The organism is Aeromonas sp., from assembly GCF_050633025.1.
In the GTDB taxonomy this organism is placed as follows: domain Bacteria; phylum Pseudomonadota; class Gammaproteobacteria; order Enterobacterales; family Aeromonadaceae; genus Aeromonas.
In genome coordinates, this window is the sequence record NZ_JBODRQ010000015.1 from 1 (window position 1) to 43,469 (window position 43,469).

Annotated in this window: 35 protein-coding genes; 13 read left to right on the top strand and 22 right to left on the bottom strand. The window is 62.5% G+C overall.

Annotated elements, in window-relative coordinates; genetic code table 11:
• From ACRAUW_RS03770 to ACRAUW_RS03785, 4 genes are all read left to right on the top strand, one after another.
• On the top strand, positions 1 to 424 hold a 424-nt coding region (locus tag ACRAUW_RS03770; protein ID WP_431361219.1), incomplete at its 5' end, for a TonB-dependent receptor domain-containing protein.
• A 68-nt stretch (positions 425 to 492) separates the two neighbouring features.
• Positions 493 to 1,509 carry an amonabactin ABC transporter permease subunit 2 gene (locus tag ACRAUW_RS03775; RefSeq protein ID WP_431361220.1) on the top strand — a complete coding sequence of 339 codons (1,017 nt, stop codon included), beginning with the start codon at positions 493 to 495 and terminating at the stop codon, positions 1,507 to 1,509.
• 13 nt (positions 1,510 to 1,522) lie between these two features.
• Positions 1,523 to 2,590 carry an amonabactin ABC transporter permease subunit 1 gene (locus ACRAUW_RS03780; RefSeq protein WP_431361221.1) on the top strand — a complete coding sequence of 356 codons (1,068 nt, stop codon included), beginning with the start codon at positions 1,523 to 1,525 and terminating at the stop codon, positions 2,588 to 2,590.
• A 43-nt stretch (positions 2,591 to 2,633) separates the two neighbouring features.
• Positions 2,634 to 3,437, top strand: coding sequence for an amonabactin ABC transporter ATP-binding protein (locus ACRAUW_RS03785; RefSeq protein WP_431361222.1), 804 nt, complete (start codon positions 2,634 to 2,636; stop codon positions 3,435 to 3,437).
• 38 nt (positions 3,438 to 3,475) lie between these two features.
• Here ACRAUW_RS03785 and amoD read toward each other — a convergent pair whose 3' ends face one another.
• Positions 3,476 to 4,246, bottom strand: a complete 771-nt coding sequence (amoD, locus tag ACRAUW_RS03790; RefSeq protein WP_431361248.1) for an amonabactin biosynthesis phosphopantetheinyl transferase AmoD — start codon at positions 4,244 to 4,246, stop codon at positions 3,476 to 3,478.
• A 156-nt stretch (positions 4,247 to 4,402) separates the two neighbouring features.
• On the opposite strand from amoD, the gene ACRAUW_RS03795 reads away from it, so the two are divergent.
• Positions 4,403 to 5,347, top strand: coding sequence for an amonabactin ABC transporter substrate-binding protein (locus ACRAUW_RS03795; protein ID WP_431361223.1), 945 nt, complete (start codon positions 4,403 to 4,405; stop codon positions 5,345 to 5,347).
• Between the two features lie 67 nt (positions 5,348 to 5,414).
• Here the strand turns inward: ACRAUW_RS03795 and amoH are convergent, their stop codons facing one another.
• From amoH to ACRAUW_RS03830, 7 genes are all read right to left on the bottom strand, one after another.
• Positions 5,415 to 6,959 (bottom strand): amonabactin biosynthesis glycine adenylation protein AmoH, encoded by a 1,545-nt coding sequence (amoH, locus tag ACRAUW_RS03800; RefSeq protein WP_431361224.1) that lies wholly within the window; start codon positions 6,957 to 6,959, stop codon positions 5,415 to 5,417.
• Entirely contained in the window at positions 6,956 to 13,219 is a 6,264-nt protein-coding gene (gene amoG / locus ACRAUW_RS03805) for an amonabactin biosynthesis non-ribosomal peptide synthetase AmoG (protein ID WP_431361225.1), read from the bottom strand. Before amoG ends, amoH begins: the two co-directional genes overlap by 4 nt.
• Before the next feature lie 135 nt (positions 13,220 to 13,354).
• Positions 13,355 to 14,104, bottom strand: coding sequence for an amonabactin biosynthesis protein AmoA (gene amoA / locus ACRAUW_RS03810; RefSeq protein ID WP_431361226.1), 750 nt, complete (start codon positions 14,102 to 14,104; stop codon positions 13,355 to 13,357).
• A gap of 20 nt (positions 14,105 to 14,124) precedes the next feature.
• Positions 14,125 to 17,214, bottom strand: a complete 3,090-nt coding sequence (amoF, locus tag ACRAUW_RS03815) for an amonabactin biosynthesis non-ribosomal peptide synthetase AmoF (RefSeq protein ID WP_431361227.1) — start codon at positions 17,212 to 17,214, stop codon at positions 14,125 to 14,127.
• Positions 17,211 to 18,149, bottom strand: coding sequence for an isochorismatase family protein (locus tag ACRAUW_RS03820; protein WP_431361228.1), 939 nt, complete (start codon positions 18,147 to 18,149; stop codon positions 17,211 to 17,213). The genes amoF and ACRAUW_RS03820 overlap by 4 nt, the downstream gene beginning before the upstream one ends.
• Positions 18,150 to 18,172: 23 nt before the next feature.
• Positions 18,173 to 19,840 carry a (2,3-dihydroxybenzoyl)adenylate synthase gene (locus ACRAUW_RS03825; RefSeq protein WP_431361229.1) on the bottom strand — a complete coding sequence of 556 codons (1,668 nt, stop codon included), beginning with the start codon at positions 19,838 to 19,840 and terminating at the stop codon, positions 18,173 to 18,175.
• Positions 19,837 to 21,024 (bottom strand): isochorismate synthase, encoded by a 1,188-nt coding sequence (locus tag ACRAUW_RS03830; RefSeq protein ID WP_431361230.1) that lies wholly within the window; start codon positions 21,022 to 21,024, stop codon positions 19,837 to 19,839. The genes ACRAUW_RS03825 and ACRAUW_RS03830 overlap by 4 nt, the downstream gene beginning before the upstream one ends.
• Before the next feature lie 314 nt (positions 21,025 to 21,338).
• On the opposite strand from ACRAUW_RS03830, the gene ACRAUW_RS03835 reads away from it, so the two are divergent.
• The gene (locus tag ACRAUW_RS03835; RefSeq protein WP_431361231.1) at positions 21,339 to 21,890 is read left to right on the top strand and encodes a lipoprotein; all 552 of its coding nucleotides are present in this window, start codon (positions 21,339 to 21,341) and stop codon (positions 21,888 to 21,890) included.
• A gap of 480 nt (positions 21,891 to 22,370) precedes the next feature.
• Here ACRAUW_RS03835 and glgC read toward each other — a convergent pair whose 3' ends face one another.
• Entirely contained in the window at positions 22,371 to 23,645 is a 1,275-nt protein-coding gene (glgC, locus tag ACRAUW_RS03840; protein ID WP_431361232.1) for a glucose-1-phosphate adenylyltransferase, read from the bottom strand.
• A gap of 189 nt (positions 23,646 to 23,834) precedes the next feature.
• On the opposite strand from glgC, the gene ACRAUW_RS03845 reads away from it, so the two are divergent.
• The gene (locus tag ACRAUW_RS03845; RefSeq protein ID WP_431361233.1) at positions 23,835 to 25,475 is read left to right on the top strand and encodes an EAL domain-containing protein; all 1,641 of its coding nucleotides are present in this window, start codon (positions 23,835 to 23,837) and stop codon (positions 25,473 to 25,475) included.
• On the opposite strand, the gene ACRAUW_RS03850 is transcribed toward ACRAUW_RS03845, so the two are convergent.
• The 12 genes from ACRAUW_RS03850 to pspA all read right to left on the bottom strand — a co-directional run bounded on the left by ACRAUW_RS03850 (position 25,438) and on the right by pspA (position 35,736).
• Positions 25,438 to 25,932 (bottom strand): hypothetical protein, encoded by a 495-nt coding sequence (locus ACRAUW_RS03850; protein WP_069553886.1) that lies wholly within the window; start codon positions 25,930 to 25,932, stop codon positions 25,438 to 25,440. The two genes, ACRAUW_RS03845 and ACRAUW_RS03850, sit on opposite strands and share 38 nt — an antisense overlap.
• 176 nt (positions 25,933 to 26,108) lie before the next feature.
• A complete protein-coding gene (locus ACRAUW_RS03855) occupies positions 26,109 to 26,471 on the bottom strand; it encodes a DUF2750 domain-containing protein (RefSeq protein ID WP_005337077.1) in 363 nt (120 codons plus the stop codon).
• A gap of 180 nt (positions 26,472 to 26,651) precedes the next feature.
• A complete protein-coding gene (locus ACRAUW_RS03860; RefSeq protein WP_431361234.1) occupies positions 26,652 to 27,956 on the bottom strand; it encodes an inosine/guanosine kinase in 1,305 nt (434 codons plus the stop codon).
• Between the two features lie 185 nt (positions 27,957 to 28,141).
• Positions 28,142 to 28,531, bottom strand: a complete 390-nt coding sequence (locus ACRAUW_RS03865; protein ID WP_431361235.1) for an MAPEG family protein — start codon at positions 28,529 to 28,531, stop codon at positions 28,142 to 28,144.
• A gap of 34 nt (positions 28,532 to 28,565) precedes the next feature.
• Complete coding sequence (gene hemH / locus ACRAUW_RS03870; RefSeq protein WP_431361236.1) at positions 28,566 to 29,540, bottom strand: ferrochelatase; 975 nt, start codon at positions 29,538 to 29,540, stop codon at positions 28,566 to 28,568.
• Positions 29,541 to 29,638: 98 nt separating this feature from the next.
• Positions 29,639 to 30,283, bottom strand: a complete 645-nt coding sequence (gene adk / locus ACRAUW_RS03875) for an adenylate kinase (protein WP_431361237.1) — start codon at positions 30,281 to 30,283, stop codon at positions 29,639 to 29,641.
• A 303-nt stretch (positions 30,284 to 30,586) separates the two neighbouring features.
• Positions 30,587 to 31,345 carry a tRNA isopentenyl-2-thiomethyl-A-37 hydroxylase MiaE gene (miaE, locus tag ACRAUW_RS03880; RefSeq protein ID WP_431361238.1) on the bottom strand — a complete coding sequence of 253 codons (759 nt, stop codon included), beginning with the start codon at positions 31,343 to 31,345 and terminating at the stop codon, positions 30,587 to 30,589.
• A gap of 467 nt (positions 31,346 to 31,812) precedes the next feature.
• Positions 31,813 to 32,847 carry a YcjF family protein gene (locus ACRAUW_RS03885; protein ID WP_431361239.1) on the bottom strand — a complete coding sequence of 345 codons (1,035 nt, stop codon included), beginning with the start codon at positions 32,845 to 32,847 and terminating at the stop codon, positions 31,813 to 31,815.
• A gap of 53 nt (positions 32,848 to 32,900) precedes the next feature.
• Entirely contained in the window at positions 32,901 to 34,307 is a 1,407-nt protein-coding gene (locus ACRAUW_RS03890; protein ID WP_431361240.1) for a YcjX family protein, read from the bottom strand.
• Between the two features lie 101 nt (positions 34,308 to 34,408).
• On the bottom strand, positions 34,409 to 34,813 hold the full coding sequence (gene pspC / locus ACRAUW_RS03895) for an envelope stress response membrane protein PspC (protein ID WP_431361241.1): 405 nt from the start codon (positions 34,811 to 34,813) through the stop codon (positions 34,409 to 34,411).
• The gene (gene pspB, locus ACRAUW_RS03900) at positions 34,810 to 35,046 is read right to left on the bottom strand and encodes an envelope stress response membrane protein PspB (RefSeq protein WP_005333672.1); all 237 of its coding nucleotides are present in this window, start codon (positions 35,044 to 35,046) and stop codon (positions 34,810 to 34,812) included. Before pspB ends, pspC begins: the two co-directional genes overlap by 4 nt.
• A gap of 3 nt (positions 35,047 to 35,049) precedes the next feature.
• On the bottom strand, positions 35,050 to 35,736 hold the full coding sequence (gene pspA / locus ACRAUW_RS03905) for a phage shock protein PspA (RefSeq protein WP_005361184.1): 687 nt from the start codon (positions 35,734 to 35,736) through the stop codon (positions 35,050 to 35,052).
• Positions 35,737 to 35,932: 196 nt separating this feature from the next.
• On the opposite strand from pspA, the gene pspF reads away from it, so the two are divergent.
• The 6 genes from pspF to ACRAUW_RS03935 all read left to right on the top strand — a co-directional run bounded on the left by pspF (position 35,933) and on the right by ACRAUW_RS03935 (position 42,374).
• Positions 35,933 to 36,961 (top strand): phage shock protein operon transcriptional activator, encoded by a 1,029-nt coding sequence (pspF, locus tag ACRAUW_RS03910; RefSeq protein WP_431361242.1) that lies wholly within the window; start codon positions 35,933 to 35,935, stop codon positions 36,959 to 36,961.
• Positions 36,962 to 37,069: 108 nt separating this feature from the next.
• On the top strand, positions 37,070 to 38,665 hold the full coding sequence (sapA, locus tag ACRAUW_RS03915) for an ABC transporter substrate-binding protein SapA (protein ID WP_431361249.1): 1,596 nt from the start codon (positions 37,070 to 37,072) through the stop codon (positions 38,663 to 38,665).
• A 2-nt stretch (positions 38,666 to 38,667) separates the two neighbouring features.
• Positions 38,668 to 39,627 carry an ABC transporter permease gene (locus ACRAUW_RS03920; RefSeq protein WP_431361243.1) on the top strand — a complete coding sequence of 320 codons (960 nt, stop codon included), beginning with the start codon at positions 38,668 to 38,670 and terminating at the stop codon, positions 39,625 to 39,627.
• 35 nt (positions 39,628 to 39,662) lie between these two features.
• The gene (locus tag ACRAUW_RS03925; RefSeq protein WP_431361244.1) at positions 39,663 to 40,556 is read left to right on the top strand and encodes an ABC transporter permease subunit; all 894 of its coding nucleotides are present in this window, start codon (positions 39,663 to 39,665) and stop codon (positions 40,554 to 40,556) included.
• Positions 40,556 to 41,554 carry a peptide ABC transporter ATP-binding protein gene (locus ACRAUW_RS03930; RefSeq protein ID WP_431361245.1) on the top strand — a complete coding sequence of 333 codons (999 nt, stop codon included), beginning with the start codon at positions 40,556 to 40,558 and terminating at the stop codon, positions 41,552 to 41,554. The genes ACRAUW_RS03925 and ACRAUW_RS03930 overlap by 1 nt, the downstream gene beginning before the upstream one ends.
• Positions 41,555 to 41,588: 34 nt before the next feature.
• On the top strand, positions 41,589 to 42,374 hold the full coding sequence (locus tag ACRAUW_RS03935; RefSeq protein WP_431361246.1) for a peptide ABC transporter ATP-binding protein: 786 nt from the start codon (positions 41,589 to 41,591) through the stop codon (positions 42,372 to 42,374).
• 104 nt (positions 42,375 to 42,478) lie between these two features.
• Here the strand turns inward: ACRAUW_RS03935 and htpG are convergent.
• Positions 42,479 to 43,469: molecular chaperone HtpG (htpG, locus tag ACRAUW_RS03940; protein WP_431361247.1), on the bottom strand; the 991-nt coding region annotated here is incomplete at its 5' end.

Here is a 43,469-nt window from a genome sequence, read left to right on the forward strand (position 1 = left end):
GCGCATTCGTGGCGTCGAGCTCAATGGCTGGGTCGACATCACCAACGACCTTAATCTCTCCGCCAACGGCACTATTCTGGATGGCAAGGACATGACCACGGGTCTGGATCTCTACAAGACCCCTGAACATCTGTTCAACGCCAAGCTGGAGTGGCAGACCCTGGATACCCTGAGCACCCGTGTCGGCTGGAACTACGTGGGTAGCCAGATCATCCCGGTACCACGCAAGACGGGCACCACCTATGAGCGGAGCGAAGGGTACCATACCTTCGATCTGGGCTTTGTCTGGAACGCCATGCCCCAACTGGACGTGAAAACCGGCCTCAACAACCTGACCAACACCAAGCGTGACCAGGTTGCCACCTATGCTGACCTGATCCTGGAAGGGCGTACCGTCTACGCTGGTCTGGAATACAAGCTGTAAACTGTTTGCAGGAGCCCTGGCAACGGGGCTCCTTTTTTATTTTTGCCTCTACGTGAAGGAGTTGCCGGGTGCACAGACACCAAACACACCTGTTTTGGCTGGGAGTGGTTCTCCTGTTCCTGCTCATCTCTCTCTCACTGGCCACCGGCGCCGGTGTCTATGGTGGCCGCGAGGTCGCCGGATTTCTGCTGGGCGACCCCGCCCTCATGGCCGATGAAAAGCTCGCCATGATAGTTCACACCCTGCGTCTGCCCCGCACCCTGTGTGCCCTGGTGGTGGGCGTCTCCCTGGCGCTGGCGGCCTCCATGCTGCAAAGTGCCACCCGCAATCCGCTGGCCGAACCCGGCCTGCTCGGGGTCAACGCTGGCGCCGTGTTCGCCCTGGTGATCGGCCTCACCTATTTTGGCGTTGAATCCGCCTACGGTTACCTGCTCTGGTCAGGCATGGGGGCTCTGCTCGGCAATCTCATCGTGCTCGGCCTCGGCTTGATGGTGGGGCGATCCAACCCCCTCAAGCTCATCCTGGTAGGGGTCGCCCTCTCCGCCACCTTCGGCGGCCTCTCCAACTTCCTGCTGCTCTCCAACCAGGTGGTGCTGGAGCAGTTCCGCTTCTGGAACTTAGGATCGCTGGCCGCCTCGGATCTCGATGCGGTGTTCACCGTGATGCCATTTGCCCTGCTCGGCCTGCTGCTAACCCTGGCGCTCTGCCGCCAACTCACCCTGATGCAGATGGGTGATAGCCAAGCGCTGGCGCTCGGCATCCGGCCGACCCGGGTGCGCATCGGCGTACTCATGGCTGCTACCCTGTTTACCGCCTGCGCCATCGCCATCGCTGGCCCTATCGGCTTCGTCGGTTTTCTCGCCGCCTACTGCGCCCGTCTGGTGGAGCCGGTGCGCCTCGCCATCCAGGTACGCTTCTCCGCTCTGTTCGGGGTGCTCTTTCTGCTTGGTGCCGACATCCTGGCGCGCTGGCTGATCCAGCCGTTCGAGCTTCCCAACGGGGTGATCCTGGCGCTGATCGGTGCCCCCGTGCTCATCCTGGTGGTACGCAGTGGCGGCTTCCGCGCCCTGCTGGCTGTCAAATAAGGTTGCCTGCCTCATGAACAATCCAATCAATCCCTCCCTCACCACAGCGCTTCCCACCGGCACCGTCTGCCTGCGTGTTGGCAGCCGCACCCTGTTGCTGCACCGCCGCGCCTGGCTCATCACGCTAGGGCTCTTGGTTGCCCTGGTGCTGCTCTCCCTGCTGGCGCTGACCCTGGGCTCCGGCAAACTCACCATGCTGGGGGTGATCCAGACCCTGCTTGGCGAGGGCAACCGGCTCAGCGAAGTGACCGTCTTCAAGATCCGGCTGCCGCGCATCATCGCCGTGCTGGTGGCAGGAGCGGCCATGGGCCTCTCCGGCTGCCTGGTGCAGACCCTCATTCGCAACCGCCTCGCCACCCCGGACATGATCGGGGTCAACGAGGGGGCATCGCTCGCCATCATCGTCTTCTCCCTCTACCTGACCCTGGGCAGCTGGCCCTGGTGGGCCGCACCACTTGGCGCCCTGTTTGCTGCCGCCGTGCTCTATGCCCTGTGCAATAAGCCGGGGGAGCAGGGCTACCTGTTCGTGGTGATCGGCATCGGCGTCTCCGAGCTGATGAACGCCATTGGCCAGTTTGTGATGTCCACCCAGTCGCTGGTGCACCTCACCAGCCTCTACCTGTGGAACATGGGCAACTTCGTCGGCCAGGGATACAGCACTGTGCTGCCGGTGGGGATCCTGATCCTGCTGGTCTGCCCCTGGGTTGTCTATCTCTCTCGCGCCCTCGGCGTGCTGCGCCTCGGCCCCGTCACCGCCCAGAGCCTGGGGGTGAACGTGAACAGAGTGCAGCTCGGCGTGCTGGCCCAGGCCATCGTTGTTGCAGCGCTCGGCACCGCCATCGGCGGCCCAGTGGTGTTCATCGCCATGGCGGCTCCGGTGCTCGCCTCCTGGCTCAGCCGGGATCGCATCGTGCCACTATGGATTGCTGCCCTGTGCGGCGCCCTGCTGTTGCTGGCCAGCGACACCCTGGTACGGGTGCTGGCCAGCCCCCACGAGGTGGCTACCGGGATCATGACCCGTATTCTCGGCGGCCTGCTGCTGCTGTTCATCCTGCTCAAAGACCGCCAGAAGGCCGACTGACGATGCCATTCATCCATTTTCAAGACAGACCGAGGGACGCCTGATGATGCTCACCATCAATCACCTGCAATTTGGCTATCAGCACAAGCCCGTCTTCAATGACATCTCCTTCACCATTCCCCAGGGCAAGCTGGTGGGGATCGTCGGCCCCAACGGCGGCGGCAAGTCCACCCTGCTCAAACTGCTGGCAGGCCAGGAGCAGCAGCAAGCCGGCGAGATCCTGCTCAAGGGCAAGCCGCTGGCCAGCTACGGCAAGAAGGTGCTGGCCCGCGAGCTCGCCTACCTGCCCCAGCGCCCGCTGGTGCCCGCCGGCATCCAGGTCGAGCAGCTGGTGCAGTACGGCCGCCATCCCCATCAGGGCTGGTTCAATCAGTGGAGCGAGGAGGATGCGCGCATGGTGCGCGGGGCCTGCGAGCGGATGCAGCTGGGCGACATTCTGCAGCAGAGCGCCAGCTCTCTCTCCGGCGGCCAGGCACAGCGGGTGTGGCTCGCCATGGTGCTGGCCCAGGATGCGGACATCATTCTGCTGGATGAACCCACCAGCGCCCTCGACATCGGCCACCAGACCGAGGTGATGGAGGCCATCCACCAGATCACCGACGAGGGCAAGACGGTGCTCATCGTCATCCACGATCTCGCCACCGCCGCCCGCTACTGCGACGAGCTGATCGCGCTGGGAGATGGCGGCATCCAGGCCATGGGGCCGGCCCGCGAGGTGGTGACCAAGTCTCTTATCGACCGCCTCTACCAAACCGACGTGGACATACTGCACGCCCCCGGTGACAGTGCCCCCATCATAGTGCCACGCCGCAGGCCGCACGCCTTTGCCATGCGCCAACCGGCCTGAGCCCCATTTTTTATGCTGGTGTCTCGGCGCGCCGCCATTCACAGCAGCAGGCTGGTGAGCACCCCGCCCGGCCGTGTTTGCCAGTGCCATGTCTGCCAGTACATTGGCTGCCAGTAGAGCGTGCAGCGCCAACCGGCGGGCAATGTCGGGGTCAGCGAATCCACGAGTTCAAGGGTGAGGGTCTGCTCCGTCATGGCCAGCCAGCGGGCATCGAGAAAGTCAAAATAGCGCCCCACCCTGGGGTAGAGCGCCTTGAACAGGCTCTCCTTGGCCGAAAAAATCAAGGTGAGCGCCTCCGCCCTGCTCAGGCCAACGGCAGGGGCAGCGGCCGCCAGCCGCCCCCACTCCTCCCCGCTTGCAATGCCGGGCCAGAGCTCGCTCGTCTGCCCTTCTGTCAGCCAGCCCTCCAGATCCAGTCCCATCCCCGCCTGACCCGGACGCACCGCGCACAGGGCCATGCCGCGCCCCTGCAACAGGCTGTGGCTGATGCTGCCCTCAAACCCCGCAGGCCAGCAGGGTTCACGGGCTGTGCCGATGGCCACGGGGTGCTCCGCGAGGTTGAAGGGGCGCAGGGCTTCGCGGGCCGCAAGACGGCCCGCCAGAAACTCCCCCAGCCGCTTGGGGGCCGCGCGCTGCAAGCTGGCGGGCAGCACCATGCCGGCCGCGTCGTAGCAGGCAGAGGTGAAGGCGGCGGGGTCAAAGCAGACCCGTTGCAGCGCCAGATGCGCCGCGCCGGGCAGCGGCAGGCTGTCAGCCTGCACGATAAAACGATCCAGTGAGCAGGCTGGTGCAGTGGCAATCAACATCACGAAGAGCCCTTGGTTGGTGAGCCAGCATAGTAGCAAACCGTCCCCTCCCTACACCATAAACGCAAATGACAATTCTTATCATTTGAATTTGTGGTAGCATGAGTTCGCCCGTTTGGGACCCAGTGTTCCACTGATTTCACCAAGAAGGATGTAACGATGAAGATCTCCTCTCCCCTGGCTACCGTGCTGATGCTGGCCAGCCTGGTCGGCTTCCAGGCACAGGCCGGCAGCGAGCCCCGTCAGGTGACCGATGCCAACGGCAAGACCCAGGTCGTACCGGCCCAGCCCAAGCGGGTGGTGGTACTGAGCGAAATCGATCTGGACAGCGCCCTGACCCTGGGGCTGCAACCGGTCGGCACCGTCAATGGCCGTGGCCAGTCCACTCTGCCCCGCTACCTGCTGCAACAGGCGGGCAAGGAGATCGCCGTGGTCGGCGATCTGGACAACCCCAACTTGGAGAAGCTGATCGATCTGGAACCCGATCTCATCCTCACCGGCCAGACCAAGCCCGAGCTGCTGGCCCTGCTCAAGGAGATCGCCCCCACCGTCGTCACCGGCAACTGGGGTGACTCCTGGAAGGAGATCTTCAATCGCAGCGCCCACGTGCTGAACCGGGACGCCGAAGCCAAGACCTTCCTCGCCCTGTATGACGCCCGCCTACAGGAAGCCCGCAGCAAGCTCGCCAAGCATCAGGGCGAGCGCCTGAGCATAGTGCGCTGGAACCCCAAGGGCCCGAGCTACATGCACAGCGGCACCTTCGCCAGCAGCGTGGTGGAAGAGATGGGGCTGACCCGGCCGACTCACCAGATCGGTGACAAGACCCCCCACTCCCAGGCTCTGAGCCTCGAATCCCTCAACCTGCTGGACGGCGACTGGCTGGTGATCGGCACCCTCAGCGCCAGCGGCGATGCGGTGGATGCCATGAAGCAGGCCGAACAGACCCCGGCCTTCCAGCAGCTTGGCGCCATCAAGAGCAAGCGCTTCGGCGCCGTGGACGGCTCCCTGTGGACCTCCACCGGCGGTCCTCAGGCGGCCCTTAAGGTGATCGACGACGTCGAGCATCTGCTGGCTAAACCCGATGCGGCCCCCATCACCCAGTAAGTCCGCGTGATCAACGCCCACAAAGAAGCCCGCATTTGCGAGCTTCTTTTTATCTGCTGCGCGGCACTTACTCCGGCAATGGCAGCGCCTTTCTGTCCAGCTTGCCGCTGCCGGTCTTGGGCAGGGCATCCAGCAGGATGAGCCGCGCCGGCACCATGTAGTGCGGCAGCGTCGCCTGCAGCCCCTTGCGCAGGGCGAGGCGATTGAGGGTCACCCCGCTTTTCGCCTCCACGTAGCCCACCAGCATGGCCTCGTCCCCCTCGCCCACCAGACGCACCGCCGCCTCCTGCACCCCGGCCTGGCGGCGCAGCCCCGCCTCCACCTCGCCGAGCTCGATGCGAAAACCGCGCAGCTTGACCTGATCGTCGCGCCGCCCCAGATAGAGGAAACGGTCCGTCCCCAGCCGGCGCACCCGATCACCGGTGCGATAGAGGCGATGGGTGGCAAGACGCAGGAAGGCGGCGCGGGTCAAGGCCGGCTTGCGCCAGTACCCCTCGCACAGGGCAGAGCTCTCGATGCAGAGCTCACCGCACTCCCCCTCTGCCACCGGCTGCCCCGCCTCATCCAGCACCCAGTGCCGATAGCCGGGCAGGCTGTGGCTGATGGTGATCTGGCTATCAATCTGTGGCCAGCTCACCTCGCTCACCAGCGACCAGACGGTGGCCTCGGTCGGCCCGTAGCAGTTCCACAGCCGCTGGGTGCGGGCACAGAGCTGCTCGGCCAGACCTGGGTCCAGCGCCTCGCCGCCGCACAGGGCGGTGAGGGTATTGCTCCCCTGCCAGCCAGCCTTAAGCAGCATGCGCCAGCAGGCCGGGGTGGCCTGCAGCCAGTTGATGGAGGGGTCTGCCTCGAGCAGAGCCAGCATCCCCAGCGGATCCTTGTTGTGCTCGCCGCCGGCCACCGTCAGCCGGCCACCGCCCCAGAGCGGCCCCAACATCTCCAGCAGGGAAATGTCGAAGGCCGGGGTGGTGATAAAGAGCCAGTGGCAGCTCGGTGAGAGCCCGAGCCGCTCGCGGATCCCGTCGAGGAAGCAGAGCAGGGCCCGCCGGCTGATGACCACCCCCTTGGGCTCACCGGTGGAGCCCGAGGTGAACATCATGTAGGCAGCCAGGGCGTCATCCACCTGGGGCCAGGAAACGGGCCCTGCCACTAACGCTCCATCGAGGGTGCGCAGCGGACAGCCGAAGGCGGGAACCGGCCTGTCGCCGTCGCAGATCACCGCCGACAGGCGCGCCTGACGGGCGATCCCCTGCAGCCGCTGCACCGGAAAGTCCGACTCAAGGGGCACGAAGGTGAGGCCGAGCCGCAGGCAGGCCAGCAGGCTGGCCACCAGATCGGGGCTGCGGGAGAGATAGAGGCCGACCCGCTCACCCACCGCCAGCCCCTGCAGGCGAACGGCAATCTGGGCCACCCGATCACTAAGCGCGCCATAGCTAAGCCACTGCTCATCTGATCCGCCCTCACTGATGCCCTCCCCGCCCATACCGATGGCGGGGGCCAGCGGAGTGGCGGCCAGACATGCCGCCAGCCGCGCCCCCATGTTGGCCGCCCCCTCACGGGGGGCGGGCCGGGTTTGCACGAGCAAAGCCTCATGCTTGATGGTCGCTGTCATAGCGCGGCCTCCGTTTGGCGCACCAGCCAGTGTCGATAGAGCCGGCTGGGGGATGGATGGGCCTTGAGGGTCTGCAGGGTAAGTGGCGCCCGCTCCTGGCCAAACGCCTCGTTGAGGGCCGCCAGCAGGGCGAGCTGCTGCACCGAATCCACCCCGAGTTCACACAGGGTCTGCTGCCAGATGCCGGGTAGGCCACACTGGCGCTCCCACAGGGCCACCAGCATGCGGGCCTCGGCCGGTGGCTGAGCCAGACCGGATTCAGCCCTGGTGGCGGCCACTTGCGCCCTCACTGGGAACGGCGCGGCCGCCGCCACTCTGGCCGGTTGGCCCAGATCCGCCTGCGACAGCCAGCCGAGCTCGGCCAGCCAGTCAGCCAGCACCGCCTCGGCCCGGGCCTCGGGGATCTGCTCGCCGTCGAACTCGAGGCGCAGCTGGAGCGTCTCGCCCCGGCTGCTGACCACGAGCGACAGAGGCAGCTCCACCTTCTCCACCACAGTGCCAAAGCGCGGCACCAGCTGGTGAGGTTCGGGGGCGGCAGGGGCCGCCGGCATGGGGTAGTTCTCGAACACGAACAGGCTCTGGAACAGACGAGCCCGGCCTTTGGTCAGTGCCGCCAGCGACTGGGTGCCGTGCTCATTGAGCGCCATCAGGTCGGTCTGCAACTGGGCGATATGCTCGGCCAGGGTCAGCTCGGTGCACCACGCCAGCGCCAGTGGCAGGCTGTTGATGTAGAACCCGACGCTCGCGGTGATCCCCTCGATGGGGTAATCCCGGCCTGGAGTCACGTTGCCCACCAGGGTGACGGCATCGCCAGAGCGGCGTGCCAGCAGACGGTGCCAGGCATATTGGGCCAACAGGCCCACCGTCACGCCGAGGTCGCGGGCTTGGTGCGCAAGCAGGGGAACCACATCGCCCGACAACACCGTGGCGCACACCGTCGGTCGCTGCTGGGTATGGCGCCCGCTTGAGCCCGCGTCCAGCGTCACCCCGAACAGGCAGGCGAGATCGTTGGGCTTGGCCAAGAGATCGCCTCGCCCCTGCCAGTAGGCGTCGGCGTTGCGGGCTTGGCTGGCGATATGGCGGCCAAATTCAAGCCAGGCGGTATCCGGATCGCGCTGGGGTAGCAGGCCGTTCATCAGCGCCTGATAGGCGCGATGCAAGGAACCCAGCAACACGGGACCACTCCAGCCATCCAGCACGCCGTGATGGGCGCTGAAGATCACCTTGTGGTGATCGGGGGCCAATTTGAAACAGGCAAGGCGCAGCAGGGGCGCCTGCTCGAGCGGGATCGGGCGGGCCAGATCCTGCTCGCGATAGGCCTGGACCCGTGCCTCTGCATTTCCCACTTCAGACAAATCCTCATAGCGGAATGGCAACTCGGCGCGCTTGAGGATGCGCTGCAGCGCCACCCCGTCCGCCAGCACCAGCTCGCTGCGAAGGGCCGGCCAGCGGGCGATCTGCCCCTGCCAGGCCTGACGGTAGACCGCCACGTCAAGCGGCTGGTGATAGTCAAACTCGGTCTGCAGGTGATAGGCGTGATCCCGGGGCAGCAGTGCCCGATGATGGAACATGCTCTGCTGCAAGGAGGTCATGGGCAGCAGGGTCTCCACCTCGCGCCCGCTCAGCACCCCATCGAGCGCGGCTTGCGAGAGGCCAAGCCCCGGGAAGTCGCTCGGGGTATGGCGCGGGGCCTTCACCGCGCAGCAGTGCTCCACCAGCGCCGTCAGGTTGTCCGCCAGCCGCGCCATCAGGGCGTCGCTCGCCTGCTGGTTGAGGGCGCCGACCTGGCGCAAGGTGAGGCGGCCATCAAACACGCCACCGTGCAGGCTGACCAGCTCGCGCGGCAAGTTGTCAGGGGACGTGGGTGCCCCCGGCGCCATCGGCAGGGGTTGCCAGGGTTGATCGGCCTCGCCCTGATGGCTGACCCCCAGATAGTTGAAGACGATGAGGGCCTGGAGCTGCTCAGACCCACGAGAGTGGTGCAGCCGCAGGGCGTTGAAGCCCACCCCCTTGTCCGGCACGGCGCGCAGCTGCTCCTTGGTGGCGCACACCAGCGCATCCCACTCCTTGGCGTCCGCCAACGCCAGCGGGTAGGTGCTGGTGAACCAGCCGAGGGTACGACTCACGTCCAGTTCCGCATCGATGGCCTCACGGCCGTGTCCTTCCAGCATCACGCAGTGACGGCTGCCATAACCTTGCTCGCTCAGGGTGCGAGTCAGTGCCGCCAGCAGCAGGTCGGGCACCTGAGTGAAGTAGGCCTGGTTGGCGGTGTCGATGAGACGAGCCGTGGTCTCCTGACTCAGTTGCAGCAGGCTGGCGGCGGCGCGGCCATTGGCGGCGCGTCGCGCCTCCAACAAGCCTGGCTTGCTGGCCTCTCCCTGAGCCAGCCAGAAGCCAAGCTGATCCTCTTCCCGTTTGGCGTAGGCCGCGAGCCCCTCGCCCCACTGGCGATAGCTGCTGCCCTTGGCGGGCAGCGGCTCGCCCCTGCTCCCCCGAGCCAGATCCTCGGCCAAAATACGCCAGGAGACCGCATCGATCACCAGGTGATGGAAGGCGAGGAAGAGCCCCTCCACCGTCTCGCCCCCGCGCGCCCCCTCGAGGGAGAGATTGCGCAGGCGGGCCCAGGCCAGGGTGTGGCCGCTGGCAGGGTCGAAATCTCCCTGCAACTCGGTCAGGCGGGCCTGCAGTTCGGCCTCATCAAGGCTGCCGGCATCCAGGGTCGGCAGCGGCGGCAATGGCAGTTCGGCCAGGTAGCGCTGACCGGTCGGAGTCACCGCCAAACGCAGGGCATCGTGGTGCTGGCGCAGGGTATCCAGCCAGCCGCGCAGGGCCTCATCGTCCACCCCGGCCGGCAGGCGCAGGATCACCCCCTGATTCCAGTGACCGGGCTTGGCAAAGCCCTGCTCGAAGAACCAGTGCTGGATGGGATGGAGCGGGAACTCGCCGGACAGGCTGCCCTGCTCGCTCCTGTGGCTGATCGCCTGCTGCTGGCCGAGCTGGCGGCAGAGGCGGCGCACGGTTTTGGCCTCGAACACGTCCTTGACGCTGCAGTGCAGCCCCGCATCCCGCAGCCTTGTGGTGAGCTGGATGCTGAGGATGGAATCCCCCCCCAGACGGAAGAAGTCATCCTCCACCCCAAGCGGCTGCTTGAGCACCCCCTGCCAGATGGCGAGCACGGTTTGCTCCAGCTCGCTTTGTGGCTCGCCCTTGCTCTGTTGCCAGTCAATGGCTGGCAGGCGACGCAGGTCCAGCTTGCCATTTGGGGTAAGCGGCATCTCGGTGAGCCAACAGAGCCGCACCGGCACCATGTATTCGGGCAGGCATTCGCCCGCCTGTTGCAGCAGGGCCTCGCCGTCCGGCTCGCGCGCCCCCGCATGCAAACAGGCATACGCCAGCAAGCGGCGGTCTTGCACCACCACCTTGATCTGGCGCATGGCCGGGCACAGCGCGGCGACCTGGGTCTCTATCTCGCCGGGCTCGATGCGATAGCCCCGCAGCTTGATCTGCTCATCAATCCGGCCCAGATACTGGATGTTGCCATCGCGGCGCAGCAGGGCCCGATCGCCGGTGCGATAGAGGCGATGGGTACGTTCCGCCAGCGCCAGCTCGATAAAGGCCTCCTGGGTGCGCTCCGGCAGATTGAGGTAGCCGCGGGCAAGCCCCAGCCCCGCCAAGCAGAGCTCACCGGGCACCCCCACGGGGCAGAGGTTGCCCCCTTCGTCCAGGACCAGCGCTTTTAAATTGCTGATAGGCTGGCCTATGGTGATGGGCTGACCCGGCACGAGCCGCGCGCAGAGCGCGGTGACGGTGCACTCGGTCGGGCCATACATGTTGTAGAGCGCAACCCGCCCCCCCCAGCGTTCCACCAGGCTACTCGGGCAGGCTTCGCCGCCAACACCGATGGCACGCAGGGAACCGAGATCCGCCGGCGGCAACAGGTTCGCCAGCAGGGCGGTGGGCAGGATCATATGGCTGGCGCCACAGTTGATCGCGGCCGTGATGGCCCCCTCGCCCGGCTCGCCAAAGTGCAGGGCCGCACCGCAGTAGAGCGGCAGCAAGCTGGTCATGTTGCCCGCATCGAACGAGAGGGACATGCAGTTGAACATGGCGCCATTCTGATCAAGGGCGATGCGATCACCGTGATCCGCCATCAGATTGACCAGGCTGCCCTGCTCCACCATGACCCCCTTGGGCAGGCCGGTGCTGCCGGAGGTGTAGATGATCTGGGCCAGCATGGCTGCATCGCGGGAAACAGCGGGGACGCTGATCGGCATATCATCCAGCGCCAGCTGGTGCAGGTCGTGATACGCGGCATCCGTGCCCACCAGCGCCTCGCCAAGCCGCGGGTCCGGCACGCCGCCCAGCACCAGGCTGATGGCTGCATCGCCTAAGATATGGGCCAGCCGCTCGGCGGGATAAGCAGGGTCGAGGGGTACATAGGCCGCCCCCACCTTCCAGCAGGCGAACAGGGCGATGACGAAGGCGACATCGCGCCTGGCCTGGATGCCGATGGCGGCGCCCGGGGTCACGCCCTGCGCCTGCAGCCAGTGGGCCAACCGATTGGCTCGTGCCTCCAGCTCGCCATAGGTCAACGATTGTGAACCGTCGCTGACCGCCAGCGCGTCCGGCAACTGCGTAGCCCGCCGCTCGATATGACAGAGCAGGGTGTCGCGGCTCGGGTAGTCCGGCGGCAAATCGGCAAGCTGTGCGGCCAGCGCGGCGTGGTCGGTGCCCGCCTCCAGCGGCAGTTGCCAGATGTTGGTCTCGGGGGCAGCCACCACGGCACGCATCAGATGCAGCAGGCGATCGGCATAAGCCTGAATGGTCTCTCGCTCGAACAGGGCGGTGGCAAACAGCCAGTCCACCCTGACGGAGTCCATCAACTCGGTCACCTTGACCGAGATGTCGGTCTTGGCCGGCAGCACAGGCGAGGTCTCCTCCACCAGCTGGCAGCCGGGGATGAGATCGTTGAAGTCCACCTTGGCCTGATAGACCAGCATGATCTGGAAGATGGGGTTGATGGCAGTGGTGCGATCGGCGCCGATGGCCTCCGCCAGCGCCTCGAAGCGGTAGAGCTGGTGATCGAAAGCCGCCAGATCCTCCTCCCGGCACTGCTGCAGATAGTCGACAAAGCTCGGCTTGCCGCTGAGTTGAGTGCGCAGCACCAGCGTATTGACGAAAAAGCCCACCAGCGACTCGATCTCGTGGCGCTCGCGATAGGCGAGCGGGGTGCCGATCACCACCTCCTTCTCTCCGCTCTGGCGCACCATCAGCAGGGCAAACAGGGCGTGCAGACCGATGAAGTTGGAGGTGCTGTGGCGCTGACAGAGGCGCTTGAAGCTCTCCCAAAGCTCGTTGTCGATGGTGGAGAAGACCAGCTCGCCGCCGCTGTCCTGATGGGCCGGGCGCGGCTTGTCGAGCGGCAGACCGTGCACCTCGGGGCTGCCACCGAGCCGGTCGACCCAGAATGGTTTGAACTCGGCGTGATAATCGAGGAAACGGTCCGAGTTGAACCAGCAGGCATAGTCGATATAGGTGAGCGGCAGCTCGCTCACCTGCAGGGGCTCGCGGTTCTGGTGGGCAAGAAAGGCACGCTTGAGATCCGCGAACATGTTCTTGACCGACCAGCCGTCGGAGATGATGTGGTGCTGGGTGATCAGCAGCACGTGCTCGCAGTTGCCCAGGCGGATAAGGTGCACCCGGCTGAGATCCCCCCGGGTCAGGGAGAAGGGACGGCCTATCTCTTCCCGCACCCGTCTGGCCACATAGGCCTCGCGCTCGGCTGCGTGTTCTGCGCTCACGTCCTCAATCTGCAGCTTGAAGGGCGTGTGGGGCAGGATCTCCTGCGCCCCCCTGCCCGCCTCGTCCTTGATGAAGCGGGTGCGCATGCTGGGGTGGCGGGCAAACAGGTGGTCGAAGGCAAACTCCAGCGCCGCCGTGTCCAGCTCTCCCTTGACGCGAAAATAGACCGGCATGTTGTAGAGGTGGGAGGCCTCCTCGTACTGCTCGATAAACCAGAGTCCGCTCTGGGACGAGGAGAGCGGCCCCTGCCGGGCGCCCTCGGCGACGATAGGGGCCTCAAAGGCGGCACGGGCCGCCAGGCAGCGCATCAGCTCATCCTTGTGGGCCTTGATGAGGGCCCCAATGGCCGGCGTCACCGCCTCCTTGCTCGACTGGGAGATAAGCTGGCCCTTGTCGTTCAGCGCCAGCTTGACCCCCTGCCGCTCCAGCTGTTTCAACAGCAAAATCATATTGTTCATCTGTACCTCAGACAGCCGGCGTGGCTCGATGGGAAGAAAAACCGTCCTGCCCCCTCTCATTCAGGGCGAGCTTCACGCACTGACCATCCAACTGTTTCAACAGCAAAATCATATTGTTCATCTGTTTCTCAAGCCTCAGGCACTCAGGGTGGCGCCGCCGTCGACGACCAGATCCTGCAGCGTGATGTGGCTGGCCAGATCCGAGGCCAGGAAGAGGACGGTATGGGCGATCTCCGCCGGGGTAGCTACCTTGCGCAGGGGGATGCCGAGCTTGAACTGCTCCGGCAGCCCGGCAATGGTACGAGCCATGGCCTCCTCGCTTGGCAGCATGGCGCGCAGCATGGGGGTATCCGTCGAGCCCGGCGACACCAGGTTGGCGCGCACGCCGAAGGGGGCCAGCTCCAGCCCCACCGTCTGGGTCAGGCTGGTGACCGCCGCCTTGGAGGCGCAGTAGGCCGCCATCTGCATGCGCGGCACATGGGCGGCGTTGGAGCCGATGGTGACGATGGCGCCGCGACGCTGCTCCTTGAAGTGAGGCACCAGGGCCCGCAGCAGATAGAAGACGCCGCTGGCGTTGACCGTCATGCAGTCGTGCCAATCATCATCGCTCAAGGCGTCGGTGGGGCCGAGGCGCAGCACTCCAGCCCCGTTCACCAGCACATCGAGCCCGCCGTCCGCCAGCAGCGCTGCGCAGCAGGCGTTGACCTCCTTCGATTCGCCGATATCGAGCAGCCGGGTGACATAGGGGTAGTCGGCTTCGGGAAACGCCAGATCCAGCCCCACCACACAGGCGCCGGCCGCCACGAACTGCGTCGCCACCTCGCGGCCGATGCCGCGCCCGGCCCCGGTCACCCAGACCCGCTTGCCAGTGAAATCAAAGGCCATTTATTGTTGCTCCTTGCTCATCACCACACCATCTCCACGCTCTCTTCGTCCTCGGAAAGCAGGCCGTCGAGGAAACGGCAGAAGTCATCGAGGCGCGGGTGATCGAACACGTCGGAAACCTTGACCTGCACCCCGAACTCGGCGCCGAGCCGGTTGACGATCTGGATGGTCTGCAGGGACTGGCCCCCCAGCTCAAAGAAGTTGTCGGCGGGCGCCATGGTGGCAAGCCCCAGGATCTGCTGCCAGATGGCGCCGACCCGGTTCTCGGTCTCGCTGCCCAGGGTCAGGGCTTCGCCGCCCGCCTGGTAGGCGGCCAGCAGGGCCTTGCGATCCAGCTTGTTGGAGCCGGTGCGGGGCAGCTGGTCATAGTGGCGATAATCGGTGGGGATCATGGCGGCAGGCAGCACCTTGGCCAGCTGCGCCTTGATGACACGGCTGTCGCGCTCCGGCCCCGCCACGAAGGCCACCAGCCGGCGCACGCTGCCGATGCTCACCCCCTGCACGCAGGCCTCATCCACCCCAGGCAGGGCCAGCAGCAGGGCCTCCACCTCGCCGGGCTGGATGCGATAGCCGCTTATCTTGAATTCGTTGTCGCGCCGACCGAGGTAGACCAGCCGGCCGGCCACCAGGCGCACCCGATCGCCGGTGCGATAAACGGGCACATCTTCCTCACCGATCCGCAGGGTATCGAAGCTCCCTTGCACGCCCCCCACATAGCCATTGGCCAACTGAGGGCCGAGCAGCACCAGCTCACCCTCGCTGGCGGGTTGCTCCCCCGCACCCAGAATGAGCGCCTGCATGCCGGGCAGCGGCAGGCCGATGGGCAACTGGGCCTGACTCGGGTCTTCCTGTTGCAGCTCCTGAGTGGTCACCACCACTGTGGTTTCGGTGGGGCCGTAGGTGTTGAAGAGGCGCACATCGGAACGGCTCTGGCGCTGCCACTGGGCCAGTTGCTCGGGGTAGACCGCCTCGCCGCCAATGATGACGGTGGTAAGCCCGACAGGAATGTGGGCCTGACCCGCCGTGAGCGCAACCACCCACTCGTTCCAGAACGCGGTGGGCAGATCGAGGTGGGTGATCCCCATCTGCTCCACCCCAGCCGCAAAGGCGGGCATGGATTCGAGCAGGGCGTCGGTGCGCAGCACCAGGGTGGCACCGGCGCTCAAGGTGGCGAACACCTCCTCGATGCTGGCGTCGAAGTTGAAGGGGGCGAATTGCAGCATCCGCGCGTCTTCATCCAGGTGATAACGGCAGCGGGCGGCGGCGGCGAAGTGATCCAGCGCGCCGTGGCTGACCGCCACCCCCTTGGGCAGACCGGTGGAACCCGAGGTGAACATCAGGTAGGCGACGGCGCGGCCGGCAGCCGGCTGGTTGAGCCGAGCGCCACTCACCAGATCCCCCGCCAGCAGGGTGCGCCCCTCAAACAGGCTGGCCAGCTTATGGCGGTACTCGGCCTGGGTGATCAGGGTCTTGACCTCCCCCAGCCGCAGAATATGGCCCTGGCGCTCCAGCGGCTGCTCTGGATCGAGCGGCACGTAGACGGCGCCCGCCAGCAGCACCGCCAGCTGGGCGAAGATGGCCTGGGGGGTGCGGGCCAGCATGACCCCCACCTTGTCGCCGGGGGCGACGCCTGCGGCCTGCAAGGCGGCCGCCATCTGTTCGGCTCTGGCCAGCAGCGCCTCGTAGCTGAAGCAGACCTCTCCCTGCTCCAGCGCGATCTTGTCCGGAGTCTGGGCGGCGAAGTGGCAGAGCGCCTCCAGCACCGGCCGCACCTGGAGAGCTTCCTGGGCGGGGCCGGCGATCAGGGCGCTGGCCCGCTGCTCGGCCAGCCAGTCGGCCTTGAGCGCCCCCAGGGTCTGGGCAGGCTCGGCCAGCCAGCGACCCAGCAGGGCAAACAGGGTATCGGCGATGGCCGCCAGATCTCCCTGCTGGTAGCAGGCGGGGTTGGCGTCCAGATCCAGTCTGGGCTGGCCATCGACGCCGACCTGCACCTCGATGGTGAGATCCTCTACCGGACCAGCGCTGATGTTGAGAATATGGGCAGATAATGGCCCGAAGCGACGAGCGTGATCGAACGGCATGATGTTGACCAGCGGGCCGAACAAGCGCTTGTCGCCCCCCACCAGGCCAAGATCGCGACGCAACAGTTCGTAGCGGTAGTGCTGGTGCTTGCGCACCCGGCGCTTTGTCTTGACCACAGCGCCGGCGGTTCCCGCCAGACTCAGCGTGTCATCAAACTCGAAAGCCAGGGGGGTGATGTTCATCTGCATGCAGGGCACTGTCAGCGACGTCGAGCCGATGCGGTTCATCATCATCAGGCCGAGCAGGGTCTGGCGCTGACCACTCGACAGCGACAGCTGGGCAGAGAGACCGGCCAGCAGCAGATGGGGCCAGCCCAGCTTGTGCTCGCCGGCAAAGCCGGTCAGGGATTGCCAGAGCGCCGCCGGTAGCGGGCGGCTCTCGCGGATAAAGTCGGCGGCAATCGGCGCACGGGTCTCGCCAAAGGATTTAACTTCGGGCCAGCCTTGCAGTTGCTCCAGCCAGAAGGCGCGGGCGGCGGCGTTCTTGCCGCTCTGCTCGCGGCTCGCCTCTTCGGCCAGCACCTCCGCCAACGAGCCAAAAGGCGATGGGGAGTTCATCTCACCGGTCAGCCCCTCTGTATACAGCTCGGCGATGCGCTGGAACAGCAAGGTGGTGCCAAAGCCGTCGAGCGCGATGTGGTGCACACAGCTGTAGAGGTAATCGCGGCCGGGGCCGCGCAGCAGGGCGAAGCGGCAGGGCGCCTCTTGGGTCAGCTCGAACGGGCGGCGCAGATCGGCCCAGCCCCAGGCGCGGGCCAGCGTCTCGTCGTCGCGCTCGAGGGAGACCTCTTTATAGGCAAGGGGCAGCTCGGCCGAGACGAAGCAGACCGCCTCCCCGTCCTGCTCGAAATGGCCCTTGAGCGCTTCGCACTCCCCCACCGCCTTGGCAAGGGCTGCGGCCAGCACGGCAGCCTCGACCTTGCCGTCGAAGGCGATGCACTCGGCGGTGTTGAACATCGCCTTGTCATCGTTCAGCAGATGTCCGGACCAGAGTCCCTGCTGGGGGATGGTCAAGGGGAAGCGGTTCATGGAGTCACCTCCAGCGCCTGGGCTGCCAGCCTGGCCTCGATGAGGCGCCACCAGCCTTTGAGGGTCGGCAGCTTGGCGAGATCCACGAAGCCGAGCTCCACCCCGGCGGTGCGCAACTCGGTGAGCAGGGCCATGATCCGCACCGAATCCAGGCCGTAGTCGATGAGGTTCTCGTCGGGGTCAAACTCCCCTTCGTCCTCGTCGATATGACTCAGCAGCCGAGCCTTGAGCCCCTCGTAGGTCAGTAATGGATTGGTCAGCAACGGATTGGCGGACAACAGATTGCTCTGGGCGGCAGAAGTTGAAGCCGGCGCAAGAGCCAGTACCTCCTCGCAGCGGATCACCTTGCCGCAGCGGGTCGCCACGTAGTCGAGCGCCATCTGGTGGTCGGCCAGGGAGAAGTCCGCCATCCCGTCCGCCAGGAAGAAGGGCTGGATATCGCGCATGAAGGCGTCGCAGGCGGTCATCATGCAGCCGATATGGCCATAGATGCCGCCGATGATCAGCTGATCCCGTCCAACCGCTTTGAGCATCTGCTCGAGCTCGGAGCGCTGGAAGGCGCTGTAGCGCCACTTGACCAGCACGGTGTCGTCACGCTCCGGACGCAGCGCTGCGACTACCTGCTGCTGCTCGGGCCGCTTGTTGAGCCCCGGGCCCCACATGTCGTTGAGCAGGGCACGATCTTCAGGGGATTGATCCTTGGGCTGGGCGGTGTAGAAGACTGGAATGCCGAGGGCCTTGCACTGCTTGCGCACGGCGGCCAGGCGCTCGGTCAGGGCCGCGATCAGCGGGCTGTTTTCGCCATAAAAGGCGGTGAAGTACTCCTGCATGTCGTGGATCAGCAGGGCGGCGCGTTTGGGATCCAGGGTCCAGTCAACCTTGTTGGCCTTCCACTGGCTGGGCATGGCGTAATTGTTCAGGGTTGGGATAGCCATAACGTTATGATTCCTTTTTAGTTTTATGCTGTTGTCAGGGACTGGTTGGCGGCGATGGCGTGTGCAATGCGCGCCCGCAGCCCCTGCTTGTCAATCTTGCCCACCGCCGTCATGGGCAGAGCGTCCAGGGTTTCGAAACGGTCTGGCAGCTTGAAGTCCGCCACCCCGCGCTCGCGCAGAAACTTGCGCAAGTCCAGCGGCTTGAGCCCCGACTCGGTGGTGACGATAAAGGCGCAGCTCTTCTCTCCCATGGCGCTGTCGGGCATGGAGACCAGGGCCGCATGGGTGATGGCCGGGTGGTGCAGCAGTTGGTTCTCCACCTCTTCCGCCGCGATCTTCTCGCCGCCCCGGTTGATCTGATCCTTCTGCCGCCCCACCACTGTGAGGTAACCATCGGCATCCTGTACCACCAAGTCGCCGGAGCAGTAGAAGCCCTCGCTATCGAACACCCGGGCGTTGTGGGCCGGGCTCTGGTAGTAACCGTGGAAGGTATAGGGGCCACGGGTGTGCAGGGCGCCAGGCTCGCCGGGGGCGACCGGGTTGCCCGCTTCATCGAGGATGCGCACCTCGTCGTCCGGGCTCATGGGGCGGCCCTGGGTGTGAATGACCTTCTCGTCGGAGTCGTCCAGCCGGGTGTAGTTGACCAGCCCTTCCGCCATGCCGAACACCTGCTGCAGCCGGCAGCCGAGCAGCGGCCCAATCTTGCTGGCCACCGCCTCCCCCAGCTTGGCACCGCCCACTTGCAGCAAGTCGAGGCTCTCGAGCTGAGTGCGCGCTGTGGGATCCGCTTCCGCGGCCTGCAGCCAGAGCGAGACCGCCGGCGGCACCAACGAGGTAAGGTTGACCCGGTGGCGGGCAATCAGTGGGAAACAGCTGATGGGGCTGGGGTCGGGTGCAAGCACCACAGTGCCGCCCGCCTCAAACATCCCAAGGGCGCCAGGGGAGCTCAGGGGGAAGTTGTGGGGCGCCGGCAGGGCGCACAGATAGCGGGTGTGGGGCCCCAATTCACAGATCTCATTGCTGCGGCGCACGCTGTAGTAATAGTCGTCATGAGTACGCGGGATAAGCTTGGGGGTGCCGGTGCTGCCGCCGGAGAGCTGGAAGAAGGCCACCTCGTTCGCCGGGGTCGGGGCAAAGGAGACGGATGGGGAGCCCGCCTCATCCCCCTCGTCGAACCAGCGGGTCAGCCCCAGTTCCCCTCCATCGCCATCCAGCAGCACCAACTCGGCGCCCATGCTTGCCAGAAGCTCGCTGTCGCGACCCTTGCTCGCAAACAGCGGGTGGGTCAACGAACCGATAAAGAGACGGGGCCGGATCTGCTCGGCGTAAGAGGCCAGCTCCAGCCGGTTGTGGCTAAAGAGCGCGTTGACCGGCGCAATGCCGGCCTTGAGCAAGGCAAAGAACACCAGATAGAACTCGGCCACGTTGGGGAGCTGCACCAGAGCTGTATCCCCCACCCCCAGACCGTGGTGGGCCAGATTCGCGGCCAGCCGGCTCGAGGAGGCGTCCAGCTCACCATAGCTGAAGCGACGCTCGCCGCAGAGGATGGCCTCGGCGTCTGGGGCCAGCTCGCACTGACGCGCCAGCATGACGGTCAGCGGCTCGCCGCGCCAATAGCCCTTGGTGCGGTAGTGCTGGGCCAAGGCATCAGGCCAGCGGGTATAAGGCAGGAAGCGGTTGGACTGGGTCATTGCGCTACCTCCAAATCCAGGCCCAGAGCCTTGAGCATGGTGCCCAGCTTGGTGCCGGTCTCGGCCCACTCCATGGCGGGATCCGAGCCCACGACGATTCCGGCGCCAGCAAACAGCTCCACCTGATGGCCATTGAGCACCCCACAGCGGATCACCACGGCCCACTCGCCATTGCCCTGACTGTCGCACCAACCGACGATGCCGCTGAACAGGGCGCGCCGGAAGGGCTCCTGCTCGCGGATAAACTGGCGGGCGAGTTCGGTGGGATAGCCGCACAGGGCTGGAGTGGGATGGAGCTGGCAGGCCAAGGAGAGCACCGACGCCTCACCGCCGTGCAGCCGGCCGGCAATGGGGGTACCCAGATGCCAGAGGGTATCCGTGCTCATCAGGGAGGGGCTGGACGGGATCGCCAACTCGCGGCAGTGGGGGGTCAGCACCCGGCGGATCTCGTCGATCACCAACTTGTGTTCATGCTGATCCTTGCAAGAGGCCAGCAGATCCCGAGCCACCATTTCGTCTTGCGCCGGCTCGCTCGCCCGTCTGGCGGAGCCCGCCAGCGGATGGGTGAACACCTCTCCCCCGTTGACCCGCAGCAGCAGCTCCGGACTGGCACCGAGCAGGCGGCGGCCCTGGCCAAGCGGCAGGGAGAAGTGGAAGGCGTGGGGATTCTGGGCCATCAGACGGGTCATCACCCGCTTCGGATCGGCGGGCTGATGCAGGGTGAGTGTCAGCTTGCGCGACAACACCACCTTGGACAGCCGGCCTTGTGCAAACGCATCCAGCGCCGCACTGACCGAGGCCTGGAATTCGCAGGCTGGCGGGGTCCTCTGCACCGAGATGACCCGGTTGGCCTCGACGGTCTGCTCGGCCGCTGTCACCGATGACGGCTCTGTCGGGGCCAGTTTATCGCCCCGCTTATAGCGGCCGGGCACATAGAGGCAGGAGGCCTCCGCCGGGTCGAAGGCAAAGGCACCGATCAGCAGGGGGTTGCTCTGGCCGGCGGCGCTGGCCGCGGCCAAGGCACTGGCAATCTGTTGTTCCAGCAAGGGCCATTCACAGGCGGGGGTGGTGATAGGCAGGCCCAGGTCAGTGGCACTGATCGTGCCCTGACCCGAGGTAAACAAGAAATCGGGCGGTGACGCAACCTGGGCAGGCGCGCTATTTTCCATCACAAGAGTATCCACGCTACACCTTCAAATACGATTCGGAATGATAGTGATTATCAATTTGTATTTGTGCAGCGGTAAAATACTCGCTTTGAAATCCCCCGGTCAATGGGATTTTTATGACGATAAAACTGGAACTTATCTGTGGATATTGCCCGTCGTGACCCACCGTGCAGGGCCGACCCCTCTTGCCCGTATGAGCACCGCTGCCAACACCCCATATGAGGCTGCGACAAAAACCGCGGACTCACCGCCCGCGCTGGTAGCGAGCGCCATTTACCCCTAAGATGGCGCCATCTTTATAACCATTGTTTCAACCCACGGGATCCTCGATGTTAAAGCACCTGCTTCTGCTCCCCCTCAGCCTGCTGCTGGCGGCCTGTTCACTCACCCAGTACAATGTCAGTGAGGCCGAAATTAACCAGTACCTCAAAGATCAGGTCTCTTTTGAAAAACAGCTGGGGATCCCCGGTATCATGTCGAGCAAGATCCGTCTGGATGAGATGCAGAGCCGTATCGGCCGCAAACAACCGGATCGCATCGAACTGGACGCCGCTGGCGACCTGCAGGTGAGCAGCCCCCTTGGCAACCAGCAGATGAAGATCCGCTTTGCTTTGAGTGCCCGCCCGGACTATGTGGCCGATCAAGGCGCCATCTATCTGCGCGATCTTGAGCTGGTCTCGGTCAAGACCGAGCCGGCCGATATCGGGGCCGCCCTCACCCCGCTGCTGCCCACCTTTAATCAGTCGCTCTCCCTGTTCTTGTCGCAGACCCCAATCTACCGCCTCGACAGCAGCCGCAAGAACGAAGCCAGGATCAAGGATAAGGTCGAAGCCCTCAAGGTAGAGCCTGGCCGTCTGGTCATCCCGTTCAAGCTGCTCTAGATCCCCGCAGCGCTGGCACTTTCAGCGCGCTCAACAGATAACCGTCCTCTTCGACAGCGCACATCCGGTTTAACGTGCTGCCGATCAGGGCGGTTTTTTACGTCTCAGATATCGCTACCAGCCTGCTGACCTATACCGAATTAGATCTCTCCGATGAGCCTCATGACGTTTGATCTCGCCACCAGCATCGAATATGTCAAAGAGACGAGCCCTCCCTTAACTATCGATCGGAGATGGATCCTCCGGAAAAAGGGCCGCAAACCAGGCCCTTCGCGGCACATACTCTCTGCAGGACCGCGGAGCGATGCTGTTAGTTTCCCGGGTACCTTCCGACTTTACTGACCAAAGTCCCCAGCGCTGACGCGGCAACGACAAACTGCGGGTAGTGCAGCGAGTCATCTTCGCCATCCACCCGGATGAAAAAGGGGCCTATATGGCCCCCCTTCATTACGGCGTCTGACACAGTTTCAAGGGACTTCCTCAAACCAGCTTGTCCAGCATCTCCTTGGTCACCAACACAATCCCCTGCTCGGAGCGGTAGAATCGACGGCTATCTTCATCAGCATTCTCGCCCACCACCAGCCCATCGGGCAGCACACATCCCTTGTCCACCACCACCCGACGCAGACGACAGCCAGCACCGATTTCGACCCCGGGGAAGATGATGGCCTGATCCAGAGTGCAGAAGGAGTGCACCCGCACATTGGTGAAAAGCACCGAGTTGAGCACGAACGACCCGCTGACAATGGTGCCGCCCGAAAACATGGAGTTGATGGTCATGCCGTGCTGGCCATTACGATCCTGCACGAACTTGGCCGGTGGCGTCAGGGGCTGGCTGGTCCAGATGGGCCAGTTCTGATCATAGATATCGAGTTCGGGAACCACAGAAGCGAGGTCCATGTTCGCTTCCCAGAATGAGTCCAGCGTTCCCACATCACGCCAGTAGGGCTTTTGACCCTCGCGAGCACCGACACAGGACATATTGAACGGGTGAGCAAACGCCATCCCCGCCTCCACAATGTGGGGGATCACATCCATCCCGAAGTCGTGTTTGGAGTCCTGATTGTGAATGTCCTCCTCCAGCAGCTGGTAGAGGTACTCCGCTTCGAAGATATAGATCCCCATAGAGGCCAGCGAGCGATCCTCGCAACCCGGCATGGCGGGAGGATTGGCCGGTTTTTCCACGAAGGCGCGGATCTTGCGCTGCTCATCGATATCCATGATGCCAAAGGCGGATGCCTCGGCGCGCGGGACCTCGATACAAGCCACTGTCACCTTGGCGCCAAGGCGCACATGGTCGAGCAGCATGGTGGCGTAATCCATCTTGTAGATATGATCCCCTGCCAGCACCACTATGTATTTGGGGCCGTAGTCCCGAATGATGTCGACATTCTGATAGATGGCATCGGCGGTACCGCGATACCAGTGCACCTCATCCACCCGTTGCTGGGCAGGGAGCAGGTCGATGAACTCGTTCATCTGGTAACGCAGGAAAGACCAGCCAGATTGCAAGTGACGCAGCAGGCTGTGGGATTTGTATTGAGTGACGACACCAACGCGGCGGATCCCCGAGTTGATACAGTTAGAGAGCACAAAATCGATGATCCGGAATTTGCCCCCGAAATGGACGGCAGGCTTGGCGCGATTGTCAGTCAACTGCTTCAGGCGACTGCCACGTCCACCCGCCAGCACCAGTGCCATACTCTGGTTCAATAATTGTCGTGCTTTGGCACTATTTTCGGGCTCTAACAACATGATTTACCTCTGCCTTGTTTGATCTGTTTTCAACCCATCTTCGCCTGTTTCGACACCTGTGAAAGTGGTTTCACTCACATTTAACCGATCTCGGTTGACCCTTTTCACCGAGTTGCGAGGAATAGCATGCTTTGCTCCGCCAGCTTGGTTAAAATTCCCCCACAAAGCAGCCACTTCAAGGAAGACAAGATGGTTCACAAGCTCGGACGTACCCTCTTTCTGATCGCCACCATAGTGACCATACCCCTGCTGCTCCTGCAAGCAGTTTGGTTGGCCCTTCAGAGCACACCGCTCACCCTGGCCATTATTCTGGCCACCACACTGCTTGGCATGATCCTGCTGCTGATGCTGGCCATTCGCACCATGGATGGCATGCTCCAGCATCAGGAGCTCACCTGGGTCAAGGCGATCAGAGGGCGGGATCCCTCACAACTCGATGAGCCCGCCTCCCAGGAGGTGCTGCAACAGCTGCTGGAGCAGTTCGAAAGTGCCGAGCAGAGCGCTCATCGCCAACTGACCGAGCTCAGCAACCTGGCCACCACCGACGAGCTGACCCAGCTACTCAACCGTCACGCGTTTCGCCGCGACATGACCGAGCTACTGCAGCGGGATCAGGACACCCAAACTGCGACCCTGGTGCTGATCCGTGCCACCGAGCTTGGCAAGATCAACGCCCAGCGCGGCTTCCAGTCTGGTGATGCCTACATCAAGGACATGGCGGCCCTCATCAAGCGGGTGGTAAGCCGCTTTCCGGGCAATCAGGTCTACCGCATTTCGGGGGCCGATTTTGCCGTGCTGGTGCAACCGGTGGCTAATATTCCTCCCCATCTGCTGGGGCAGGATTTGAAGGTGGCCTTCGATCACTATCAGGATCAGCACGAGCTGGAGAGCACCGGTTACTCCGGGCTGACCAAGCTCAGCAGCGGCCAGAAAATCGAAGCTGTGCTGGCCAGAGCGGATCTGGCGCTGGCTCGCGCCCAGACCGAAACCATCAACGGCTGGGCCATCCAGCAGGATGACAGCGCCTCCGATCTGCAGGGGCAACACCACTGGCGCGACGTGCTGACCGAAGTGCTGGCACAGGAGCGGCTCAGCTTTACCTACCAGCCGATCCAGCCCCTGCACCGCAGCATGCTGGCTTACAGCGAGATCTATACCCGCTTCAGCGGCAGCGACGGCACCGCCCTGCCCACCGACACCCTGTTTGCCATGGCCCAGCGGCTGGATATGGTGATGCGGCTGGAGCAGCTGGTCATTACCCACATCATGCGCCAGTACCGGGCCTTTGGTGCCAACCAGAGTCGCTGGGGGATCAACCTCTCCCCCAACCTGCTGCAAAACAGCGCCTTCCTGATCTGGCTTGACCGCCAGTTGCTCAAGGATCCCAATACCAGTGCCAATCTGGTTTTCGAGCTGGATGAAGAGCATCTGGAACGCAACCTGACCGGTGCCAAGCGGGTGTTTGAATTGCTGCGCCGCAACGGCAGCCGCTCGGCCATCGCCAATTTTGGCAAGGGGATCGGCTCCTTTACCCTGTTTCGCGAGCTCAAGCCCGACTATATCAAGCTCGATCCTGCCCTGATCACCGGGCTGGAGCAGGATCAGACCAACCAGCAGTTTGTGCGGATGATCGTCGATGTATCACATCGGATGGGGTGTCAGGTCATTGCAGAAGGGGTAGAACAGCTTGGTCAGAAACAGCTGCTGCAGGGGATGTACGTCGATGGCTTGCAGGGCTATCTGATCGCCCGGCCGCAACCGCTGCGACCGGATATCAGCCAGCTGGGGCTCTTTACTGAGGATGCTTCAGCTTCAAAAGGGTCAGAATGATGTCATTGAGCTGGCGGTAACGCTCCAGCTCCTTCTGATCGTAACGGGTCGCCAGTGTGGTGGGGTTGTGGCGGTTCTTGAGGTAACGGTTGATTTGCAGGCGATTGAACCCCGCCACCTGATAGACCTGGCCAAGCAGGGAATTGAGTTCATCGTGCTCCAGACCTGCTCTGGCCAGATAGTCCCCATCGGCGGGACTCTCGGTCTGGTGGCTCCACTTGCCAATACGGCCGCTCTCTTGCAGGTAGCTGAGCCACTGCTCGATATAAAGCGGTTTGCACCCCGCCAACAGGTTGAAAAAGCCCACCGCATCGCAACGACAACCACTCAGGAGTACGACGGCCAGCTGATCATCATCGCACTGGAAGGTCACTGGTCCGGCTTGCGCCCAATCCAGCGCCTGCACCCGAATGCTGGCCTTCTCACCCGCAGCTCCCGTTACGTCGAATACAAACATGACGCTCCTCCCTTGGCAAAGGGTTGATGATGGACCATCCCCCTGACAGGTGCAAAGGCAAATCGGCTTTTAACTCATCAATCGGGCCATTCGACCATAAAAAAGACCGGTATCCTGTGCGGATACCGGTCTTTGTCTCGATGACCTGTACGTTCAGGCCATCAATGGAGGCGCTTTCAGGCGTCCAGTTCAACCAGAGCCTTGGCCAGTTCGATGGGTTCGAGCTCCTGGCCTTCCAGATCGGCGTTCCAGTTCGGGCCGACCAGTACATCGTCTTCATCCAGATCGTTGATCCAGATATCGAGAAACTCTTCCAGATCGATCACTTCCGGCTCGTAATCGGCCCACTCGTCGACGCAATGCAGACGGGCGTCCTCTTCGGCAGACCAGAGCGGCATCACGTCGGCATCTTCAAATTCGGCGGAGCGGCAGACGACCCAGTCTTCCCCATAGCGCAGACCCCACACCTGACCCGACTCGCGGACTTGTTCGATAAACAGTTGGAAATTGGCGTCAAGGTTGTCGTTAAGCATGCTCATGGGATTCTCTCTTTCTTTCGGGTGCTGCGGCATTGTCGGGCGACAATACGATGGCCAAATGGTGTCGCAAAAGTGACATGGACTCAAGCATATTGGGGTTATTCCGGGAAAAAAGCCGGGATAACCCCTATTTGCCTGCAAAAACGCCTTCCGATGGAGGCGTCTTGCAGACTCGGGAGATCAACGCTCCCAGTAAACCTCTTCCAGGCTGTCCTCTTTCTCCGGCAAACCGCGGGAAAGACGTGGGCTGCTCTGGGCCAATACCTCGTAGCTGACGCGGTTGGCGTATTTGCACACCTGGGCCAGTGAGGAGTAGGTCAGGAACTCGGAGATGTGCTTGGCGGAGTTGGGCACATTCATACGGTGATAGGAGTTGGCCACCATGTCGTGCAGCACGGCGGAAAGGGCGCCATCCCCTGCCCCGTTGGTGTTCTTGATCTTCTCCGGGCCACCCATGTACGGGGAGATGTGGGAGTAGATGCGGGTCGGTTTACGGCACTTGGCGCGGGCCATCGGGCGGCTGAACTCATACATGTTGAACTCGGGGATAACGCCCGGCAGCAGGGTATGAGTGGTCTCGCGCTTGTAGTCCTCATCGGTGTAGCTCGCCATGTAAAGGCCGATGGGGCCTGCAGTACAGAGCACCATGTCGGCCCAATCGAGCGCCTTGTCGGCCGCACCGAGCGGATCTGCGATGCCGGTCAGGGCTTCGCCTTCGTCTTCGTTCATCGCCAGCACGGTCACGTTTTCGGCAATGAAGTCGCGCCACCACTGGGGGTTTTCGTCGATGACGAAACGGGTGCCCAGGGTCAGCACCACCGGAATACCCGCCTCGCGGGCATAACGCACCGCGGTCATGGCCGCCTCTTTCATCGGGTCACCATCGTCACCGCGTACCAGATAGGCGGTGATCACCAGTGCAGATGCCCCCTTGATCACCTCTTCCGGAATGTGCTGCACATCCAGCTGGTTCATCTTGCCGGCGTTGATGCCGAAGCTGCGCTCGCCACACTCGGTGATGAAGGTGAAACAACGGCCGATGGGGCCATCAACTGGCTGCAGATAGTCCAGGTTGACACGGGAAGAGGTGTTGCAGAGATAACGGTATGCGTAGCAGCCGATGCGAATGTCCTGACTCATCACACCCAGCAGGATGGAGTGGGAATCGGCCAGTACCGAGTAGTTATGTACCGTGTTGCCAATGGTGCCACCGGCAAACTCGCTCACCACCATGTTGTTGGCTTTGAGCTCGTCATAAATGCGTTCGGCCACCTCGTCATTGATGACGACGGAGTGCCCCTTGCTCAGACCATAACGGGTCAGAAAGTCTTCATCCACATGGGCTTCGATATCAACCAGAGTCTGATCAATCCCGACCACGTAGGCTTTGCCCAGTTCGGTTAACAGGGGATTTTGCGGCACCAGGGGATCGCGTCTGTCGACAGGGAAGTAGTGTTTGGACTTGCGCTGACCGGGAAATTTCATGGCAATGTTCTGTGCTCTGGGGGAAAGAGGGGCGGGATTTTAACACAATCCGCCACCCCGAAAAGTCGTCCTGTTTAAATAATGGAATCAGTATAGACAAGGCCCGCAAGAAAAACGTTTGCCTTTTCACCATAAAAAAACCACCCAACCCAGGGTGGTTCCATAACATACGAAAGCGCCGGTTTTCAGGCGGCCATGCCCTGCAACAGGGCCAGCAGAGAGAAGAGGCCGAGGGCGAGCCAGAACAGCAAGGTGCCCAGAAAACGGGGCACATTGGGGGCTTTGGGGATCTGGACGCCGATGGCATGCAGGATGCGGCCGACCAGCAGCATGGCGCCACCGGCATGCAGCCAGAGCGCATCGGCACCGGAGAACTCGCACAGCGCCATCAACAGCAACGTCAACGGCACATACTCGGCAAAATTGCCGTGGGCCCGGATCGCCGCCAGCAGCTCGGGGGCTTCCCCCTGCCCTATCATCACCCCGAACTGGGCACGGCGTCTGACCACCCAGAAGGAGAGCCCCAGAAACAAAAGCCCCAACAGGCCTGCGTATATCAGCGTGATATGTACCATGACTCGACTCCTTCTTTGACTGACTGCCGACCACTCATGCCAATTCGCGGCAAATGAGCGAGACCATCATCCGGATGTGAGCCTGGTCGCTGTTGAGGGCCGGAATATATTCAAACCGCTCGCCACCGGCCTCCATGAAGATCTCCCGGTTCTGTACCTGAATTTCCTCGAGGGTTTCGAGGCAGTCGGCGGCAAAGGCGGGGCAAATCACATCGAGCTGCTTGATACCGGTAGCTGGCAGGCCAGCAATGGTCACATCTGTGTAGGGCTTGAGCCACTCCTCCTTGCCAAACCGGGACTGGAAGCTGGCCGTCCACTGCCCAGACTCCAGCCCGAGCGCCTCGGCCAGCAAGCTGGCGGTGTAGCGACACTGGTGACCATATGGGTCCCCTTCGTTCTCATAGCGCTCGGGAATACCGTGGAACGACATCAGCAGGTGATCACCCTGACCGTGCTGCTCCCAGTGACGGCGCACGCTCATGGCAAGCGCCTGTATGTATTCGGGATGGGCGTGATAATCACGAATGAGCCGTACCACCGGCAGATTGCGCTCTCTCTTCATCGCCTTGCTCCAGGCATCGAAGACCGAGGCGGTGGTACTGACCGAATATTGCGGATAGAGCGGCAACAGGATCACCCGGTTGACCCCCTTGGCCTTGAGCGCCTGCCAGCCATCATTCACTGACGGGGAACCATAAGTCATCGCCAGCTCCACCGGCACTTCGACCCCCTCCCGCTTGAGCTCCTGCTCCAGTGCAGCGCGCTGCTGCTTGCTTATCACCATCAGCGGGGAGCCCTGCTCGGTCCACACCTGCTGATAGAGCTTGGCCACTTTGGGCGAGCGCGTCGGCAAGATGATGAAGTGGAGCAACGGGCACCAGAGGTAACGGGGCAGGTCCACCACACGGGGATCGTGCAGGAACTGGCTGAGGAACGCTTTGACGGCGGCGGTGGTCGGCGCGGCTGGGGTACCCAGATTGACCAGCAATATTCCGGTTTTCGTGGTCACGTTGGCTTCCTGTCTCTCTGTCATGATGCAAAAAGGGCCCCGCAGGGCCCTTCTCTTTATTTATCTGATGGCACGGGAAACAGTGCCGGCAGCAAAGATCAGCCCAGAATGGTGGCAAGCTGCTTGCTGACCAGATCAACCGGCTGGGTGCCGTCGATCTTGACGTAACGGGTGTGGCCCGCTTCCGCCTCTTTACCGTAGAAACCGATCAGCGGCGCGGTCTGCTGATGATATACATCCAGACGCTTGCGTACTGTGGTCTCTTCGTCGTCGGCGCGGATCACCAGATCTTCACCGGTCACGTCATCTTTACCTTCCACTTTCGGCGGGTTGAACACCACGTGATAGGTACGGCCGGAGCCGGAGTGAACGCGACGGCCGCTCATGCGCTTGACGATCTCTTCGTCCGGCACATCGAACTCCAGCACGAAATCAACCACGACACCGGCGTCCTTCATGGCTTGCGCCTGGGGAATGGTGCGCGGGAAACCGTCCAACAGGAAGCCTTTGGCGCAGTCCGGCTGAGTGATGCGCTCTTTGACCAGACCGATGATGATGTCGTCAGAGACCAGCTGACCTGCGTCCATCACAGCTTTGGCTTTAAGACCGAGCTCGGTGCCCGCTTTGATCGCCGCACGCAGCATGTCGCCGGTGGAGATCTGGGGAATACCGTGTTTTTCCATGATGAACTGAGCCTGGGTACCTTTGCCGGCGCCCGGAGCCCCCAACAGAACAATGCGCATACACGCTCCTATTGATTGGTTATTCAAATCTTGCGAAGGCAAAAAAGTACACGGTTTCGCCCGTTTCTACAAGGGTGAGCCACCTGAATGAGTACTTTATAGCCACAATAACCAGCTGATCGAACAGGATTTCATCGCAGGGGACAGACGCAAAAATAGCCAGGGATTCAGCATAGAGCGCCAAAAGCAGGAAGGACGTACGGCAGACAAAAAGATCCCGGCTCGGGGCCGGGAATTGCGCTCAAAAGTAACTACTTGTCGCTCGTAGTAGGAACAGGGCAATGTTAGTTTGACCCCTGTGCGTCAACAACTGTCAGATGTGACAGGCAGGCCGCTATGGAACCGGAACTGCGGATCCGGCGAGCAGATTAGCTCGGCTTCCAGCTTGCCAAAGAAGGCCACCCGCTCGCTGATATCCTCCCCTGCGTACTGTTCGGCCAGGCTCAGGTAATCCTGATAGTGGCGCGCCTCGGAACGCAGCAAAGAGACGTAGAAGCGGCTCAGCTCTTCGTCCAGATGAGGCGCCAGCTTGGCAAACCGCTCGCACGAGCGGGCCTCGATATAGGCGCCGATGATCATCTTGTCGACTATGGTGGCCGGCTCATGGGTGCGCACATGCTGCATCAACTGGCGGGCATAGCGGGAGGCCGTCACCGGCCCGTATTCGATGCCGCGGGCCTGCATAATCTCCAGCACCTGCTCGAAGTGATGCAGCTCCTCCTGAATGAGCCGCACCATGGGAAACAGCAGCGGATTGCGCTCCAGCTCGGCAAAGACGGTGCGATCAGACTCCCCCATGCTGCGCTTGCCCAGGATCTCGGCCTTCTCCGGAATAGCATCCAGCTCGCGATAGAACTCCAGCTTGGGCAGCAGATGACGCTTGCCCTTGGGCAGGCAGTAACGGCGCACCAGACTGTGGGCGGTGAGCGCGGCCTTGGTCTCGCAGTTGGCGTGATCGATGAGCAGGGTCGGCAAACGGGCAGGATCCCGCGCCATCTCCACCCACTCATCCGGGGTCTCACACTGCAAAAACTGGCGCACAGGGGTTAGCAGATCATCCATCTGAACTCTCGTTTGTTAAACACGCCGGTTAAAAGCGTATCGGTCATATATGTTGCCAGCTATGCTAGCGGATCATGCGGGCTATGCCCATATCCGACAAATCCGATGGTTATCAATTGATACCAGATTGGAAATGGCACTGCGCTTGCTCTGCTTTACCTTGCGACAACGTTTGTGGTACTGCCGCAGATAGCGGTACAACTTGCTGCTGTTGGCCTGCTTCTAAACCAGATGGCGGTATCTCGACTCACGGCAAACCGGCTGACGGTCAAGGCGCTTGCCAACACCGTTGTATGTCCCGAACATCACTCTCCACGGCGCCGTCACTTTGGTTGTGCCGTGACGACCGCTCGGCACAGCTTGTTGAAAAACATACGAATAAAAACGGAGTCGCTTTCCTTGGCAAGGCAGTACAGCTCATACTGACATTCATCCGGATACGTCAATAGATGCGCCCCGCTCCGGGGTTAGCTCGTCCCCTTGAGATAACCGGCCAGCTGACTCACCAGCCGCTTGCGCAGCTCGCCGAGTTTCGGTTTCTCGTCCGCACACCAGGGCAGCGGACGGCACGCCTCTATGGTACGCAGGCCAAGGCGAGCGGTGAGCAGCCCGGCCCCCACCCCTTGTGCGGCGCGGGCAGAGAGCTTGGCGGTGAGCTCGGCCCCTAGCAAGTCCATCCCCACCTCGGTCACCAGCTCGGTGGCACCGGCGTAGAGCATGTTGCGAAACACCTGACGGATGAGGCGTATGCGACTCCAGTAGCCAAGCTCGATGGCATAGACATCGGCGATATCCTCGATCATCCGCAGGTTGCGCCACAGCATCAGCATCATGTCGACGGTAGCGAGCGGACTCAGCGCCACCAGCACAGCGGCCTCCCCCGACCATTTAGCCACCCGCGCCTGGGCCAGCTTGTCGCGCTCGGCGAGCACCTGCTGGCTATAGAGGGTCAGCACTTCCCGATCGCTGTGGCTCTCATCGAGCTGGGCCAGCCAGGTTTGATACCCCTCGCGCCCCTTGTCGCCACTTTTGACCGCCAACCCTTCGCAGAAGGCCTGACCCTGCCCGACACCCTGATGGGCCAGCAGATCTTCTGCCCGCGAGCGCACATCCTGACGCCGCTTGAGGGTGCGCAGCCGCAGCCACTCGCGCCCCACCACGCTGGCGGTCCCCGCCGCCACCAGCGCCGAGGCCGCCAGCCAGGCGCTGCCCCAGAGCGGGGTGGTGAGGAATTGATCGTAAAGAAAGGCGCCATACTGGCCCAACGAGAGCAGACCGACCGCCCCCAGCCCCCACGCCAGCAGCCGATGGCGGCAGCGCGGTTTGATGACGAGGGCGCTCTCCACCTCGGTGAACTCGTCCAGCTCGTCGAGGCGCTCGAAACTCGCCTCCTCCAGCCGCTGGGCCGGTGCGGGCGGTCGCTCGTCACTGGCTACCGTCAAGGCAGGCTCAAGGATCACCTTACCCTGCAGCGGTGGCCGCTCTTTTATCTGATCGTTCATCGCATTGTTCTCCTGTGCGCAGCCTTCGGCTCAGGTGCCAAGACCGCACACCGTTATTCGAGGTGATCCCCGAGCAGAAACTCCAGCGCCGCATCGAGCCTGATATGGGGCAACGCCTGATGGGCGCTCATGAGCATGGGGCGAAACGCCTGAAAATCAAAACCCTGATTGTTCCACCACTGTGCGGGGGGAATATGAGGCGGCACCTCCCCCGGGAACAGTAGCAGCGGCTCACCGGCAAGGCTGATCCCACGGATGGCGGGAAACTCGCGGCCATTGGCCACCCCCTTGCCCACCTCGGTCGCCTTGATGGCGGCGAGCGCCAGACACTCGGTGGTGATCCCCTCGAAACGGGCCTGGCCGCGGCCGCTGCGCACCAGATGCTGCAGCAGTGAGACCATGGGCGCATGCTGTTCGGGGGTGACGTGATCAGCCTTGCTCGCCACAAACAGCAGTTTGTCGATACGGGGCGAGAAGAGCCGCCGCCACCAGTTGCTCTTGCCGTAGGCAAAGCTCTCCATGATGCGGGCGATGGCCTGCTGCATGTCGCCAAAGCTGGCCGCCCCGGCGTTGAGAGGCTGCAGGCAATCCACCAGCACGATCTGGCGATCAAAGCCGGCAAAGTGCTGCTCATAAAAACCCTGCACCAGATGCTGCTTGTACTGTTCGAAGCGCTGCCTGAGGGTGGCGTAGAGGGTGCCATCGGCGGGCTCGCCGGCGGGCATCTCCCACACCCAGGGCACGAACTGCAACATGGGGGCACCGGCATACTCCCCCGGCAACACGAAGCGACCGGGTTGAATAAGGTGCAATCCCAGCTCCTGTTTGCAGGCATGCAGATAGGCGGTGTAGCGCTCGGCCAGCTCCGCCACTGGTCGTTCTTCGAAGCGTTTCTCAGCCTGCCACCCAGGGGTCAGCCAGCTGGCGGCAAGCGCCTGCAGCTCGGGGCGGCGCAGCTGATCGCGCACCTGTTCGCTCCACTGCTCGTAGCTCATCTCAAGCAGCGGCAAGTCGAGCAGCCACTCTCCGGGATAGTCCACCAGATCCACGTAGAGGGTGGAGATCTCCCCCAGATGCTTGCGAAGCGGATGGCGGGTGCGATAGCGAATTTCGAGACGCACCTCGGCCACGCCGCGGGTGGGCTCGGGCCAGGCTGGCGGCTCGCCAAACAGGGAGTCGAGGCCGCGCTCGTAGGCAAAGGTGGGGATGTGAGCATTTTGCTGGGGCACCCGGCGGGCACCGAGGATGCGCCCCTGACGCAGGGCATCCCATAACGGCAAACGGCCGTCGATGGCCGCGTGTTCCAGCTGGTTGACCAGCGCCGTGATAAAGGCGGTTTTGCCGCTGCGAGAGAGGCCGGTCACCGCCAGCCGGATATGGCGATCCCGCACCCGGTTCACCACGTCGTTCGCCTTGTGTTGCAGGCGAGTCAACTTCTGTTCCAGTTTATTGAGTATCAAGGCTTGATCCGTTCTCCCTTGGTGGTTGCATCTGGATAGCTGGTGTCGATGGTGGCGCATCACGGGAGGCGCCGCCATCGACATGGGTGCTTCAGCAAGAACTACAGCTTGCGAAACTCCCGCTGCAGGGTGAACTCCCTGGAGGTCACCAGCTTCTCGATCCGCTGAACTCTGGGCTCCAGCGCGTCAAGTTCCTGCGCAATGCGGCCCAGCGCCTGATGAGGAGTGACACCTGCCTGCCAGCTGCGCGCCTTCATCCGCACCTCGGTAAAGTCGGCATCCTCTTGCGAATAGAGGGTGACCGGCTTTTTATCGAGCAAGAACCAGGCAGCGATATAGGCGGTGAAGGTAATGAAACCGGCGAAGATAAGGCCACTGATAGCGAGCAGCCGCACGATCCAGGTCTCCACCCCGAAATACTCTGCCAAACCGGCACAGATCCCGGCTATCTTGCCACGCTGGGGATCGCGATAGAGGTTACGCCCTTCACGACTTACACTGCTCATACCTTGTTCCTCCAACCGGGTACTTCTGCATCCAGAATCGACTCCAGCGCCCCTACTCGCTCCTGCATCTTCTCGGTGCGAGCCAGCAGCCCTTGCAGCTGTTCCCGCTCGCTATCGGCAAGACCGGCGCCAATCCGCCCCTTGGCACGATAGTGCAGCACCAGCCAAATGGGAGCCACCACCACCATGAAGACCACCATGGGAACCATCAATACGCCCAGCAGATCTTCCATCTGTTACTCTCCCTGTTTGCCTTCGCTTTTGCTGTCGCCCTGGCCCAGCTTCTGGCGCATGGCTTCCAGCTCGCGGCTTATCTGATCGTCCACTTCCAGCTCGGCAAACTGCTGCGCCAGCGCCTTGTCGGACTGACCCAGATCGGCGCGCGCTTCCATTTCGTCGATGCGACGCTCCATCCGCTCGAACTTGCTCACCACCGCCTGGCTCTCGCCACGGGCGACCTGGCTCTGCACATTGAGACGGCTGCTGGCCGCTTCGGTGCGAATGGCCATCGCCTTTTGACGGGCGCGGGCATCTTCCAGCTTGGCCTCGAGCTGGCGGATCTCCTCACCCAGCTTCTCGATGCCGCTGTCGACTGCTTGCTGCTCGCGGTAGAGGGTCTCCGACAACTCGGTCTGTTTCTTCTTCTCGATCAGAGCGGCGCGGGCCAGATCTTCACGTCCCTTGGTCAGGGCCAGCTCGGCCTTGGCTTGCCACTCGTCGACCCGCTCCTGATGGCGGGCGACCTGACGGCCAATCTCTTTCTGGCTGGCGAGGAAGCGGGCCAGATTGGAGCGCTCCTTGACCAACTCGTCCTCCATCTCCTGGATGATCAGGCGCACCATCTTCTGGGGATCTTCTGCCTTGTCGAGCAGGGCCGTCAGGTTGGAATTGATGATGTCGGCCAGACGGGAAAAAATACTCATGATTGCACTCCTGTTATTGGCATGGCGTTGTTTCTCCATTGACAATGGCAACTTGTGTGCCAATCTGGAACAAAATTTAACTTGTTGATTTATATGGGGCAGAATAGCCGGATTGCAAGATGCCTCGCGCAAGTGATGATTAAAATCACCAACTTTTGGTAAGATTGACCAGCTTTTACAACTGACAGGGATCACTATGACCACAGCCACGGAAAGCCTGCTGGGGGAATCCAACGCATTTCTCGAGATCATTGAGCAGGCCTCACGGCTCGCCCCGCTGCGCAAACCCGTGCTGATCATCGGTGAGCGGGGAACGGGCAAGGAGCTCATAGCCCACCGCCTACATTATCTCTCGGCGCGCTGGGATCAAAGCTTTGTCACCATCAACTGCGCCACTCTGAGCGAGAGTCTGCTGGAGACCGAGCTGTTCGGTCACGAGGCGGGATCGTTTACCGGTGCGGCCAAGCGCCATCAGGGCCGCTTCGAGCGGGCCGATGGCGGCACCCTGTTCCTCGACGAGCTGGCCACCACCAGCGCCCGGGTGCAGGAGAAACTGCTGCGGGTCATCGAGTATGGCGAGTTCGAGCGGGTAGGCGGGGCCAAGCCCCTCAAGGTGGATGTGCGGCTGGTCTGCGCCACCAACGAAGATCTCCCTGCGTTAGCCGACAAGGGGCTGTTTCGCCACGATCTGCTGGACAGGCTCGCGTTTGATGTGATCACCCTCCCCCCCTTGCGGGAGCGGCGGGAAGATATCCTGATGCTGGCGGAGCACTTCGCCCACAGCATGACCCGGGAGCTGGGCTATCCGCTGTTTGCCGGTTTCTCGCGCAAGGCGACCCAGTTGCTGCTGGATTACCCCTGGCCGGGCAACGTGCGGGAGCTTAAAAACGTGGTGGAGCGCAGCATCTATCGTCAGGGCAATCCCCAGCTGCCGCTCTCGACCCTGGTGCTCAACCCGTTTGATTCCCCCTGGCGGCCACAGGTCACGCAACCTGCGCAAGAGGCCCGAAGCGAGGTACAATCTGCATCCCCCCTCGCCTTGCCGCTCGATCTCAAGCAGGCGGTGGCGGAGTACGAGATTAATTTACTCAAGCAAGCGATGCAGCAATCCCAGTATAATCAGCGCAAAGCCGCTCAACTGCTGGCCTTAAGCTATCACCAGTTCCGTGGCATGCTACGCAAATATCAGCTGCAAGATGGCGATAACGATGCAGAACAAGAGTGAAAGAGCGCGGTTGATGCCGACTCCAGCAACACGCCAGCCTTCGCGCTGGCACATTTGTATCAAAACGTGCGTACAAACTCCCTATAAGAACATGGTTCAACAATGAGAATGCTCACCCCCTTGCTGCTGGGTCTGCTGGTACTGGTCACCGGCTGCCACAAGCAACCCGAGGCCTCCAAAACCGGACTCATCTATTGTGCTGAGGGATCCCCCCTCTCCTTCAATCCCCATGTTTCCAACTCCGGGGTGACGCTGGATGCCAGTGCCCGTCCGCTCTACGACCGCCTGCTGGAGGTGAACCCCAACACCCTGGCGCTGGAGCCGGCGCTCGCCACCGACTGGCACATCAGCGAGGACGGGCTCACCTATACCCTGACCCTGCGCAAAGGGGTGACCTTTCACCATACCCCCTGGTTCAAGCCCACCCGCACCTTCAATGCCGATGACGTGGTCTTCACCTATGCCCGCCAGCTCGACGAACAGCACCCCTATCACAATGTCTCCGGCGGCGATTACCCCTACTTCTACAGCCTGGGACAAGACCTGCTGCTCAAACGGGTGAGCAAGAAGGGGCAGCAGACGGTGGTATTCGAGCTAAACCAGCCGAACGCCTCCTTCCTCGCGACCCTGGCTAGCGACTACGCGGTGATCCTCTCCGCCGAATACGCAGAAGAGATGCTCAAGGCTGGCACACCGGCCCTGCTTGATAGCCGCCCCATCGGCACCGGGCCGTTCAGCTTCAAGGAGTATCGCCACAACGAGTTCATTCGCTATCTGCGCCACCCCGGCTACTGGGGCGGCGATGCCAAGATTGAACAGCTGGTCTACGACATCACCCCCAAATCCGCCAAACGGCTGGCCAAGCTGCTGACCGGCGAGTGCGACGTAATGAGCACCCCTTCCGCCAGCCAGCTCTCGGTGATCAAGCAAAATCCGGCGCTCAGTCTCTCGGTCCAGTCGGGGATGAACGTCGCCTTTTTGGCCCTCAATACCCGCAAGCCGCCGTTCAACAACGTCAAGGTGCGGCAGGCCATTGCCAGCGCCATCAATATCGACAACCTGCTGCAGGCGGTCTATTTCGATACCGGTCTGCCGGCCAACAGCCTGCTGCCGCCCCTCTCCTGGGGTTACAACCCCAGCCTGCCCGAGCGCAAAACCGACCTTAAACGGGCCCAGCAGTTGCTCAAGGCGGCGGGGATGGAGAAAGGGTTCGAGATGCAACTGCTGGTACAACCGGAAGCCCGCCCCTACAACCCGGGGGCGGTCAAGACCGCCCAGCTAATCCGCAGTGATCTGGCCAAGGTCGGGATCAAGCTCAAGATCGTGCAACGGGAGTGGCCGGTGATCGAAGACCGCCTAGCCAAAGGGGAATACGACAGCCTGCTCTCCGGCTGGATTGCCGACAATGCCGACCCGGATAACTTCTTCCGCCAGTTGCTGAGCTGCTCGGCGGTGGAGCGGGGTAACAACTACAGCCGTTGGTGCAGCCCGGCCTTCGATCAGCTTCTGGATGATGCGGTCACCACGCCCCAGCTCTCGTTCCGGCTCCGTAACTACTACTATGCCCAGACCCTGCTCAACGAACAGCTGCCGCTGATCCCGCTAGCGCACGCCTTGCGCACCCAGGCCAGCCGCAGCGACATCGAAGGGCTGACCCTGATGCCCTTTGGCGGCACCTCCTTCAACCAGGCTCACAGGGAGTAAGCATGCTTCTATACACCTTGCGCCGCATCAACCTGCTGCTCATCACCCTGCTGGCGCTGACCCTGGTCGCCTATCTGCTGGAGTATCGGTTGCTTGCTCACGAACTGAGTTTTTGGCGCGGTTATCCCGACTTTCTGCGCCGGATCATGGCGGGAGATCTGGGGATCTCCAGCGTCTCCGGCCTGCCGGTGCTAGACGAGATCCGCCACTACTTTCCGGCGACCCTGATCCTCTGCCTGGCGGCGTTTGCCATCTCGCTGCTGGTGGGCATTCCTCTCGGTACCCTGGCGGCCCTGTCACAGGGGAAGACGCTGGATCTCTCCATCATGACCGCCGGTCTTATCGGCTATGCGGTGCCGGTATTCTGGCTGGCACTGCTGGTGGTGATGCTCTTCTCTCTCGATCTTGGCTGGTTACCGGCATCAGGACAGATCAGCCTGCTCTACGACGTGCCACCCATTACCGGTATTGCCCTGATCGATGTGCTGCTCAGCCACGAACCCTGGCGGCAAGCGGCGCTGCACGATGCCCTGCGCCACCTCATCCTCCCCTCTCTGGTGCTGGCCGTAGTGCCGACCACCGAGGTGATCCGCCATGTGCGCAGCTCACTCATCGATGTAATGAAGCAGAACTACATCAAGGCGGCAGCGAGCCGGGGCCTCTCCAAGGCGCAGATCGTCTGGCGCCATGGTCTGAAGAACGCCTTACCGCCGGTACTGCCGCTGCTGGGTCTGCAACTGGGCAGTGTGCTCACCTCCGCCATGGTCACCGAGGTGGTGTTCGAATGGCACGGGATCGGCCGCTGGCTCATCAGCAGCATCGCCCTGCAAGATTACGCCGCCATTCGTGGTGCGACCCTGGTGGTGGCCAGTTTCGTCATTTTCATCAGCGTTAGCACCGAGTTGCTGACCACCCTTATCTATCCGGCACGGCGCAAAGAGTTGTATGCCAAACAAGATTGAACGCGCTCATGGCGTGACCAGGAGCCAGGTACTCTATGCAAGATAAATCGAACATCTATCCCGAACTCAAGATCCTCTCACCCCTTGAGCAGACGTGGGCCTCCTACCGCCGCAATCCTCTGGCGATGGCGGGGCTCTGGTGCTTTTTGCTGTTGCTGCTCATCACCCTGGTGGGGCCGCTGGTCGTCCCCTACGGCATCGATGAACAGCACACCGACAAGCTGCTGCTCGCCCCCTCGTGGGCGGCGACCGGCAATATCGACTACTTCCTCGGCACCGACGATCTGGGGCGCGACATGCTCTCCCGGCTGGTGGTAGGGGCGCGTCTCACCTTCGGCTATGCGCTGGTCGTGGTGGTGATCGCCATGGTGGTGGGCTCCGCCATCGGTATCCTCGGCGGCATGAGCAAGGGGCTTAAATCGAGCGTGCTGCACCACCTGCTCGATACCCTGCTCTCCATCCCCTCCCTGCTGATGGCCATCATCATGGTTGCCATCATGGGGCCGGGTTTTGGCAATACCCTGATAGCCATTACCCTGGCGTTGATCCCGCCCTTTATCCGGGCCACCTACAACGCAGTACATGCCGAGATGCAGAAGGAGTACATCACCGCCAGCCGCCTCGATGGCTCGCCCCCCTTGCGGATCATGCGTCTGGCTATTTTACCCAACATTGTCGAGACCCTGGTGGCCCAGACCACCCGCACCCTCTCGGCCGCCATCCTCGATATCTCGGCGGTCGGTTTTCTTGGCCTCGGCGCCCAATCTCCCCAACCGGAGTGGGGCACCATGCTGGCCGATTCGAGCGACCTTATCTATCTGGCCCCCTGGACCGTCACCCTGCCCGGCATCGCCATCCTGTTCAGCGTGCTGGTGACCAATTTAGTTGGTGAAGGCATTCGTGAAGCACTCAAAGAGGGGAATGACTGATGCCGCTGCTCGATATACGCAATCTCACCATCGAGATCGACACCCCGCAAGGCAAGGTCAAGGCGGTAGACAAGGTGAGCCTGACCCTGACCGAGGGGGAGATCCGCGGTCTGGTGGGTGAATCCGGCTCGGGCAAGAGTCTGGTGGCCAAGGTCATCGTCGGCATCGAGAAGGACAACTGGACGGTGCGTGCCGACCGGATGCGATTCAACGACATGGACTTACTGACCATGGCTCCCAAGGATCGTCGCCGCATCATGGGCCGCGAGATCGCCATGATCTTTCAGGACCCCATCAGCTGTCTCGACCCCTCCGAGGAGATCGGCACCCAGCTGGAAGAGGCGATCCCGACCGACTCGTTCGAGGGGCAGTTCTGGCAGCGTTTCCAGTGGCGCAAGAAGAAGGCCATCGCCCTGTTGCACCGGGTCGGCGTCAAGGATCACCGCAAGGTGATGCGTGCCTATCCCCACGAGCTGTCGGATGGCATGTGCCAGAAAGTGATGATCGCCATGGCCATAGCCAACCAGCCACGGCTGCTGGTGGCTGACGAGCCCACCAGCGCCATGGAGTCCACCACTCACTCCCAGATCCTGCGGCTACTGGACAAGATGAACAAGCTGGGCAACACCACCATCCTGATCATCAGCAACGACATCGCCGCCATTGCCAACCTGACCGACACCATCAACGTGATGTACTGCGGCCAGATGGTGGAAGTGGGCACTCGCGATCAGATCCTGGAGACGCCCCATCACCCCTATACCGATGCGCTGCTCAAGTCGATCCCCGACTTTGACAAGCTGGTGCGCCACAAATCGCGCCTCGAAACCCTGCCCGGCGTCATCCCGCCACTGCAACACCTGCCCATCGGCTGCCGTCTGGGGCCGCGCTGCCCCTACGCCCAGAAGCAGTGCGTGCAGACTCCGCTAATGAACAAGGTGAAAGGCCATCAGTTCAGCTGTCACTTCCCGCTGAACATGGAGGAGCCGAAAAAATGATGACCGTTAATGCCCCCATGAAGGAGCCCCGCTTGTGATCGAGCCATCCCTGTTGCAGGTCAGAGGCCTTAGCAAAACCTACCAGAACCGCACCGGTCTGTTCCGTCGTCAGGCGGTGGAGGCGATCAAGCCCCTATCGTTCGATCTCGAAGTGGGCCAGACCCTCGCCATCGTCGGCGAGGCGGGCTCCGGCAAGAGCACCCTCGCCCGCATTCTGGCTGGCATGATCGAACCCACCAGCGGCGACATCGCCATCGACGGCCAGCTGATGGTGCATGGCGATTACCAGACTCGCTGCAAACTGCTGCGGATGATTTTTCAGGATCCCAACACCTCGCTGAACCGCAAGATCCGGGTCGGCCAGATCCTGGAGACGCCGCTGCGTCTCAACACCGAGATGACCGAGGAGGAGCGCCGCGAGAAGGTGGTGCAGACCCTGCGCATGGTGGGGATGTTGCCGGATCACGCCCTGTTCTATCCGCAGATGCTCTCCTCCGGTCAGCAGCAGCGGGTGGCGCTGGCGCGCGCGCTGATCCTCAACCCCAAGATCGTGGTGGCCGATGAAGCGCTCTCCACCCTGGATATCTCGGTACGCTCCCAGATCATCAACCTGTTGCTGGAGATGCAGGAGACCATGGGACTGAGCTATGTGCTGGTAGCCAACGATCTGGGCATCGTCAGCCATATCAGCGACGAGGTGCTGGTGATGCACGAAGGTCGGGTGGTGGAGCGCGGCAAGACCCTCAAGGTGTTTGCCGATCCCCAGCATGATGTGACCCGTCGCCTGATCCAGAACTACAACAACGAATACCGCAAATAGAGAGGCGCTGGCCGCCTCCCTTGCCGCTGTTTTCGCCGCTCTCACAAGGCGGGATCAAAAAAGCCCACTGCATGCAGTGGGCTTTCTGTTACCGGCGTTGCGGCTTAGGCTTGCAGCAACAGGCGGTTGATGCGGGAGACGAAGCTCGCCGGATCATTGAGCCCACCCTGCTCGGCCAGCTGAGCCTGCTCGTGCAGCAGGGCGACCCACTCGCCGAACAGCGCTTCGTCCTGGATGGTATCGAGCTTCTTCACCAGCGCATGGTCGGGGTTCAGTTCCAGAATGTACTTCTGCTCCGGCACCGGCTGACCGGCGGCGCGCATCAGCTTGATCATCTGGGTGCTCATGCCGTAGGCGTCGGTGACGATGCAAGACGGCGAGTCGGTCAGACGGTGGGTGACTCGCACCTCTTTCACCGCCTCGCCCAGGCTCTGCTTGACCCGCTCTACCAGACCGGCGTTGGCCTTTTCAGCCTCTTCCTGCGCCTGCTTGGAGGCTTCGTCTTCCAGATCGCCGAGATCCAGCTCGCCACGGGTGACGGAGACCAGCTGCTTGCCGTCGAACTCGGTCAGGTGGCTCATCAGCCACTCGTCCACCCGCTCCCACATCAGCAGCACTTCGACGCCCTTCTTGCGGAAGATCTCGAGGTGCGGACTGTTCTTGGCGGCAGCGTAAGAGTCAGCGGTGATGTAGTAGATCTTCTGCTGGCCTTCCTTCATGCGGCCAACGTAATCCTCCAGCGACACGGTCTGGGCTTCGCCCTCGCCAGCGGTGCTGGCAAAGCGCAAGAGCTTGGCGATCTCTTCGCGGTTGGCGTGATCCTCAGCCGGGCCCTCTTTGAGCACGTTACCGAACTCGCTCCAGAACTTGGCGTACTTCTCGGCATCGTCTTTCGCCAGCTTGGAGAGCATGGTCAGCACCCGCTTGGAGCAAGCCTTGCGCAGGGAGACAGTGACCTTGTTGTCCTGCAGGATTTCACGGCTAACGTTGAGCGGCAGATCGTTGGAGTCCAGCACCCCTTTGACGAAGCGCAGATAAGCCGGCATAAACTGCTCTGCGTCATCCATGATGAAGACGCGCTGCACGTAGAGCTTC

Excerpts from the sequence above, each read along its gene's own strand:
- ACRAUW_RS03865 (WP_431361235.1), bottom strand. The coding sequence starts at position 28,531 with ATGGTACATATCACGCTGATATACGCAGGCCTGTTGGGGCTTTTGTTT.
- sapA (WP_431361249.1), top strand. The coding sequence starts at position 37,070 with ATGCTCACCCCCTTGCTGCTGGGTCTGCTGGTACTGGTCACCGGCTGC.
- pspB (WP_005333672.1), bottom strand. The coding sequence starts at position 35,046 with ATGGAAGATCTGCTGGGCGTATTGATGGTTCCCATGGTGGTCTTCATG.
- ACRAUW_RS03845 (WP_431361233.1), top strand. The coding sequence starts at position 23,835 with ATGGTTCACAAGCTCGGACGTACCCTCTTTCTGATCGCCACCATAGTG.
- ACRAUW_RS03835 (WP_431361231.1), top strand. The coding sequence starts at position 21,339 with ATGTTAAAGCACCTGCTTCTGCTCCCCCTCAGCCTGCTGCTGGCGGCC.
- glgC (WP_431361232.1), bottom strand. The coding sequence starts at position 23,645 with ATGTTGTTAGAGCCCGAAAATAGTGCCAAAGCACGACAATTATTGAAC.
- ACRAUW_RS03820 (WP_431361228.1), bottom strand. The coding sequence starts at position 18,149 with ATGGCTATCCCAACCCTGAACAATTACGCCATGCCCAGCCAGTGGAAG.
- ACRAUW_RS03925 (WP_431361244.1), top strand. The coding sequence starts at position 39,663 with ATGCAAGATAAATCGAACATCTATCCCGAACTCAAGATCCTCTCACCC.
- ACRAUW_RS03885 (WP_431361239.1), bottom strand. The coding sequence starts at position 32,847 with ATGAACGATCAGATAAAAGAGCGGCCACCGCTGCAGGGTAAGGTGATC.
- ACRAUW_RS03795 (WP_431361223.1), top strand. The coding sequence starts at position 4,403 with ATGAAGATCTCCTCTCCCCTGGCTACCGTGCTGATGCTGGCCAGCCTG.
- amoG (WP_431361225.1), bottom strand. The coding sequence starts at position 13,219 with ATGAACAATATGATTTTGCTGTTGAAACAGCTGGAGCGGCAGGGGGTC.
- amoF (WP_431361227.1), bottom strand. The coding sequence starts at position 17,214 with ATGAACCGCTTCCCCTTGACCATCCCCCAGCAGGGACTCTGGTCCGGA.
- miaE (WP_431361238.1), bottom strand. The coding sequence starts at position 31,345 with ATGGATGATCTGCTAACCCCTGTGCGCCAGTTTTTGCAGTGTGAGACC.
- ACRAUW_RS03920 (WP_431361243.1), top strand. The coding sequence starts at position 38,668 with ATGCTTCTATACACCTTGCGCCGCATCAACCTGCTGCTCATCACCCTG.
- adk (WP_431361237.1), bottom strand. The coding sequence starts at position 30,283 with ATGCGCATTGTTCTGTTGGGGGCTCCGGGCGCCGGCAAAGGTACCCAG.
- pspA (WP_005361184.1), bottom strand. The coding sequence starts at position 35,736 with ATGAGTATTTTTTCCCGTCTGGCCGACATCATCAATTCCAACCTGACG.
- ACRAUW_RS03930 (WP_431361245.1), top strand. The coding sequence starts at position 40,556 with ATGCCGCTGCTCGATATACGCAATCTCACCATCGAGATCGACACCCCG.
- ACRAUW_RS03855 (WP_005337077.1), bottom strand. The coding sequence starts at position 26,471 with ATGAGCATGCTTAACGACAACCTTGACGCCAATTTCCAACTGTTTATC.
- ACRAUW_RS03780 (WP_431361221.1), top strand. The coding sequence starts at position 1,523 with ATGAACAATCCAATCAATCCCTCCCTCACCACAGCGCTTCCCACCGGC.
- ACRAUW_RS03785 (WP_431361222.1), top strand. The coding sequence starts at position 2,634 with ATGATGCTCACCATCAATCACCTGCAATTTGGCTATCAGCACAAGCCC.
- amoH (WP_431361224.1), bottom strand. The coding sequence starts at position 6,959 with ATGACAGCGACCATCAAGCATGAGGCTTTGCTCGTGCAAACCCGGCCC.
- ACRAUW_RS03825 (WP_431361229.1), bottom strand. The coding sequence starts at position 19,840 with ATGACCCAGTCCAACCGCTTCCTGCCTTATACCCGCTGGCCTGATGCC.
- pspF (WP_431361242.1), top strand. The coding sequence starts at position 35,933 with ATGACCACAGCCACGGAAAGCCTGCTGGGGGAATCCAACGCATTTCTC.
- pspC (WP_431361241.1), bottom strand. The coding sequence starts at position 34,813 with ATGAGCAGTGTAAGTCGTGAAGGGCGTAACCTCTATCGCGATCCCCAG.
- amoA (WP_431361226.1), bottom strand. The coding sequence starts at position 14,104 with ATGGCCTTTGATTTCACTGGCAAGCGGGTCTGGGTGACCGGGGCCGGG.
- ACRAUW_RS03850 (WP_069553886.1), bottom strand. The coding sequence starts at position 25,932 with ATGTTTGTATTCGACGTAACGGGAGCTGCGGGTGAGAAGGCCAGCATT.
- ACRAUW_RS03860 (WP_431361234.1), bottom strand. The coding sequence starts at position 27,956 with ATGAAATTTCCCGGTCAGCGCAAGTCCAAACACTACTTCCCTGTCGAC.